This is a genomic window from Amycolatopsis stemonae, from assembly GCF_054781455.1.
This window is the reverse complement of record NZ_BAAGUJ010000003.1, coordinates 286,596-342,391: the sequence shown is the minus strand read 5'-3', so window position 1 is coordinate 342,391 and position 55,796 is coordinate 286,596. Positions and strand designations below refer to the sequence as shown.

56 protein-coding genes (2 of these 56 cut by a window edge) are annotated in these 55,796 nt (G+C 72.8%); 38 read left to right on the top strand and 18 right to left on the bottom strand.

Annotation, left to right across the window (positions count from 1 at the left end; translation table 11 throughout):
- Both ACYVLJ_RS13410 and ACYVLJ_RS13405 read right to left on the bottom strand, forming a co-directional pair.
- Window positions 1-205, bottom strand: partial view of an RNA polymerase sigma factor gene (locus tag ACYVLJ_RS13410; protein WP_460438854.1) — the 5' portion only. It extends 350 nt beyond the left edge of the window; the window shows 205 of its 555 coding nt (coding positions 1-205); it begins with the start codon at window positions 203-205; its stop codon lies off the left edge, out of view.
- Window positions 202-939, bottom strand: a complete 738-nt coding sequence (locus ACYVLJ_RS13405; RefSeq protein WP_451975264.1) for a pyrimidine reductase family protein — start codon at window positions 937-939, stop codon at window positions 202-204. Before ACYVLJ_RS13405 ends, ACYVLJ_RS13410 begins: the two co-directional genes overlap by 4 nt.
- Window positions 940-1,028: 89 nt before the next feature.
- Between ACYVLJ_RS13405 and zapE the strand changes: the two genes are divergently transcribed.
- On the top strand, window positions 1,029-2,048 hold the full coding sequence (zapE, locus tag ACYVLJ_RS13400; RefSeq protein WP_460438853.1) for a cell division protein ZapE: 1,020 nt from the start codon (window positions 1,029-1,031) through the stop codon (window positions 2,046-2,048).
- Here the strand turns inward: zapE and ACYVLJ_RS13395 are convergent.
- A complete protein-coding gene (locus tag ACYVLJ_RS13395; RefSeq protein ID WP_451976156.1) occupies window positions 2,002-2,553 on the bottom strand; it encodes a phosphatase PAP2 family protein in 552 nt (183 codons plus the stop codon). The two genes, zapE and ACYVLJ_RS13395, sit on opposite strands and share 47 nt — an antisense overlap.
- 81 nt (window positions 2,554-2,634) lie before the next feature.
- Between ACYVLJ_RS13395 and ACYVLJ_RS13390 the strand changes: the two genes are divergently transcribed.
- Window positions 2,635-3,513, top strand: a complete 879-nt coding sequence (locus tag ACYVLJ_RS13390; RefSeq protein ID WP_460438852.1) for an FAD-dependent oxidoreductase — start codon at window positions 2,635-2,637, stop codon at window positions 3,511-3,513.
- Between the two features lie 81 nt (window positions 3,514-3,594).
- Here the strand turns inward: ACYVLJ_RS13390 and ACYVLJ_RS13385 are convergent, their stop codons facing one another.
- Window positions 3,595-4,944, bottom strand: coding sequence for a DUF2252 domain-containing protein (locus tag ACYVLJ_RS13385; protein ID WP_460438851.1), 1,350 nt, complete (start codon window positions 4,942-4,944; stop codon window positions 3,595-3,597).
- Window positions 4,945-5,035: 91 nt separating this feature from the next.
- Window positions 5,036-6,268, bottom strand: a complete 1,233-nt coding sequence (gene rocD, locus ACYVLJ_RS13380; RefSeq protein WP_451975276.1) for an ornithine--oxo-acid transaminase — start codon at window positions 6,266-6,268, stop codon at window positions 5,036-5,038.
- Window positions 6,269-6,412: 144 nt separating this feature from the next.
- On the opposite strand from rocD, the gene ACYVLJ_RS13375 reads away from it, so the two are divergent.
- The 6 genes from ACYVLJ_RS13375 to ACYVLJ_RS13350 all read left to right on the top strand — a co-directional run bounded on the left by ACYVLJ_RS13375 (window position 6,413) and on the right by ACYVLJ_RS13350 (window position 11,708).
- Window positions 6,413-6,733 (top strand): ArsR/SmtB family transcription factor, encoded by a 321-nt coding sequence (locus ACYVLJ_RS13375; RefSeq protein ID WP_451975279.1) that lies wholly within the window; start codon window positions 6,413-6,415, stop codon window positions 6,731-6,733.
- Complete coding sequence (locus ACYVLJ_RS13370) at window positions 6,730-7,197, top strand: SRPBCC family protein (protein ID WP_451975282.1); 468 nt, start codon at window positions 6,730-6,732, stop codon at window positions 7,195-7,197. Before ACYVLJ_RS13375 ends, ACYVLJ_RS13370 begins: the two co-directional genes overlap by 4 nt.
- A gap of 17 nt (window positions 7,198-7,214) precedes the next feature.
- Window positions 7,215-8,069, top strand: a complete 855-nt coding sequence (locus tag ACYVLJ_RS13365; RefSeq protein ID WP_460438850.1) for a polyphosphate kinase 2 family protein — start codon at window positions 7,215-7,217, stop codon at window positions 8,067-8,069.
- 20 nt (window positions 8,070-8,089) lie between these two features.
- Entirely contained in the window at window positions 8,090-10,189 is a 2,100-nt protein-coding gene (locus ACYVLJ_RS13360) for a S9 family peptidase (protein WP_460438849.1), read from the top strand.
- Entirely contained in the window at window positions 10,186-11,136 is a 951-nt protein-coding gene (locus ACYVLJ_RS13355; RefSeq protein WP_460438848.1) for an LLM class F420-dependent oxidoreductase, read from the top strand. The genes ACYVLJ_RS13360 and ACYVLJ_RS13355 overlap by 4 nt, the downstream gene beginning before the upstream one ends.
- 83 nt (window positions 11,137-11,219) lie before the next feature.
- The gene (locus ACYVLJ_RS13350) at window positions 11,220-11,708 is read left to right on the top strand and encodes a hypothetical protein (RefSeq protein WP_460438847.1); all 489 of its coding nucleotides are present in this window, start codon (window positions 11,220-11,222) and stop codon (window positions 11,706-11,708) included.
- Between the two features lie 31 nt (window positions 11,709-11,739).
- On the opposite strand, the gene ACYVLJ_RS13345 is transcribed toward ACYVLJ_RS13350, so the two are convergent.
- Both ACYVLJ_RS13345 and ACYVLJ_RS13340 read right to left on the bottom strand, forming a co-directional pair.
- Window positions 11,740-13,128: an FAD-binding oxidoreductase gene (locus ACYVLJ_RS13345; RefSeq protein WP_451975296.1), complete on the bottom strand. Its 1,389-nt coding sequence runs from the start codon at window positions 13,126-13,128 to the stop codon at window positions 11,740-11,742.
- A gap of 72 nt (window positions 13,129-13,200) precedes the next feature.
- Window positions 13,201-16,200 carry an ATP-binding protein gene (locus ACYVLJ_RS13340; RefSeq protein ID WP_460438846.1) on the bottom strand — a complete coding sequence of 1,000 codons (3,000 nt, stop codon included), beginning with the start codon at window positions 16,198-16,200 and terminating at the stop codon, window positions 13,201-13,203.
- 90 nt (window positions 16,201-16,290) lie between these two features.
- Between ACYVLJ_RS13340 and sthA the strand changes: the two genes are divergently transcribed.
- The 6 genes from sthA to ACYVLJ_RS13310 all read left to right on the top strand — a co-directional run bounded on the left by sthA (window position 16,291) and on the right by ACYVLJ_RS13310 (window position 24,849).
- On the top strand, window positions 16,291-17,703 hold the full coding sequence (gene sthA / locus ACYVLJ_RS13335; protein ID WP_451975301.1) for a Si-specific NAD(P)(+) transhydrogenase: 1,413 nt from the start codon (window positions 16,291-16,293) through the stop codon (window positions 17,701-17,703).
- A gap of 46 nt (window positions 17,704-17,749) precedes the next feature.
- The gene (locus tag ACYVLJ_RS13330) at window positions 17,750-19,648 is read left to right on the top strand and encodes an intein-containing Rv2578c family radical SAM protein (RefSeq protein WP_460438845.1); all 1,899 of its coding nucleotides are present in this window, start codon (window positions 17,750-17,752) and stop codon (window positions 19,646-19,648) included.
- A 268-nt stretch (window positions 19,649-19,916) separates the two neighbouring features.
- Window positions 19,917-20,519 carry an organomercurial lyase gene (gene merB / locus ACYVLJ_RS13325; protein WP_451975307.1) on the top strand — a complete coding sequence of 201 codons (603 nt, stop codon included), beginning with the start codon at window positions 19,917-19,919 and terminating at the stop codon, window positions 20,517-20,519.
- A 103-nt stretch (window positions 20,520-20,622) separates the two neighbouring features.
- A complete protein-coding gene (aspS, locus tag ACYVLJ_RS13320) occupies window positions 20,623-22,398 on the top strand; it encodes an aspartate--tRNA ligase (RefSeq protein ID WP_451975310.1) in 1,776 nt (591 codons plus the stop codon).
- Between the two features lie 275 nt (window positions 22,399-22,673).
- Complete coding sequence (locus ACYVLJ_RS13315; protein ID WP_460438844.1) at window positions 22,674-23,861, top strand: phosphotransferase; 1,188 nt, start codon at window positions 22,674-22,676, stop codon at window positions 23,859-23,861.
- A 112-nt stretch (window positions 23,862-23,973) separates the two neighbouring features.
- On the top strand, window positions 23,974-24,849 hold the full coding sequence (locus ACYVLJ_RS13310; protein ID WP_460438843.1) for an SGNH/GDSL hydrolase family protein: 876 nt from the start codon (window positions 23,974-23,976) through the stop codon (window positions 24,847-24,849).
- Here the strand turns inward: ACYVLJ_RS13310 and ACYVLJ_RS13305 are convergent.
- From ACYVLJ_RS13305 to ACYVLJ_RS13295, 3 genes are all read right to left on the bottom strand, one after another.
- Window positions 24,821-25,549 carry a metallophosphoesterase family protein gene (locus ACYVLJ_RS13305; RefSeq protein WP_460438842.1) on the bottom strand — a complete coding sequence of 243 codons (729 nt, stop codon included), beginning with the start codon at window positions 25,547-25,549 and terminating at the stop codon, window positions 24,821-24,823. The two genes, ACYVLJ_RS13310 and ACYVLJ_RS13305, sit on opposite strands and share 29 nt — an antisense overlap.
- A gap of 61 nt (window positions 25,550-25,610) precedes the next feature.
- Window positions 25,611-26,822 (bottom strand): cytochrome P450, encoded by a 1,212-nt coding sequence (locus ACYVLJ_RS13300; RefSeq protein WP_451975321.1) that lies wholly within the window; start codon window positions 26,820-26,822, stop codon window positions 25,611-25,613.
- A 34-nt stretch (window positions 26,823-26,856) separates the two neighbouring features.
- Window positions 26,857-27,552, bottom strand: coding sequence for a TetR/AcrR family transcriptional regulator (locus ACYVLJ_RS13295; protein WP_451975324.1), 696 nt, complete (start codon window positions 27,550-27,552; stop codon window positions 26,857-26,859).
- Window positions 27,553-27,692: 140 nt separating this feature from the next.
- On the opposite strand from ACYVLJ_RS13295, the gene ACYVLJ_RS13290 reads away from it, so the two are divergent.
- The 10 genes from ACYVLJ_RS13290 to ACYVLJ_RS13245 all read left to right on the top strand — a co-directional run bounded on the left by ACYVLJ_RS13290 (window position 27,693) and on the right by ACYVLJ_RS13245 (window position 38,848).
- The gene (locus ACYVLJ_RS13290; RefSeq protein ID WP_451975327.1) at window positions 27,693-29,066 is read left to right on the top strand and encodes a replication-associated recombination protein A; all 1,374 of its coding nucleotides are present in this window, start codon (window positions 27,693-27,695) and stop codon (window positions 29,064-29,066) included.
- Between the two features lie 97 nt (window positions 29,067-29,163).
- A complete protein-coding gene (locus tag ACYVLJ_RS13285) occupies window positions 29,164-29,541 on the top strand; it encodes a VOC family protein (RefSeq protein ID WP_451975329.1) in 378 nt (125 codons plus the stop codon).
- A 26-nt stretch (window positions 29,542-29,567) separates the two neighbouring features.
- Window positions 29,568-30,413 (top strand): NAD(P)-dependent oxidoreductase, encoded by an 846-nt coding sequence (locus tag ACYVLJ_RS13280; protein ID WP_460438841.1) that lies wholly within the window; start codon window positions 29,568-29,570, stop codon window positions 30,411-30,413.
- A 244-nt stretch (window positions 30,414-30,657) separates the two neighbouring features.
- Window positions 30,658-31,044, top strand: coding sequence for a DUF948 domain-containing protein (locus tag ACYVLJ_RS13275; RefSeq protein ID WP_451975335.1), 387 nt, complete (start codon window positions 30,658-30,660; stop codon window positions 31,042-31,044).
- Entirely contained in the window at window positions 31,041-31,346 is a 306-nt protein-coding gene (locus ACYVLJ_RS13270) for a hypothetical protein (RefSeq protein WP_257927329.1), read from the top strand. Before ACYVLJ_RS13275 ends, ACYVLJ_RS13270 begins: the two co-directional genes overlap by 4 nt.
- 74 nt (window positions 31,347-31,420) lie before the next feature.
- A complete protein-coding gene (gene alaS, locus ACYVLJ_RS13265) occupies window positions 31,421-34,081 on the top strand; it encodes an alanine--tRNA ligase (RefSeq protein ID WP_460438840.1) in 2,661 nt (886 codons plus the stop codon).
- Window positions 34,074-34,574 carry a Holliday junction resolvase RuvX gene (gene ruvX / locus ACYVLJ_RS13260; RefSeq protein WP_460439131.1) on the top strand — a complete coding sequence of 167 codons (501 nt, stop codon included), beginning with the start codon at window positions 34,074-34,076 and terminating at the stop codon, window positions 34,572-34,574. Before alaS ends, ruvX begins: the two co-directional genes overlap by 8 nt.
- A complete protein-coding gene (gene mltG / locus ACYVLJ_RS13255) occupies window positions 34,571-36,697 on the top strand; it encodes an endolytic transglycosylase MltG (protein ID WP_460438839.1) in 2,127 nt (708 codons plus the stop codon). The genes ruvX and mltG overlap by 4 nt, the downstream gene beginning before the upstream one ends.
- A gap of 16 nt (window positions 36,698-36,713) precedes the next feature.
- Entirely contained in the window at window positions 36,714-37,541 is an 828-nt protein-coding gene (locus tag ACYVLJ_RS13250) for a shikimate dehydrogenase (RefSeq protein WP_460439130.1), read from the top strand.
- Between the two features lie 59 nt (window positions 37,542-37,600).
- Window positions 37,601-38,848 (top strand): GrpB family protein, encoded by a 1,248-nt coding sequence (locus ACYVLJ_RS13245; RefSeq protein ID WP_460438838.1) that lies wholly within the window; start codon window positions 37,601-37,603, stop codon window positions 38,846-38,848.
- On the opposite strand, the gene ACYVLJ_RS13240 is transcribed toward ACYVLJ_RS13245, so the two are convergent.
- Together ACYVLJ_RS13240 and ACYVLJ_RS13235 are read right to left on the bottom strand one after the other, a co-directional pair.
- Window positions 38,835-39,494 carry a TetR family transcriptional regulator gene (locus ACYVLJ_RS13240; protein ID WP_460438837.1) on the bottom strand — a complete coding sequence of 220 codons (660 nt, stop codon included), beginning with the start codon at window positions 39,492-39,494 and terminating at the stop codon, window positions 38,835-38,837. The genes ACYVLJ_RS13245 and ACYVLJ_RS13240 overlap by 14 nt on opposite strands.
- A 25-nt stretch (window positions 39,495-39,519) precedes the next feature.
- A complete protein-coding gene (locus ACYVLJ_RS13235) occupies window positions 39,520-39,939 on the bottom strand; it encodes a hypothetical protein (protein WP_460438836.1) in 420 nt (139 codons plus the stop codon).
- A 97-nt stretch (window positions 39,940-40,036) separates the two neighbouring features.
- Between ACYVLJ_RS13235 and ACYVLJ_RS13230 the strand changes: the two genes are divergently transcribed.
- Window positions 40,037-40,969, top strand: coding sequence for a D-2-hydroxyacid dehydrogenase family protein (locus ACYVLJ_RS13230; protein ID WP_460438835.1), 933 nt, complete (start codon window positions 40,037-40,039; stop codon window positions 40,967-40,969).
- A 190-nt stretch (window positions 40,970-41,159) separates the two neighbouring features.
- Here ACYVLJ_RS13230 and ACYVLJ_RS13225 read toward each other — a convergent pair whose 3' ends face one another.
- Window positions 41,160-42,635 carry an alpha/beta hydrolase gene (locus ACYVLJ_RS13225; RefSeq protein WP_460438834.1) on the bottom strand — a complete coding sequence of 492 codons (1,476 nt, stop codon included), beginning with the start codon at window positions 42,633-42,635 and terminating at the stop codon, window positions 41,160-41,162.
- Window positions 42,632-43,447 carry a serine hydrolase domain-containing protein gene (locus ACYVLJ_RS13220; protein WP_460438833.1) on the bottom strand — a complete coding sequence of 272 codons (816 nt, stop codon included), beginning with the start codon at window positions 43,445-43,447 and terminating at the stop codon, window positions 42,632-42,634. Before ACYVLJ_RS13220 ends, ACYVLJ_RS13225 begins: the two co-directional genes overlap by 4 nt.
- 332 nt (window positions 43,448-43,779) lie before the next feature.
- On the opposite strand from ACYVLJ_RS13220, the gene ACYVLJ_RS13215 reads away from it, so the two are divergent.
- Both ACYVLJ_RS13215 and ACYVLJ_RS13210 read left to right on the top strand, forming a co-directional pair.
- Complete coding sequence (locus ACYVLJ_RS13215) at window positions 43,780-44,073, top strand: hypothetical protein (protein ID WP_460438832.1); 294 nt, start codon at window positions 43,780-43,782, stop codon at window positions 44,071-44,073.
- 79 nt (window positions 44,074-44,152) lie between these two features.
- Window positions 44,153-45,292: a glycosyltransferase family protein gene (locus ACYVLJ_RS13210; protein WP_460438831.1), complete on the top strand. Its 1,140-nt coding sequence runs from the start codon at window positions 44,153-44,155 to the stop codon at window positions 45,290-45,292.
- 59 nt (window positions 45,293-45,351) lie between these two features.
- Here ACYVLJ_RS13210 and ACYVLJ_RS13205 read toward each other — a convergent pair whose 3' ends face one another.
- From ACYVLJ_RS13205 to ACYVLJ_RS13195, 3 genes are read right to left on the bottom strand one after another with little or no spacing between them, the layout of a single operon-like run.
- On the bottom strand, window positions 45,352-45,618 hold the full coding sequence (locus ACYVLJ_RS13205; protein ID WP_013224593.1) for an HPr family phosphocarrier protein: 267 nt from the start codon (window positions 45,616-45,618) through the stop codon (window positions 45,352-45,354).
- Window positions 45,619-45,655: 37 nt separating this feature from the next.
- Complete coding sequence (locus ACYVLJ_RS13200) at window positions 45,656-46,888, bottom strand: PTS transporter subunit IIBC family protein (protein WP_460438830.1); 1,233 nt, start codon at window positions 46,886-46,888, stop codon at window positions 45,656-45,658.
- On the bottom strand, window positions 46,885-47,673 hold the full coding sequence (locus tag ACYVLJ_RS13195; RefSeq protein ID WP_451975364.1) for a GntR family transcriptional regulator: 789 nt from the start codon (window positions 47,671-47,673) through the stop codon (window positions 46,885-46,887). The genes ACYVLJ_RS13200 and ACYVLJ_RS13195 overlap by 4 nt, the downstream gene beginning before the upstream one ends.
- A 92-nt stretch (window positions 47,674-47,765) precedes the next feature.
- Between ACYVLJ_RS13195 and ACYVLJ_RS13190 the strand changes: the two genes are divergently transcribed.
- The gene (locus ACYVLJ_RS13190) at window positions 47,766-48,155 is read left to right on the top strand and encodes a glucose PTS transporter subunit EIIB (protein WP_460438829.1); all 390 of its coding nucleotides are present in this window, start codon (window positions 47,766-47,768) and stop codon (window positions 48,153-48,155) included.
- Complete coding sequence (locus ACYVLJ_RS13185; protein ID WP_451975370.1) at window positions 48,152-48,607, top strand: PTS sugar transporter subunit IIA; 456 nt, start codon at window positions 48,152-48,154, stop codon at window positions 48,605-48,607. The genes ACYVLJ_RS13190 and ACYVLJ_RS13185 overlap by 4 nt, the downstream gene beginning before the upstream one ends.
- A 69-nt stretch (window positions 48,608-48,676) precedes the next feature.
- On the opposite strand, the gene ACYVLJ_RS13180 is transcribed toward ACYVLJ_RS13185, so the two are convergent.
- Entirely contained in the window at window positions 48,677-49,111 is a 435-nt protein-coding gene (locus ACYVLJ_RS13180; protein WP_451975373.1) for a QcrA and Rieske domain-containing protein, read from the bottom strand.
- Window positions 49,112-49,215: 104 nt separating this feature from the next.
- Between ACYVLJ_RS13180 and ACYVLJ_RS13175 the strand changes: the two genes are divergently transcribed.
- The 9 genes from ACYVLJ_RS13175 to ACYVLJ_RS13135 all read left to right on the top strand — a co-directional run.
- Complete coding sequence (locus ACYVLJ_RS13175; RefSeq protein ID WP_451975376.1) at window positions 49,216-49,584, top strand: hypothetical protein; 369 nt, start codon at window positions 49,216-49,218, stop codon at window positions 49,582-49,584.
- 4 nt (window positions 49,585-49,588) lie between these two features.
- Window positions 49,589-50,101, top strand: a complete 513-nt coding sequence (locus tag ACYVLJ_RS13170) for a sigma-70 family RNA polymerase sigma factor (protein ID WP_451975378.1) — start codon at window positions 49,589-49,591, stop codon at window positions 50,099-50,101.
- Entirely contained in the window at window positions 50,098-50,751 is a 654-nt protein-coding gene (locus tag ACYVLJ_RS13165) for an anti-sigma factor family protein (protein WP_460438828.1), read from the top strand. The genes ACYVLJ_RS13170 and ACYVLJ_RS13165 overlap by 4 nt, the downstream gene beginning before the upstream one ends.
- A gap of 267 nt (window positions 50,752-51,018) precedes the next feature.
- The gene (locus ACYVLJ_RS13160; protein ID WP_460438827.1) at window positions 51,019-52,047 is read left to right on the top strand and encodes an A24 family peptidase; all 1,029 of its coding nucleotides are present in this window, start codon (window positions 51,019-51,021) and stop codon (window positions 52,045-52,047) included.
- A 48-nt stretch (window positions 52,048-52,095) separates the two neighbouring features.
- On the top strand, window positions 52,096-53,283 hold the full coding sequence (gene aroC / locus ACYVLJ_RS13155) for a chorismate synthase (protein ID WP_451975387.1): 1,188 nt from the start codon (window positions 52,096-52,098) through the stop codon (window positions 53,281-53,283).
- Window positions 53,280-53,801: a shikimate kinase gene (locus ACYVLJ_RS13150; RefSeq protein ID WP_451975389.1), complete on the top strand. Its 522-nt coding sequence runs from the start codon at window positions 53,280-53,282 to the stop codon at window positions 53,799-53,801. Before aroC ends, ACYVLJ_RS13150 begins: the two co-directional genes overlap by 4 nt.
- 8 nt (window positions 53,802-53,809) lie before the next feature.
- Complete coding sequence (aroB, locus tag ACYVLJ_RS13145; protein WP_451975392.1) at window positions 53,810-54,919, top strand: 3-dehydroquinate synthase; 1,110 nt, start codon at window positions 53,810-53,812, stop codon at window positions 54,917-54,919.
- Window positions 54,916-55,347, top strand: coding sequence for a type II 3-dehydroquinate dehydratase (aroQ, locus tag ACYVLJ_RS13140; protein WP_451975395.1), 432 nt, complete (start codon window positions 54,916-54,918; stop codon window positions 55,345-55,347). The genes aroB and aroQ overlap by 4 nt, the downstream gene beginning before the upstream one ends.
- Window positions 55,344-55,796: the 5' end (the start) of a GNAT family N-acetyltransferase gene (locus tag ACYVLJ_RS13135; protein ID WP_460438826.1), read on the top strand. Its footprint extends 462 nt past the window's final position; 453 of the gene's 915 nt are visible here — the first part of the coding sequence; it begins with the start codon at window positions 55,344-55,346; its stop codon lies beyond the right edge, outside the window. The genes aroQ and ACYVLJ_RS13135 overlap by 4 nt, the downstream gene beginning before the upstream one ends.

The following is a 55,796-nucleotide window of genomic DNA, read 5'->3' as shown; positions in this document are numbered from 1 at the left end:
ACACCGCGGACTCCTGCCGGAACGCGCCGAGCGCGCGCCACGCGGCGAGCCACGAATCCTGGACGACGTCCTCGGCTTCGGCCGCGCTGCCGGTGATCCGCAGCGCGACGCGGTACATCCGCGGGGTGTGCCGGCGCACCAGCGCGCCGAACGCGGCGTCGTCCCCGGCCGCGGCGCGCGTGACCAGTTCGGCGTCCTCGGTCACCCGGCGCCCCGGCGGTAGCGCAGCAGGGTGAAGCCGTCCTCGACCAGGATCGACGCCAGTGCGAGCCGCCGCGGCACGGCGCCGGGCCCCACGGCGACGCGCGACGCCGGCCCGGCCACGAGCAGCGGCGCGACGGTGAGGCACAGCTGGTCGACGAGGTCGGCGGCGATCAGCTGGCCGAACAGCCGCGCCCCGCCTTCGCAGGCGACCCGGCGCAGGCCGCGGGCGGCCAGCAGGTCCAGCGCGCGGCGGACGTCGACCTCGGTGTCCCCGGCCCGCAGGATCTCCGCGCCCGCGGCTTCGAGGTGGCCGGTCGCCGCGGTCTCCGTGGTGACCACGATCGGGGGCACGACGGTTTCGGTGAACAGCCGCGACGCCGGGTCGAGGTCGGCGGTGCGGGTCACGACGGCGATCGGCGGCACGCCGGCGAACCCCAGCCGGCGACGGCGCTCGAGGCGTTTCGGGCCCGCGAGCACCCCGCGGTAGTCCTCGGCGCGAGCGGTCCCGGCACCGACCAGGATGACGTCGGCGAGGTCGCGCCCGAGCAGGAACACCCGGCGGTCGGCGGCGTGGGACAGGCCCGCCGAGGTGGTGTCGACCTCGACGGCGCCGTCGGCGGAAGCGACGAAGTTGACCTGCACCCACGGCCGGTCGAGATCCGCCGGGTAGGCGTAGATCCCTTCGAGGTCTTCCCCGGTCAGCTCGCCCGTCGAAGAGGGCCACACACTCCGCACGCGACAATCCCAGCACGGGCGTGAAGTGCGTCTCGACCGGGGGACATCGCCACCCGACGGGGCGAGCCGCGCCGTTAGGCTCTGCGACCATGCCCGCGCACCTCACCGACCGCCGTCCCGAGCTGTCCGCCGACGAGCTGATCGGCGCGCTGGTGCCGCCGCCGCGCTTCGACGCGGTCCGGTTCGGGACCTACCTCCCGAACCCGGACGAGCCGAGCCAGGCCGCCGCGGTCGAGGCGTGCTCGGCGTTCGCGGCCAAGGTGGGCCCGCGCAAGGAGAAGAAGCGCTTCAAGCTCTTCGGCGGGTCGCCGGAGCCGGCCGGGCCGATGGGCCTCTACCTCGACGGCGGGTTCGGCGTCGGCAAGACCCACCTGCTCGCCTCGACGTGGCACGCGGCGCCCTCGCCCAAGGCGTACGGCACCTTCGTCGAGCTGACCCACCTGGTCGGCGCGCTGGGCTTCGCCGAGGCCGTCCGGCGGCTGTCGGAGCACCGGATCCTCGCCATCGACGAGTTCGAGCTGGACGACCCGGGCGACACGACGCTGGTCACGCGGCTGCTGCAGGAGCTGATGGACGCGGGCGTGTACGTCGCGGCGACGTCGAACACGCTGCCGGAGAAGCTCGGCGAGGGCCGGTTCGCCGCCGAGGACTTCCTGCGCGAGATCCAGTCCCTGTCGGCGCGGTTCGGCGTAGTGCGCGTCGACGGCCCGGACTACCGCCACCGCGGCCTGCCGGACGCGCCGCCGCCGGTCACGCCCGAGGCGCTGGAGGCGTCGGCCGCCGCGCACGAAGGGTCCACTGTGGACGACTTCGACGCGCTGTGCGCGCACCTGGCCGAGCTGCACCCCTCGCGTTACGGGCGGCTGCTCGACGGCGTCACCCGCGTGCACCTGCGCGGCGTCCACCCGGCACCGGACCAGAACGTGGCGCTGCGGCTGGTCGCGTTCGCCGACCGGCTCTACGACCGCGCGATCCCGGTCGTCGTCTCGGGCGAGCCGCTGCCGTCGCTGTTCACCGAGGAGATGGTGAGCGGCGGCTACCGCAAGAAGTACCTGCGCGCGGTCAGCCGGCTGACCGCGCTGGCTCGGGACGCGGCACCGACCACGTGAGCAGCACGACGGCGACCGCGAAGAGCGTCCCGCCGGCGACGTCGGTGAGGTAGTGGTAGCCGAGGCCGACCAGCCCGGTCGTCGCGGCCACCAGGGCCAGTGCGGCGAGCACGACGACGACCACCCGGCGCGTCACGAGCACGAGGACCGTCAGCACGGCGACCAGGCTCACCGTGTGCCCGCTCGGGTAGACGAGCGTGTCGTTCTTCCAGCGGTCGTAGAGCGGCTTCAGCACCCAGCCGGTCAGCGCGATCGCCAGCAGCGGCGCGGCGAGCGCCAGCACGGCGTCGACCCGCCGCCCCGCGCGCAGGCACAGGACGACGGCCAGGAGGGCCAGCGCGGCCACGACGTACGGCTCGGTCGGGAAGACCAGCGCGGTCAGGACACCCGGGCCCAGGTGCGCCGTCCACCCGGCGACGACGGCGTCGAGCGCCCCGGGCGTGCTCCCGCCCGCGAACGGCAGCCCCAGCAGCAGCGCGAGCAGCCCGCAGACCGCGGCCGGCACCCGGATCGTCCTCACCCGCGCGAGGGTAGCCGGGGCGGAGCGAAGCGGCCGTCTGCGACGATGCGAAGGGAGGAGGAACAGATGCGCATCACGGTGGCGGGGGCCGGGATCATCGGCCTGAGCTGCGCGTACCGGCTGGCCGGTGCGGGACACGACGTGACGGTCGTCGCGGAGGCCGGTCCGGGGGAGTCGACGTCGGCGGTGGCGGGCGGGGTGCTGTACCCGCCGGTGCGCCGCCCGGACAAGCGGATCGTCCGCTGGACCGCCGAGACCCTGAAGGTGCTGCGGGAGCAGGAGGCGCCGGGCGTGCGCTTCCGCCGCGGCCGGGTCCTGCTGGCTTCGGGGGAGCCGGAGCCGCAGTGGCTGCCGGCGATGGTCGACCCGGTCCGCGACGGCGGCGACCTGGTGTTCACGACGGCCCTGGTCGACACGCCGGTGTACCTGGAGTGGTTGCTCACGCAGGTGATCGCGCTCGGCGTGCGCGTCGAGTACCGGCCGCTGACGACGTTGTCGGGCCTCGGCGTCGTGGTCAACGCGGCGGGCCTCGGCGCGGGCCGCCTGGCGGGCGACGGCTCGATGGTCCCGATCGGCGGCCAGGTCGTGCACCTGACCGACCCGGGCCTGACGGAGTTCGTGGTCGACGAGACGGGCCCGGGCGTCACGTACGTCATCCCGCACGGCGGCCACGTGGTCTGCGGCGGCACGGAGGAGCCGGGCCGCGCCGACGTCGAGCCGAACCCGGGCGTGACGAAGGACATCGTGCGCCGGTGCCGCGAGCTGGTGCCGGCGTTGGCGGGGGCGGAGGTCCTGCGGTCGGTGGTGGGCCTGCGGCCGTTCCGCCCGATCGTGCGGCTGGAGCGGGTGGGCGACGTCGTGCACTGCTACGGCCACGGGGGTTCGGGGATCACCTTGGCCTGGGGCTGCGCGGCCGACGTCGTCGACCTGCTCACGGCCGGATGAGTTCCGTGATTCCCCGCTGCTTCGGGTAGTTCGCGTCCCCGGCCCGCTGCCTCCTCCGGGCTCGGCCCGGTTCCGGTCCGGTCAGTTCGCCGAGAAGGCGGCGTGGTCGGCTTCCGTCCGGTCGGCGTACCGCACGGCGTACGCGCCCATGGATTCGTCGAGGTCTTCGTCGTCGGCGAAGTAGCCGGCGAGCAGCTTCGGGTGCAGCGACCGCGTGTGGGCGCGGGCGAGCAGCGCGCCCGCGAGCCTGCCGTAGTCGTCGAGGTGGTCCTTCTCCAGCTCCGCCGGGTCGATGTCGCCCTTGAGGTTCCGGAACTGGCGGACGATGAACGGGACGCCGTCGATGGTCGTCCAGCCGAGCAGGATGTCGGTCTCGGCCTGGACGAGCCGGGCGCCGTCGACGATCCGCTGCCCTTCGTGCCCGGCCGGTTCGAGGTCCAGGTACGGCGCGAGGGCGGGCCGCTGGGCCTGTTTCACCTGCAGCACGAGGTCTTCGTCGTCGTTGCCGTGCAGCAGGGCGACGTAGCTGCGCAGCCCGACGCTGCCCGTGCCGACCACCCGGAAGGCGACGTCGGCGAGCCGGTACCGGCCGAGCAGCGTCCGCCGCGACTCCCGCAGGGTGTCCACATAGGACACCAGCCCGGCGGCGACGGCGTCGGCGGTCCGCTCGCCGACGTGCGTCAGCACCGGCGGGTCCTCGACGAACCGGTGCCGCTCCAGGCCGGTCTCGTGGTCGTCGACGCGCTCGGTCCACTTCGCGGCGACCTTCGCGCTGGTGTTCTTGCGGGCCTTCTCGGCGGCGTCGGCGAAGTCGTCGATCAGCTCGTCCGCGCGGGCCTTCGACAGCACCGAGGAGTCCGGCAGGGCGTTCCACGAGCGCAGGAACGGCAGGTCGGCCAGCGCGCGGATGGTCCGCCGGTAGGACTTCACGGCGTCTTCGGCGGCTTCGCGGCACCCGGACTCGCCGATGCCGCCCTCGCGGCCGGCGAGCACGAGGCTGGCGGCGAGCCGCTTGAGGTCCCACTCCCACGGGCCCGGCACGGTCTCGTCGAAGTCGTTGATGTCCATCACGATCTTGCCTTCGGGCGTGCCGTAGAGCCCGAAGTTGGCGGCGTGCGCGTCGCCGCAGAGCTGCGCGGTCAGCCCGGACGACGGAGTACCGGCGAGGTCGGCGCCCATCAGCCCGGCGGCACCGCGGAAGAACGTGAACGGCGACGCGAGCATCCGCTCCCGGCGCAGTGCGACCAGGTCCGGGAGCCGTCCTCGGTTGGAGGCCTCGAAGTACTGCTTCGCGCTCGGCCGGTCTTCGGCGGCGGCCTCGTGGTCGTGCGCGGTGAGCGGCGTCTTCTCCCGCAGCCGCTTCCCCCGCTCGTACAGCTCGGCCGGGGTGACGCTGTCGGTGCCCACGAGCGGGCGCTCCCCTGATCCCATACCGGGCACAACGTCCGAAGGGGACGTTCTGCTCCCGTTGTGCTCCGGATGCCGCCGGGGCGGGAGGCTCACCCGGCGGCATCCGGACGTCTCAGGGGCGGATGACCTCGGCGATCGCGTCGATGCCGCGGTCCAGCTCCTCGCGCGTGATCACCAGCGGCGGCGCGACGCGCAGCGTGCGCTCGTGCGTCTCCTTGCACAGCACGCCCCGTGCGGCCAGCGCCTCCGACGCCTCGCGGCCCGACGGCCCGCCCGGCGCGATGTCGATGCCGGCCCAGAGCCCGCGGCCGCGGACCTCGGACAGGCCGCCGCCGATCAGCGACTCCAGCCGCGTCCGCAGGTGGGCGCCCAGCTCCGTCGAGCGCCGCTGGAACTCGCCGGTGGCCAGCAGGCGGATCACGGCGCGCCCGACCGCGCAGGCCAGCGGGTTGCCGCCGAAGGTCGAGCCGTGCTCACCCGGCTTCAGCACGCCCAGGACGTCGCGGCGGCCGACCACCGCGGACACCGGCAGGATGCCGCCGCCGAGGGCCTTGCCGAGGGTGTAGACGTCGGCGCGGACGCCTTCGTGGTCCAGCGCCAGCACGGTGCCGGTGCGGGCCAGCCCGGACTGGATCTCGTCGGCGATCAGCAGCACGCCGTGGGAGTCGCAGGCCGCGCGGACATCGGCGAAGTAGCCCTCCGGCGGCACGATGACGCCGGCCTCGCCCTGCACCGGCTCCAGCAGCACGGCGGCCGTGCGCGGGGTGATCGCGTCGCGCAGCGCGGCCGCGTCGCCGTACTTGACCGTGACGAAGCCCGGCGTGAACGGGCCGAAGTCGGCGCGCGCGGTCTCGTCGGTCGAGAACGACACGATGGTCGTGGTCCGACCGTGGAAGTTGGAGCCGGCGACGATGATCTCGGCGGTGCCGTCCGGGACGCCCTTGACCTGGTGGGCCCACTTGCGCGCGACCTTGACGGCCGACTCGACGGCCTCGGCGCCCGAGTTCATCGGCAGCACCAGCTCGGTGCCGGTCAGCTCGGCCAGCTCCCGGCAGAACAGGCCCAGCTGGTCGTGGTGGAACGCCCGCGACGTCAGCGTGACGCGGCCGAGCTGCTCGACCGCGGCGGCGACCAGGTCCGGGTGGCGGTGGCCGAAGTTCAGCGCCGAGTAGCCGGACAGGAAGTCCAGGTAGGACCGGCCTTCGACGTCGGTCACGGAAGCGCCGGACGCTTCGGCGATCACAACGGGCAGCGGGTGGTAGTTGTGCGTGCTCCACCGCTCGTCGAGCTCGATGAAGCTCGCGGCGGTCGGGGCGGCGGCCTCCCGGCCGGCGAACGTCGTCATGCGTTCAGGTTAAAGGCAGAAGACGCAGAGTTCAGCCGGGAATCGTTGCTTTCACCCGTCGTTCGTTGCGCAATACCCGGCCGATACCCCCGAAACGATGCACGACGGTTGACGGGCATATTGGTAAGCCGTAACTTACGGTTCGTGGCGACTTACGGAAGCGACCAGCTGGCCGCGCTGGCCGACCCGTCGCGGCGCGCGATCGTCGAAGCGCTCCGCGACGGGCCGCGCGCGGTCGGGGAGCTGGCCGCGCACCTGCCGATCAGCCGCCCGGCCGTCTCCCAGCACCTCAAGGTGCTCAAGGAGGCCGGCCTGGTCGCGGACCGGGCCGAGGGCACGAAGCGGCTCTACCGCCTCGAGCCCGACGGCATCGCCGCGGTGCGCGCCTACCTCGACCGGATGTGGTCGGACGCGCTTCGCTCCTTCGCCGAACTAGCCGAATCCACCGAAGAGGAGCAGCCATGACCCTCGAACCGATCCGCAAGACGATCACCGTCGCGTGCTCGCGCGAGCACGCGTTCAAGACCTACACGGAGGCCTTCGACAGCTGGTGGCCGCGCGAGCACCACCTGGGCGACGCCGACCTCGCCGAAGCCGTCATGGAGCCGAAGCAGGGCGGCCGCTGGTACGAGAAGACCGTCGACGGCGCCGAGTGCCAGTGGGGCGAGGTGCTCGTCTGGGAGCCACCCGCCCGGGTGGTCCTGTCGTGGCGGATCGACGGCGACTGGAAGGTCGACCCGGACCCCGCGCACGCCAGCGAGATCGAGGTCCGGTTCGTCGAAGAGGGCCCGGGAGCGACGCGCGTCGAGCTGGAGCACCGGGCCTTCGAACGGCACGGTGCCACGGCGCGGAAGGTCCGCGACGGCGTCTCCACCGACGGAGGACACGGCGGCCTGCTGAAACTGTTCGCCGAGAAAGCCGCCGCCTGAGTCGTTATCGTCTCCGGATGGCCAAAAAGGAAACGACGGGAAGCCGGGTCCGGACCGCGCTGCGCGTCGGCGCGGAGCTGCCGGACCCGGGGTCGGCCCCGATCGGCCCCGGCAAGAAGCCCAAGGCCCTCGCCAAGCTGGACGACGCCGGCGCGCGGCTGTCCCGGCTGCAGGAGGCGCTCTACGCCGAGGGCGTCGGCGGCGGCTCCCGCAGCCTGCTGCTGGTGCTGCAGGGCATGGACACCTCCGGCAAGGGCGGCACGGTCTCGCACGTGCTCGGCCTGGTCAACCCGATGGGTGTCCGCTACGCGGGGTTCAAGGCGCCGACGCCCGCCGAGCGCCGGCACCACTACCTCTGGCGCATCCGCAAGCAGCTGCCCGGCCCGGGCCAGATCGGCGTGTTCGACCGCTCGCACTACGAGGACATCCTGGTCCCGCGCGTGACCGGGCTGCTCACGGCGACCGAGCGCCGCCGCCGCTACGCCGAGATCAACGCCTTCGAGAAGGAGCTGGCCGACGCGGGCACGACCGTCGTCAAGGTGTTCCTGCACATCTCGCCGGAGGAGCAGCTCAAGCGGCTGAAGGCCCGGCTGGAGACGCCCGAGAAGCACTGGAAGTACAACCCGGGCGACCTCGAGGCGCGCGCGCACTGGCCGGCGTACCAGGAGGCCTACGCCGACATCTTCAAGAAGACCTCGACCGGCCACGCGCCGTGGCACGTCGTGCCCGCCGACCACAAGTGGTACCGGAACTGGGCCGTCGCCGAACTGCTCATCGAGACCCTCACCGAGCTCAAGCCGGAGTTCCCCGAGCCGGGCTTCGACGTCGCCGAGGAGCTGGCGAAGCTGAAGGGTGTTGGCGTCCCCGCGTGATCGTCTGAAAGAGTGCGGGCGTGACCGATGTCGACGACCTCCCGTTCCTCCGCAAGCAGGCCCGCACCCAGCGCTTCACCCTCGGCGCGCCGAAGGAGTTCCGGGTCTCCCCGGACGCCTCGCGCGTGCTGTTCCTGCGCGCGGAGTCGGGCACCGATCCCCGGCACAGCCTCTGGTCGGCCGACCTGGCGACCGGCGCCGAGACCAAGCTCGTCGACGCCGTCGAGCTGCTGCCGGGCGAGGAAGAGCTGCCGGCCGAGGAGCGGGCGCGCCGGGAGCGTGCCCGCGAGACCGGTGGCGGGGTCGTGCACTACAGCGTCGACGCGGGCTTCACCGTCGCCGCGTTCTCGCTCTCGGGCAAGCTCTACACCCTGGACCTCGCCTCGGGCGAGGTGACGCTGCGCGTCGACGGTTCGGTGATCGACCCGCGGCCGAACCCGGCCGGCACGCATGTCGCGTACGTGCAGAACCGGCGGCTGCACGTGATGGACCTGGCCACCGGCGACGACCGCGTGCTCGTCGAGGAGGACGGCGAGGACATCGCCTGGGGCCTCGCCGAGTTCATCGCGGCCGAGGAGATGGACCGCACCCGCGGCTACTGGTGGTCGCCGGACGGCCGGAGCGTCCTGGCCGAGCGGTCGGACCGCGGCCCGGTGCCGCGCTGGACCATCGCCGACCCGGCCAACCCGCAGAACGCGGCCGACGTCGTCGCCTACCCGGCGGCGGGCACCACGAACGCGCTGGTGTCGTTGTCGGTGCTGGGGCTGGACGGCTCCCGCGTCGACGTCGAGCCGGGGGAGTGGGAGTACCTGGCGTCGGTGCACTGGTCGGCCGGGGGCGCGCCGCTGCTCGCCGTGGAGCCCCGCGACCAGAAGCGGATGGACGTCCTCGCCGTCGACGTCTCCGACGGCTCGACGTCGGTGGTGCACACGGCGTCCGACCAGCACTGGATCGACATCGTCGGCGGCGTCCCGGCCTGGACGCCGGACGGGCGGCTGGTGGTCGAGGGCATGGTCGACGGCGACCACCGGCTGTTCGTCGGCGGCGAGGCCGTCACGCCGGCCGGGCTGCAGCTGCGCGCGGTGCTCGACGTCGGCGACGAAATCCTCTTCAGCGCCTCCGAAGACGACCCGACGCAGATCCACGTCTTCCGGACGGAAGGCTCGTCGGTGCGTCGTCTGTCCACTGTGGACGGCGTGCACCACGGGGCCGGATCCGCGGCGGTCACCGTGCTTTCGTCGTGGAGCCTGGAGCACAGCGGCCCGCGCGTCTCGGTGCTGCGCGACGGTGCGCCGGTGGCGTCGATCGAGGCGTCCACCGTGGACCCGGACATCGTGCCCAACCTGACCTGGCTGACGCTGGGGGAGCGCGGCCTGCGCGCGGCGCTGCTCCTGCCGCGCGGTTACGAGCCGGGCGAAGGCAAGCTGCCGGTGCTGCTGGACCCGTACGGCGGCCCGCACGCCCAGCGCGTCCTGCAGAGCCGCAACGCGTTCCTGACCTCGCAGTGGCTGGCGGACCAGGGTTTCGCGGTGCTCGTCGCGGACGGCCGCGGCACGCCGGGCCGCGGCGCGGCCTGGGAGCGCGAGATCCACGGGCGCCTCGCCGACGTCACGCTGCAGGACCAGGTCGACGCGCTGCAAGCGGCGGCGGCGTCCTTTCCCGAGCTGGATCTCGAGCGGGTCGCGATCCGCGGCTGGTCGTACGGCGGGTACCTGTCGGCGCTGGCGGTGCTGCGCCGGCCGGACGTCTTCCACGCGGCGGTCGCGGGCGCGCCGGTCACCGACTGGTCGCTGTACGACACGCACTACACCGAGCGGTACCTGGGCAGGCCCCAGGACGAGCCGGAAAGCTACGCGCACAACTCGCTGATCGAGAGCGCCGCCGAGCTGAGCCGCGCGCTGCTGATCGTGCACGGGCTGGCCGACGACAACGTGTTCGTCGCGCACTCGCTGCGGCTTTCGTCGGCCCTGCTGGCGAAGGGACGCCCGCACGTCTTCCTGCCGCTGGCGGGCGCCACCCACATGACGCCGCAGGCCGAAGAGGTCGCGGAGAACCTGATGCGCACGCAGGTCGACTGGCTGCTGCGTGCACTGTCGGCCGTGGACAAGGAGAACGCATGAGCCGCTGGGGCCTCACGATTCCGTTGACGGGGGTGCCCCTGACGGCGCACCGCGAGCTGGTCGAACAGCTGCCGGACCTGGGCTACACCGACGCGTGGACGGCCGAAACCGCGGGCACCGACGCGTTCACGCCGCTGGTGCTGGCGTCGCAGTGGGCCCCGCAGCTGCGGCTGGGCACGGCGATCGTCCCGGTGTACACGCGCGGCCCCGGCCTGCTGGCGATGCAGGCGGCGACGGTCGCGGAGCTGGCGCCCGGCCGGTTCGTGCTCGGCATCGGCGCGTCGTCGCCGGTGATCGTCTCGAACTGGAACGCGGCGCCGTTCGAGGAGCCCTTCGCGCGGTCCCGGGACACGCTGCGGTTCCTGCGGTCGGCGCTGGCGGGGGAGAAGGTCAGCGAGAAGTACGACACGTTCGCGGTGTCGAAGTTCCGCCTGGAGCGCCCGGCCGACCCGCCGCCGTCGATCATGCTGGCGGCCCTGCGCCCGGGCATGCTCCGCCTGGCGGCCCGCGAGGCGGATGGCGCGATCACGAACTGGCTGGCGGCCTCGGACGTGCCGCGCGTGCGTGCCGAGATCGGCCCGGACGTCGAGCTGGCGGCCCGCATCTTCGTCTGCCCGACGGAGGACGCCGAGGCGGCGCGCGGTTTGGGCCGCATGCTGATCTCGAGCTACCTGACGGTCCCGGTGTACGCGGCCTTCCACGACTGGCTCGGCCGCGGCGAGGCGCTGGCGCCCATGCACGAAGCCTGGGCCGCGGGCGACCGGCAGAAGGCCAACCAGGTGATCCCGGACGCGGTGGTCGACGAGCTGGTGATCCACGGCAGCGTAGAGTCGTGCCGCGAGCAGGTGCAGTCCTATGTGGACAACGGCCTGACGACGCCGATCATCGCCTTGCTGCCCACGGGCGGCGATCCGTTCGAGCAGGTCCGGGGCCTCGCTCCGCGCTGACGGTGATTCGCGCACCACGCGCGGCGGTAACGACAACCCCTGCCCAGGCGACTTCCGCGGCACACACGCCACCGGGAGTCACGTTGCCGAAAGAAGGGCCCTACACCAAGATCAGTGCCGTCGCCGCGGTGCTGGCCCTGGTGCTCGGCTACCTGGGCGCCGCCGCGTCCGTGCACTGGTGGCCGTTCGCGGAGGCGCACCCGGCCGGCGGTGGCACCTCCGCGGCCTTCGCGTCGCCGGTCACGAATCACGCCACGCCGTCGGAAACCGAAGATCTCGCCGGGTTCGTCACCGGCTACTACCACCTCCTGCCCGACACGAACGCCGGCTGGGCGCTGGTCGGCCCGGACCTGCGGCAGCGCGGGCGGGCCGGCTACGACCGGTTCTGGGGCGGCTACACCGGCGTGGACGTGCTGGAGCCGCCGTGGGTGCGGGACCGGCAGGTGACCGTGCGCCTTGCGCTGCACCCCCGGGCCGGGACCGGGACGCAGGTCGAACGGCACGTGCTCACCGTCATCCGCTACGACGGCGGCCTCCGCATCGACGCCGACGAATACCTCGGCCGGGGCTGACGACCCCCCTCCGGCCGTCAGCCCCGGGAGCTCACGCGGGGCGGATGTTCTGGTTGACGTGGAAGACGTTCTCCGGGTCGTACCGGCGTTTGACGGCCGCCAGCCGGGCGTAGTTCCCGCCGTAGGACGCCTGCACCCGCTCCTGCCCCTCCTCCATCATGAAGTTGACGTACGCGCCGCCCGCCGACGTCGGGTGCAGCTCTTCCCAGTAGTCCCGCGTCCACCCGGCGATCGCCGACGCCTGGTCCGGCGACGGGTCCACCCCGACGATCACGCCCGACCAGCCGCCGGAGCGGTGCGGGAACGCCGTCGCGTCCGGGGCCACCCGGCTCGCCGCGCCGTCGATCGGGTACAGGTGCATCGACGAGTGCATCGTCGGCAGCCCTTCGCCGTGCTTGAGGTGGATGTCGATCGCCGCGTCCGAGATCTCGTGGAACACGTCCGCGCGCCAGTACCACTGCAGGCCCGCCGGGTACAGCGCGTCGAACGCGCCCTGCAGCGCCGTGTACGGCATCTGCTGCAAGCCGGCCAGCAGCGGCGAGCCGAACGAGCGGACCGGCGCCAGCACCTCGTCCGCCTTGTCGTGCGCACCCGTGTAGCACCAGACGATCCCGCATGCCTTGCGGCCCCACAGCTCCTCCGGGAACGGCGGCGCGGGCGGGATGGTCAGCAGGCCGAACCAGCCGTTGAGCTCCTCCGGCAGCGACGGCAGCAGTTCGCGGTACCAGCGCAGCACGTCCGGGGTGTCGGCCAGGTCGTACAGCACCGGGCCGCCGATCACCGTGCCGTGCTCGCCGATGTCGTGGCAGCGGAAGGTGAACGACGTGACGACGCCGAAGTTGCCGCCCCCGCCGCGCAGCGCCCAGAACAGGTCGGGGTGCGAAGACTCCGAAGCGTGCACGAACGAGCCGTCCGCGAGCACGACGTCCGCGCTCAGCAGGTTGTCGACCGTCAGGCCGAACCGCCGCGCCAGGTAGCCGATGCCGCCGCCGAGCGTCAGGCCCGCGACGCCGGTGGACCCGACGATGCCCGACGGCGTCGCCATGCCGAACGCGACCGTCGCGTGGTCGACGTCGCCCCACGTGCAGCCGGCGTCGGCGCGGACCGTGTGGTTCACCGGGTCGACGGTCGTGCTGCGCAGCCCGGACAGGTCGATGACCAGGGCGTCGTCGGCGACGCCCAGGCCGCCCGCGTTGTGGCCGCCGCCGCGCACGGCGATGTCGAGGCCCTGGGCGCGCCCGTAGCGGACGCAGGTGACGACGTCGGCGGCGTCGCGGCAGTAGGCGATCGCGGCGGGCCGCTTGTCGATCATGGCGTTGTACACGGCGCGGGCGTCGTCGTAGCCGGCATCGGCCGGGGTGACCAGGTCGCCGCGCAGCGCGGCGGCCAGTTCTTCGTGTGGCAAAGCGGTGGTGGTCATGCGTGCCCCTCTCGGACTTCCGGTTCCCGACGAGAACGTAGGCACGCGGCGTTCGCGCAGCGTTCGGTCCGTTCAGCGCCCGCCGGCGGCGGGCCGAACGCCGAGGTCCGCCTCCGCCCGCCACAGCAGGGCGACGCTGCCCTGGGCACGCGCCAGGCCGGCGGCGGCCCGCAGCCGCCGCACCCGGTCGGCGTCGAACGCGGCGCGCAGCCGCAGGACCTCGGGCAGCCACCAGCGGTCGTCCCGGGCTTCGGCGGCGGCGAGCGCGGCGTCCAGCGTCGCGCGGGCGGCCTCGGGCGCGGACAGGTCGGCGACGAGCGTCAGCCAGTACGGCATCCGGGCGAACGACCCCGCGGCCTTCAGGTTCGCGACGCCCTCCTGGGCCGCGGCCAGCCCGGCCGCACCCCCGCGGGACCAGCCGCCGAGCACCAGCGCCCACTCCCGGTAGTAGGCGAAACCGAAGCGGTCGCACAGCGCGTGCAGTTCGGAAACGGCCGCCCACAGCGCCCGCCGGTCCCGGCGCATCTGGTGGGTGATCCCCGCGTACGCCAGCGCGATCGTCAGGCTGTACGGGTGGTCGATCCGGCGGGCGAGCGCGATGGCCCGGTCGCTGCTCGCGACGGCTTCGTCGTCGTGGCCGAGGAGCCAGTGCGCGTGCGCCGCCCAGGCCGGCCCGTGGATGTCCGGCCGGGTGCCGATCGGCCAGGTCGACGCGCCGCGGGTGCGTTCGGCGCCCAGCTCGAAGTGCCGCAGCGCCTCGCCCGGGTGCCCGAGGCTCAACGACGAGCCCGCGACGATGAAGTGCGCCGAGCCGCTCTGCTCCGCGCTCGTCCCGGGCGCGATCAGGGTGAGCGACCGTTCGGCCGCTTCGTGCGCCTGCACCGTCTTGCCTTGCACGAATCGGGACGACCACAACTCCAGCAGCGCCGTGAGCGCGGACTCCTTGCTGCCCAAGGACTCCGCGAGCGCGAGCGAACGCTCCAGGACGCGCTGCAGCTCGGGGGACGAGTAGCCCTGGTGGGCGTTGAGCGGCCCGGCGAGCGCTTCGAGGACAGCGAGCTCGTCGCGGTCGCGGTTGCCGCTCGCCGGGCGCGCGCGGACGAGCGCCAACGCCTCGTTCAGCAGCCGGATCGCCTCGGCGTGGGCGAAGGTGCGCGCGGCGACCGAAGCGGCCCGGCGGTAGTGCGAGACGGCGCGGTCGGGACGGCCGCCGCGCGCGTACTGCTCGGCCAATTGCGCCGCCACGGCGTCGGTGTCCTCGGCGTGCAGCAGCTCCAGGCCCTGGGCCAGCCGCCGGTGCAGCAGCCACCGCCGCGGCGGGCTGACCTGCTGGTAGGCGGCCTCGCGCAGCAGGTCGTGCGTGAAGTCGTAGCTGCCGCCGAACTCACGCACGATCCGGCGCCGCCACAGCTCGTCGACGGCGTCGACGACGGTGTCCGCGTCGAGGTCGCTGGCCTCGGTGAGCAGCTCGAGGGTGAAGTCCCGGCCGGCCGCGGCGGCGAGCCCGGCGACCTCGCGGGCGGCCGCGCCCGGCTGCTCGAGCCGGGCCCGCAGCACGCCGGCCAGCCGCCCGGACGGCGGGGAAGCGCTGGTGCGCAACGCTTCCACGACGTACAGCGGGAACCCGCCGGTGGCCGCGTACAGCACCGTCCGGTCCGACTCCGACAGCGGCCGCCCGGCGACCGCCTCGCCGAGGTGCGCGGTGCCGTCGGCGTCGAACGGGCGCAGCGGCAGCTCGGCGAGCCTGCCGTCGTCGCGCAGCTGGGCGGTCCAGGACTCGACGCGGGCGTCGAGGTCGCCGTCGCGCAGCGTCCCCGCGACCAGCAGGGGCGCCTTCGGCAGCAGGCCGAGGCAGAAGGTGACGAACGCGCTCGTCTCCTCGTCGCACCACTGCGCGTTGTCGAGGACCAGCAGCACCGGCCGGCCGCCGGCGGTGAGCGCCCGGGCCAGCCCTTCGAAGAACCGCAGGCGCTGCCACGCGTCGACGGTCGGGTGCCCGCCCGCGACCGGCGGCGTGGCCGGCAGCAGCCGGTCGACTTCGGCACGCCACACCGGGTCCAGGGACGCCGCCGCGCGCTGCACCGCGGGCGGGCGCAGCCGGTCGGCCACCGGCGCCGGCGCGAGCCGCCCCGGCGTCCCGAAGCAGCGTCCGGCGGCGACGACCGCGCCTTCCGCACGGGCCAGCGCGGCGAGCTCGCCGACGAGCCGGGTCTTGCCGACGCCGGCGTCGCCGCGCACGAGGACCATCCCGCTGCGGCCCGCCGCGGCCGCGCGCCACAGGCCGACGAGCCGCGCCAGCACGGCCGCCCGGACCACGAGGCCGAGCACCGCCGCCCGCCGGGGTTCGGGCTCCGGCCGCGCGAGCAGCCGCCGCAGCGCCGCCCGGGTCGGCTCGGACGGGACCACGCCGAGCTCGCGTTCGAGGACCGACGCGCACTGGTGGTACGTGCTCACCGCGCCCGCGCGGTCGCCGGCGTCGGCCTGCAGTCCCATCAACGTCCGGTAGCCGGTCTCTTCGAGGGGCCGCAGCCGGATCCGGCGGCGGGCGGCGGCGAGCGCGGCGGCCGGGTCACCCGAAGGCGTGGCGCAGATCAGGTCGCACAGCTCGACGCACTGGCGGTCGAGCTCGGCGCGGGCGGCCAGGACCCAGTCGTCGGCCAGGCCCGGCAGCAGCTCCCCGCGGTAGAGCGCGAGCGCCGCCCGCGCGTGGCCGAGCACCTCGCCCGCGTCCTCGGCGGCCAGCGCGGCGCGGCGGGCGGCGTCGAACTCGCGGACGTCGACCCGGCTCGACGGGGTGTCGCGCCAGCACAGGTCGCGCCCGGTCACGTCCAGGGACGGCGGGTCGCCCAGCACGCGGCGCAGCTGGTGCAGCTCGCGGCGCAGGTTGGTCAGCGCCTGCGCGTCGGTGGAGTCCGGCCAGAACAGCCCGGCGATCCGGCGCCGGGGCTGCGCCAGGCCGGCGTGCACGACGAGGTGGGCCACGAGCGCGACCGAGCGCGGCGACCGCGTCAGCACGGTGCCGGTCTCCTCGTCCGCGATCACCTGCTCGCCCAGCAGCGAAACGCGCAGCACCCGGTCACGCTAGCCCCGAAACCGCGCTCGCGGGCGGATCTTCACCGGTGAGGGGTTGCGCCGGGGCCCGCGGGTGCGCACGCTCGACACGTGAGCGAGCACGAGTACGACCTCATCGTCATCGGTTCGGGTCCCGGGGGCCAGAAGGCCGCGATCGCCGCGGCGAAGCTGGGCAAGCGGGTGGCGGTCGTCGACCGGCACGACATGGTCGGCGGGGTGTGCGTCAACACCGGCACGATCCCGTCCAAGACGTTGCGCGAAGCGGTGCTCTACCTGACCGGCATGAACCAGCGCGAACTGTACGGCGCGAGCTACCGCGTCAAGCAGGACATCACGATCGCCGACCTGCTGGCGCGCACCCAGCACGTCGTCGGGCGCGAGGTCCAGGTGGTGCGCGCGCAGCTGCTGCGCAACCACGTCGACCTGGTGGTCGGCACCGGCTCGTTCGCCGACCCGCACACCGTGGTCGTCGAAGGCCGCCACCCCGGCGACCGCCGGATGCTGAGCGCCGACTACGTCGTGATCGCCACCGGCACCCGCCCGGCGCGGCCCGCGAACGTCGACTTCGACGCCGCGCGCGTCCTCGACTCCGACGAGATCCTGCGGCTCGAGCGGATCCCGTCGTCGCTGGTCGTGGTCGGCGCCGGCGTGATCGGCATCGAGTACGCGTCGATGTTCGCCGCGCTCGGCTCGCGGGTGACGGTCGTCGAGCAGCGCGACCAGATGCTCGACTTCTGCGACCCGGAGATCGTGGAGTCGCTGAAGTTCCAGCTGCGCGACCTCGGCGTCACGTTCCGCTTCGGCGAGAAGGTGGCGAACGTGGCGGTGTCCGACGACGCCACGGTGACCACGCTGGTCAGCGGCAAGCGCATCCCGGCCGACGGGGTCATGTACAGCGCGGGCCGCCAGGGCATGACGGGCGCGCTGGAACTGGCCGCGGCCGGCCTCGAAGCGGACGAACGCGGCCGGCTCGTGGTCGACGAGAACTACCGCACCGAGGTCCCGCACATCTACGCGGTCGGCGACGTGATCGGCTTCCCGGCGCTGGCGGCGACGTCGATGGACCAGGGCCGGCTCGCGGCGTACCACGCCTTCGGCGAACCGGCCAACGGCCTGGGCGCGCTGCAGCCGATCGGCATCTACACGATCCCGGAGATTTCGTACGTCGGCTCGACCGAGGCCCAGCTGACGTCGTCCTCGGTGCCTTACGAGGTCGGCATTTCGCGGTACCGCGAGCTGGCGCGCGGCCAGATCACCGGCGACAGCTACGGGATGCTGAAGCTCCTGGTGTCCACGACGGACCGGAAGCTGCTGGGCGTCCACGTGTTCGGCACGGGCGCGACCGACCTGGTCCACATCGGACAGGCGGTGATGGGCTGCGGCGGCACGGTCGACTACCTCGTCGACGCGGTCTTCAACTACCCGACGCTCTCGGAGGCGTACAAGGTGGCCGCGCTGGACGCGACCAACAAGATCCGGGCGCTGGACCGCTTCACGTCCTGAGCGAACCCGTTTGACACTCGACTAGAACATATGTTCGACTGGCGCTGTGCGATGGGATCGGCAGCGAGCAGGGGAGGGTGAGCCGGCACTGCCCGGGCTGGAGGGCCTGGTGCGTTCCGTGCGGTCACCGGAATTCGAGGGCGTCACCTTTCACGAGGTGCACGCGCGCTCGGTGCTGAACAAGGTGCCCGGCGGCTCCGGCGTGCCGTTCGACTGGACCGTCAACCCGTACCGCGGCTGCTCGCACGCCTGCACCTACTGCCTCGAGGGCGGCACGCAGATCCTCATGGCGGACGGGCGCACGCGGGCGTTGTCCGAACTGGCCGTCGGCGACGAGATCTACGGCACCCGCGGCCACGGCGCGTCCCGGCGGCTCGTGCCCACGCGGGTCGAGGCGCACTGGACGACCCTGCGCGCCGCCTACCGGGTGACCCTCGAAGACGGCACCCGGCTCGTCGCGGGCGGCGACCACCGGTTCCTGACGAGCAAGGGCTGGAAGCACGTCACCGGCAGCAAGTTCGGGGTCGCGCAGCGGCCGCACCTCGCGCCCGGCACCGAGCTGATCGGCGTCGGCCGATTCGCGGCGACGCCCGACGAGACGCTGGGGTACCGCGCCGGCTACCTCTGCGGGATGCTGCGCTCGGGCGGGTTCGCCGCGGAGCCGGACGCGGCCTCGCGCGCCCTCGGCTACCTGCCGGACTTCGGGGCGTCCGTCGGGTTCCTCCAGGTTCCCCCGGACCCGGACGCGCACTGGCAGCGCGGCTTCCTCGCCGGCGTCTTCGACCTCGCGGGCGACTACGGCCGCGGCGTCCTGGCCGTCGCGCACGACGAGCCCGAGATCGCCGAGGCCTTCGCCGCCGCGCTCACCCGCTTCGGCTTCGCCCACCAGCTCGACGAGGTGCCGAAGTTCCCGGCCCGGCAGGAGGTCCGGCTGCTCGGCGGGACCGCCGAGGTGCTGCGCTTCCTGCACGTGAGCAACCCCGCGGTGGCGTGGAAGCGGTCGCTGGACGGCGCGGTGATCGGCGCGAGCCGCCGCCGCGTCGAGGCGATCGAGGCGCTGGGCTTGCAGCTGCCGCTGTTCGACATCACCACCGGCACCGGCGACTTCATCGCCGACGGCATGGTGTCCCACAACTGCTTCGCCCGGAACACCCACACGTACCTGGACTTCGACGCCGGTCACGACTTCGACACCCAGGTGGTCGTGAAGGTCAACGCGCCCGAAGTGCTGGCGGCGCAGCTGAAACGGCCGTCGTGGCGGCGCGAGCACGTGGCGATGGGCACCAACACCGACCCGTACCAGCGCGCGGAGGGCCGTTACCGGCTGATGCCGGGGATCATCACGGCACTGGCCCGCTCCGGCACGCCGCTGTCGGTGCTGACGAAGGGCACCGTGCTGGCGCGCGACCTGCCGCTGCTGCAGGACGTCGCGAAGGACGTGCCGGTGTCGCTCGCGGTCTCGCTCGCCCTGCTGGACGGCGAGCTGCAGCACCGCCTCGAACCGGGCACGCCGAGCCCGCGGGCCCGGCTGGAGCTGATCCGCAAGGCCCGCGACGCCGGGCTGCCGTGCTCGGTGCTGGTGGCGCCGGTGCTGCCGTGGCTGACCGACTCCGCCGAGGCCCTGGACGCGCTGTTCGGCCGGCTGGCCGAGGCGGGCGCGTCGAGCGTCACGGTGATCCCGCTGCACCTGCGCCCGGGCGCCCGCGAGTGGTTCGGCCGCTGGCTGGCGGGCTCGTACCCGGCGCTCGTGCCGCGGTACCGGGAGCTGTACGCGCGGGGCAGCTACGTGCAGAAGGCCTACCGCGAGCGGCTGGGGGAGCGGGTGGCGCCGCTGCTGCGCCGGCACGGCCTGGCCCCGAAGACGGGGTACGACGCGCGCAGCCCGGAGCCGGTCCCCGAGCCCCGTGTGGCGGAGCCGGCCGCGGAACAGCTGCGCCTGCTCTGACGGCCCGGCAGGTCAGCCACGCCGCCCGGCATGCGTCCACTGTGGACAGACGTTGGGCTGTCCGTGAATCATCCGCCGCCCGGGCGGCCGGGTGAACGCGTCACCGCCGGGCGCCGCCGGGTGGTACCGGGCTGGGCCGTTCGCCGTAGCGGCCGTTGCCTTCCGGCCGCGTGTCCGGGGCTTGCGGAAAAATGTCCGATCGTGTCGTTGTCGGCCTGCCTCGCCGACGCCTAACGTCGAAGGGATCGATGCGGAAGGGAGTGCGGCGATGACGACCTCGCAGACCGACCGGGTCGCGGCCGCGCGGCTCGCCTGGGCCGCCCTGAAGCTGACCCGGGCCGGCCGGCACCCGGTGAGCGTCGACCGGCTCGCCGCGACCGTCGGCGTCACCTCCGCCGAAGCACGCCGGCTCGTCGAGCTGATCGGGTTCACCCTGCACCGCGACCTCGTCTCCACCGGGCCCGCCCCGCGCGGCGCCCACCACCGCCTCCAGCCGGCCGAAGGCACCCTCGGCGCGGGCCCCGACGGCACCGTCGACATGTTCCTGCTGGCCATCGCCACCGGCGAGCACGTGCACGCGGCCGCGACCTGCCCGGTCACCGGCACGCACATCCGCATCGACCTGACCCCGGACGCGATCCTGCAGGCCGACCCGCCCGCGGCCGTCGTCGCCGCGGTCGACCTGGGGTTCGGGCTCGAGCACGCCGACGCGATGGCGTGCGCGGGCCAGCCGTTCTTCGCCTCGGCCTCGGCGGCCGCGAACTGGGTCGTCACGCACCCCGGCGGGCGCATCTACCGGGTCGCCGCCTACCTGGCCCAGGCCCACCGGCTGGTGGCGGCCCTGGAGACGCGGCCCCGGTTCGTGCTCTGACCCCGCGCCGGGCGAGCCTGCCGACGTCGTAGGCTGGGTTGTTCGTTAGCCTCTTCACGGCGAAACCCGCCGTAGACGCCCATCTCGAAGGAGAGCAGTCGCAGTGCTCCGCACTCACCGAGCCGGCACCCTGCGTGCCGAGCAGGCCGGACAGACCGTCACCCTCACCGGATGGGTGGCCCGGCGGCGAGATCACGGCGGCGTCATCTTCATCGACCTCCGCGACGCCAGCGGGGTCGCCCAGGTCGTCTTCCGCGAGGGCGAGATGGCCGAGCGCGCGCACGCGCTCCGCTCCGAGTTCTGCGTCAAGATCGTCGGCGAGGTTTCGAAGCGCCCCGAGGGCAACGCGAACACCGAGATCCCGACCGGCGAGATCGAGGTCCTCGCGACCGGGCTCGAGGTGCTGTCGGAGTCCGCGCCGCTGCCGTTCCCGATCGACGACCGCGTCGACGTCGGCGAAGAGGTCCGCCTCAAGCACCGCTACCTCGACCTGCGCCGCAGCGGCCCGGCCGCGGCCATGCGGCTGCGCAGCGAGGTCAGCCGCGCCGCGCGCGAGGTGCTGCACGCCCAGGACTTCGTCGAGATCGAGACGCCGACGATGACCCGCTCCACCCCGGAAGGCGCCCGCGACTTCCTGGTGCCGGCCCGGCTCAAGCCCGGCTCCTGGTACGCGCTGCCGCAGTCGCCGCAGCTGTTCAAGCAGCTGCTCATGGTCGGCGGCATGGAGCGGTACTACCAGATCGCGCGCTGCTACCGGGACGAGGACTTCCGCGCCGACCGCCAGCCGGAGTTCACCCAGCTCGACATCGAGATGAGCTTCGTCGAGCAGGACGACGTCATCGACATCGGCGAGCAGATCGTCTCCGCGCTGTGGAAGCTGGTCGGGCACGAGATCCCGCGGCCCATCCCGCGCATCACCTACCACGAGGCGATGGCCAAGTACGGCTCGGACAAGCCGGACCTGCGCTTCGACCTCGAGATCACCGACATGACGGAGTTCTTCGCCGACACGCCGTTCCGCGTGTTCCAGGCGCCCTACGTCGGCGCGGTCGTGATGGCCGGCGGCGCCGACCAGCCGCGCCGCCAGCTCGACGCGTGGCAGGAGTGGGCGAAGCAGCGCGGCGCGCGCGGCCTCGCCTACATCCTGGTGAACGAGGACGGCACGCTCGGCGGCCCGGTCGCGAAGAACCTGTCCGAGACCGAGCGCGAAAACGTCGTCGCCGCGGCGGGCGCGAAGCCGGGCGACTGCATCTTCTTCTCCGCCGGCAAGGCGTCGAGCACGCAGCCGCTGCTCGGTGCCGCGCGCGACGAGATCGGCAAGCGGCTCGGCCTGATCGACGAGGACGCCTGGTCGTTCGTGTGGGTCGTCGACGCGCCGCTGTTCGCGCCGGTCGAGGACATCGGCGACGACGTCGCGGTCGGCTCCGGCAAGTGGACGGCCGTGCACCACGCGTTCACCTCGCCGACCCCGGAGTGGATCGACAAGTTCGAGCAGGACCCGGGCAACGCGCTGGCCTACGCCTACGACATCGTCTGCAACGGCAACGAGATCGGCGGCGGGTCGATCCGTATCCACCGCGGCGACGTCCAGAAGCGCGTGTTCAGCCTGATGGGCCTGGGTGAGGAAGAGGCGCAGGAGAAGTTCGGCTTCCTGCTCGACGCCTTCCAGTTCGGCCCGCCGCCGCACGGCGGCATCGCGTTCGGCTGGGACCGCATCGTCATGCTGCTGGCCAAGGCCGACTCGCTGCGGGACGTGATCGCGTTCCCGAAGACCGGCGGCGGCTACGACCCGCTGACGGCGGCGCCCGCGCCGATCACCGCCCAGCAGCGCAAGGAAGCCGGCATCGACGCGAAGCCGGCCGCCCCGCCGCAGAGCTGACGCCTCGCGCCGAGGCTGCTCGCCCGCCCGGGTGAGCGGCCTCGGCGCGTCGTGCGTTTTCGTGCCCGGTGGTCGCGGGCCGCTGCCGATACCGCCGTTCGAACCTCTCGGAATCGTTGCAGCAGCGGCCATTGTGTTGATCGTGGCCCGGAATGGGCAACGTTCCCCGATGGGGGTGCGTCGCTTTCTCAGGGGGCGGCCCCCGCCGGGCGTGGCTTCTTGTTGTCCGGATGTCAGTAGTCAGGGTTGCTCAGTCACGAGTAGGGTCGGTGACAATGACAGTCGACACCTCCTCCGCCGGCGACGCTGGGGTCGGGGCAGGAGCCGAGCACCTCGCCGTCGCCGCGGCGGTCGCGGCGGGCGAGTCCGTTCTTTCACGCCGCTTCGGCAGCGCGATCACCCTGGTCGCCCCCGAGGACCTCGCGGGGAGCGGGCCGGCCACGGTCGTCCGGGCCAGGGTGGTGTCGTCGTCCTTCGCGCTGCCGCGCACCTTGGTGATCAAGCACTACCCGGATCGCCCGGAGGCCGGCTACGCCGACCCGTTCGCACAGGAGGCGGTCAGCTACCAGCTGTTCACCGCGCTGGCGCCGGACGAGCGGATGTGCCCCGAGCTGCTCGCCCACGACGGCCGCGACCGCGTGCTCGTGCTGGAGGACCTCGGCCGCACGCCGACCCTGGAGGACAAGCTCTACGCCCGCGACTCGCGCGCGGCGGAACGCGCGCTGCTGTCGTGGGCCCGGTCGCTGGGCCGGCTGCACGCGAACACCGCAGGGCGCGAAGCCGACTTCAACGCGCTGCTGCGCCGCCTCGGCGGGCCGGCGAAGAACGACTCCGGCGACGTCGGCGAGGCGTGCGCGCGGGTGCCCGCGGTGATCCAGGAGCGCCTGGGCATCCCGGTGCCGGACGCGGTGCGCACGCAGGTCGAGACGGCCTTGGAGCAGTCGCGTTCGGCGGGCTTCCGGGCGTTCAGCCCGGTCGAGCTGAGCCCGGACAACAACCTCGTGACGGGCGAGGGCGTGCGCTTCCTGGACTTCGAGTACGGCTGCGTCCGCTCGGCCCTGGTCGACGCGGCCCACCTGCGGCTGCCGTTCGCGAGCTGGCCGGACGCGCTGGCCCTGCCGGCGGGCATGAGCGAGGCGATGATCGCGGCGTGGCGCGCGGAGGTCGTGGGCGTCTGGCCGGCCTTCGCCGACGACGAAGCCCTGGCGGCCCACCTGACGACCAGCGAGCTGCTGCGGGTCTGGCTGATCACGGGGGAGGAGCTGGGCTCGCTGGACCTCTCCCGCCACGCGGCCCCGGTCAGCCGCGAGGCGGCGCTGGTGACCTGGTGGCGCGACCTGGCCCGGCACGCCGGGTACGTCCGGATGACGGCGGTGTCGGAGTTCGCGGCCCGGGTGGCGGCGGCGCTGGCGGCCCGCCTGGGCCCGCACGCCGACTTGGCGTTCTACCCCGCCTTCCGCTGACCCAGCCCCGCGAACAGGACATTTCCGGCGTCTGTGTGGTGAGCGTCAAGAATTAGGCGCGCTGTCGCGGGCGTGTTACCTCGTCCTCACCGGGGGTGAGTTTGCGTGGCCGATGGTCATGGGCGTGACCGTGATCAGCGTCGAAGTCACCCCCTTCCCCGAACCGTCGCAACCCTCGCGGCCCTCGCCGGCGCCGCGGCCCGCGCTCGCGGCCGTGCCGTCGCCCAGGCAGGCGCGGAGCCTCGTCGTGCTCGGTGACTCCACCGCCGTCGGGCTCGGTGATCCGCTGCCCCGGCGTGGTGGGTGGCGAGGTGTCGGCCCGCTCGTCGCGGCCGCGCTCGGGGTCGGGGCCGGTGGCTACCTCAACCCGTCCTTCACCGGCGCGCGGATGCGCTGCGTGCTCACCGACCAGGTGCCCGCGGCCGTCGCGCACCGGCCCGACGTGGCGCTGCTGGTGGCCGGCATGAACGACACCCTGCGCCCCGACTTCGACGCGGCCCGCATCGCCGCCGACCTCACCGAAGTCGTCCACCGGCTGCGCGAAACCGGCACCACGGTGATCCCGGTCCGGTTCCACGACCACAGCAAGGTGTTCCGGCTGCCGCCGTCGCTGAAGCGTGCCCTCAGCGCCCGCGTCGCCGAGCTGAACGCGGCCATCGACGAGGTCGTCGCCCGCGAAGGCGTGCCCTGCCTCGACCTCGACACCCTCCCCGGCGCCTACGACCTGACGTCGTGGAGCGTCGACCGGCTGCACCCTTCGGAGCTCGGGCACCGCATGCTCGCGGAGGGCTTCACGGCCCTGCTCGCCGAAGCCGGCTTCGACGTGCCGGAGCCGGTGAGCCTCACCTGCAGCGGCGGGGTCGAGCCGAGCGCCGCCGGCCACGTGGGGTGGCTGGTGCTCAAGGGCATCCCGTGGCTGTGGCGCCGCGGCCGCGAGTTCCTGCCCTACGCCGCGGTCATCATGTGGAACTCGTTCCGCGCCCGCTGAACACGCGCAGCGCCTCCGCGTCCGACGCCGGGGCGCGGACGAAGAAGTCCACCCACTCCTCGATACCGGGATAGCCCGACCGCGCGGTCAGCTCCCGGCACGCGGCTTCGACGTCGTAGGCCGTCCGCCGCAGCTCGACGCCGTCGCCGAGCAACGCCCAGTGCGCACCCCGGGCGCCGTAAGGCATCCCGACGCTGCCGGGGTTGACGACCAGCCGGCGGTCGGCGAGGCGGGTGAACGGCATGTGCGTGTGCCCGCACGCGACCACCGGCTCGGTGACGCCGTCGAGGACTTCCGCCCAGCGCTCGAGCGGGCTGTCGACGAGCACGATTTCCGTGTCGTCGCGCGGGGTCGCGTGGCAGTACAGCACGCCGTCGAGCGACACCGTCAGCGGCAGCGCGTCCAGGACCGGCAGGTCCGCGGGACGTAGCTGCCGCGCCGCCCACGGGAAGATCGGGTCCGGCACGAACTTCCCGGTCCCGCGCGCCGACGCCGCCAGCTCGCGGTCGGCGTTGCCGCGCACCCAGACCGCCCGGGAGCCCAGCGAAAGGAGCCGATCCAGGGTCTGCACCGGCATCGGGCCGGCCAGCATGTCGCCGAGCAGCACGATCTTCTCCGCGGCGACGACGTCCGGCTCGGCCAGCACCGCCTCCAGCGCCGGGAGCACGCCGTGGATGTCCGCCAGCACTGCCACCTTCATCGCCCCACCTTGGGACACGGCAACGCCCCGGGCGAGGGATTTCGCCCAGGGCGCACCCGGTTCACGCCGTGGTGAGCGGCAGCTCCCGCACGCCCGTCATGTTCGGGTTCACCTGGAACTTCGGCGGCTCACCCGGGATCGTGCGCAGCGCCGGGTAGCGGTCGAACAGGGTGTTCAGCGCCACCCGGCCTTCGAGCCGCGCGAGCGGCGCCCCGATGCAGAAGTGGATCCCGCGGCCGAACGCGAGGTGCGGGTTGGGGTCGCGCCGCGGGTCGAACGCGTCCGGCTCGGCGAACACCCGCTCGTCGCGGTTGGCGGCCGCGACCCAGACCATCAGCATCCGGTCCGGGGGCACGGTCGTGCCGCCGAGCTCGACCTCGCGCGTGGTCGCGCGGGCGACCGCCGCGAACGGCGACAGGTATCGCAGCGACTCCTCGATCGCCGGCGGCACGAGCGAGCGGTCGGCGCGCACGCGCTCGTCCCACTCCGGGTGGGTGTCCAGGCACAGCACCGCGTTGCCCAGCAGCATCGTGGTGGTGATGTGCCCGGCCAGGAGCAGGACGTTCGCGAAGTTGACGACCTCGTACTTCGTCAGCTTCTCGCCGTCGACCTCGGCTTCGACGAGCTTGGTCAGCAGGTCCTCGCGGGGCCGCCCCCGCCGCTCCTCGACGTGCACGGCGAGGTAGTCGGTGAGCGCTTTCTGGCCCTCGAGGGACTTCTTCACGTTTTCCTGCTGCTTCTCGCTCTGCTCCTTCAGCGAGAACTGCTCGGCCGAGTCGAACATCTTGTCCACCCAGCCCTTGAACAGGTGCCGGTCGCTCGCGGGGACCCCCAGGAGCTCCGCGATCACGATCACCGGCAGCGGGTAGGCCAGGTCGGCGACCAGCTCCAGCCGGCCGTCGCCGCCCGCCGCGTCGAGCAGCTCGTTCGTCACCGCGGCGATGCGCGGCTCGAGGTCCGCGACGACCTTCGGCGTGAACGCGCGGCTGACGAGCTTGCGCATCTTGTGGTGCAGCGGCGGGTCCAGCTGCAGCAGGTTGCCCGCCGACATCTCTTCGAGGTCGGCCTCCGGCATCATCTCCTTCGGCACCAGCCGGGTGGTGTCCGAGGAGAACGTCGCCGGGTCGCGGAGGACCTCTTCGGCCTCCGGGTGGCCGTAGACGTTCCAGAAGCCGAGCTCGGGCGCGTGCGAGACCCGCTCCGCCGGCTGCTTCCCCCGCAGCCAGAACTGGGATTCGTGCAGTCCCCAGGCGTCCGCTTGTGTGGTGGTCATTTCCGCCCCTTCTTTCCCCTGTGCGGCCCCGGGATCAGCCGGGGCCCTTGGCGGGATCGTGTGCGTAGATCCCTTTCCGGTAGCCCGAAACGAGCTCCTCGAGCGCCGATCCGAGCTCCGCCGCCACCTCCGCGACCGCCGCGGGGTCGGGCTCACCGGGCGGCTCGAACGCGGTGCGGATCAGGTGGGCGAGCACGGCCGCCTTCTCGTCGACGGGAATGCCCTCGAACTCGTCGGAAAGCGTGTCGCCCAGGTAGAAGCCGAGGGTCGCGGCGTTGAGCGCGTAGGTGAGGTTCGGCACGTCCGACCGGATCAGCCCGTGCCGCAGCATCGCTTCCTCGAACTGCGTGCGCAGCTCGTCCTGCTGCTTGCGCAGGGCGAGGTCGCCGAGCGAGCCGAACATGTCGGCGTTGCCGCGCAGCATCGCCATCACCAGCGGCCGCCGGTGGGTGACGAGGAACGACGCCGAGATCATCCGGTGCGGCAGGATCTCCGCCGGGTCGGCCTTGATCCCGGCCAGGACCTCGTCGGTGAGGTCCGCCGACTCGCGCATCATCAGCGCCTGGAACAGCAGCTCCTTGGTGCGCCAGTGCAGGTAGACGGTGCCCTTGCCGATACCGACCGCGCGCGCGACGTCGTCGACCGCCACCTTCCGGTAGCCCATGCGCAGCAGCAGCTCGCCCGCCGCGTCCAGGATGCGGTCCGCGCGCTCGCGGTTCGGATGACTCATGCGTTTCCACCTGCGGTTCCGGTAAGGTTTGACGTGTTGACCGGATTTGCGCTTTCGGTCAACCAGTCACCGCGACGGTAGCGCCGTTCGCGGGACCGGGGCAAGGGGTTCTGTCGGTGCCTTCCGTTAACGTCATGGTCGTGGCACAGGACGAGCTCTTCACCGTGAACGTCGACGTGGCGCCCCCGCCGGAGCCCACCACGTCGAACGCGAGCGAAACCCAGGCGGACCCGGCCAGCTCCCCGCTGGCCGTGCGGATGCGGCCGCGCGCGCTCGACGAGGTCGTCGGCCAGCAGCACCTGCTGCGCGAAGGCGCCCCGCTGCGGCGGCTGGTCGAAGGCGCCGCGCCGGCGTCGGTGCTGCTCTACGGCCCGCCCGGCACGGGCAAGACGACGCTGGCCAACCTGGTCTCGATCGCCACCGGCCGCCGGTTCGTCGCGATGTCGGCGCTCTCCGCGGGCGTCAAGGAGGTGCGCGGCGTCATCGAGGAAGCGCGGCGCCGGCGGCAGTACAACGCCGAGAACACCGTGCTGTTCATCGACGAGGTGCACCGGTTCTCCAAGACCCAGCAGGACGCCCTGCTCGGCGCGGTCGAGGACCGCACGGTGCTGCTGGTCGCGGCGACCACCGAGAACCCGTCGTTCTCGGTGGTCTCCCCGCTGCTGTCGCGGTCGCTGGTGCTGCAGCTGCGCCCGCTGACCGACGAAGACATCACCGAGCTGATCGAGCGCGCGCTGGCCGACGAGCGCGGTCTCGGCGGCGAGCTGACGCTCACCGAGGACGCGCGCGCCCACCTGGTCCGGCTCGCGGGTGGCGACGCGCGCCGCGCGCTCACGGCGCTGGAGGCGGCGGCGGACGCGGCGTCGGCCACCGAGGCGAAGACGATCGACCTGGCCATCGTCGAGTCCACTGTGGACAAGGCGGCGGTGCGCTACGACCGCGACGGCGACCAGCACTACGACGTCATCAGCGCGTTCATCAAGTCGATCCGCGGGTCCGATGTGGACGCCGCGCTGCACTACCTGGCGCGGATGATCGAAGCGGGGGAGGACCCGCGGTTCCTGGCGCGCCGGCTGGTCGTGCACGCCAGCGAGGACGTCGGGCTCGCGGACCCGACGGCCCTGCAGGCGGCGGTCGCGGCCGCGCACGCGGTGCAGTTCATCGGCATGCCGGAAGGCCGGCTGGCGCTCGCCCAGGCGACGATCCACCTGGCCACCGCGCCGAAGTCGAACGCGGTGGTCACGAGCATCGACGCGGCGCTGGCCGACGTCCGCGCCGGGCTGGCGGGCGCGGTGCCGCCGCCGCTGCGCGACGGGCACTACGCGGGGGCGAAGAAGCTCGGCAACGCGCAGGGCTACCGGTACCCGCACAACGTCCCGGAAGGCGTGCTGGCCCAGCAGTACCCGCCGGACGAGCTCGTCGGCCGCGACTACTACGAGCCCACGCAACGCGGCGCCGAGCGCACGCTCGCCGAGCGCGTCCCGAAGCTGCGCCGCACGATCCGCGGGCAGTGACAAGATCGGGGCGCGCCCGCCAAGATCATCGGGTTTCGTAAACTTCTCGCTCCCAGGGAGCCGGTGATGGTTCCCGGTGACGGCAGGAGGCGTATCCGTGCCCGCGACGCTGCAGTGCATCGTCCTGGACTGTCCGGAACCGGCGGTGCTCGCCCGCTTCTACCAGGCCCTGCTCGGCGGCGAGGTGGACCGGCCCGACCCGCGCTGGCGCGTCGACTGGGACTGGTCCACGCTGCACGTGAACGGGCTGGTCCTCGGGTTCCAGCGGGCCCCGGACCACCGGCCGCCGCACTGGCCGGACCCGGCGTTCCCGCAGCAGTTCCACCTCGACTTCGAGGTCGACGACTTCCGCGAGTCGCACCAGGTCGTCCTGCAGAACGGCGGCCGGCTGCTCGACCCCGACCTCGGCGGGCGCGGCTGGCGCGTCTACGCCGACCCGGCCGGTCACCCGTTCTGCTTGCTCGGCGATTACTGACCGCGGTTTGCGGGCACGCTGGGACCATGAGCATCGCGTTTCTCGGAACCGGAATCATGGGCGCCCCGATGGCGGCCAACATCGCGAAGGCGGGCCTGGACGTCCGGGTCTGGAACCGGACCCGCGCCAAAGCCGAGCCCCTGGCGGACGTCGCGACGGTCGCGGACTCGGCCGCGGAAGCGGCCGACGGCGCGGACGTCCTGGTGACGATGCTCGCGGACGGCCCTGCCGTGGCGGAAGCGTTCGAAGCCGCTTCGCCCGCTTCGGGCACGTTGTGGCTGCAGATGAGCACGGTCGGCCTCGACTGGACCGACCGCCTCGCCGCGGCCGCCGAGAAGGCGGGCGCGGTGTTCGTCGACGCACCCGTGCTCGGCACCCGCCAGCCCGCCGAACAGGCGCAGCTCCAGGTGCTCGCGTCCGGCCCGGAGGAAGCCCGCCCGAAGGCCACGCCGGTGTTCGACGCGGTCGCCGTCAAGACGCAGTGGCTCGGCCCGGCCGGGCAGGGCAGCCGCTTGAAGCTCGTGCTGAACGCGTGGGTGCTGGCGCTGACCAACGGCACGGCGGAAAGCCTCGGCCTCGCCCGCGCGCTGGGCATCGACCCCGCGTTGTTCCTGGAGACGATCAAGGGCGGCGGCCTCGACGTCGGCTACGCGCACGTCAAGGGCGGCGCGATGCTGTCCGGCGAGTTCCCGGCGGCGTTCCCGGCCGGCCTGGCGGCGAAGGACGCGCGCCTGGTGGTGGCGGCCGCGGGCGACGACGTCGACGTGGCGGGCGCCCGTGCGGCGCTGGCCCACCTGGAGGCGGCGGTCGAAGCGGGCCACGGCGACGAGGACATGGCGGTGCTCTACCGCGCGGTGCTGAAGGAGCGTTAGACGAGCGGCCCGCCCGGCGCGGCGAACCGGTCTTCGCGGGACCGGCGCGGGACGCCCGGCCCGGCCCGCCCGGTCCGGAAAGGACCCGCCGGCCGGGTCCGTCGTCGTGTCCCACCGCCCGGGTGCACCGCCCCGGCGTGGCCGGGAGCGAGCTGTTTCCCACCCCGCGCGGGGTGACACGGTCGGGGACCCGGCCAGGCGGTAACCTCACCAGCACCCAAGACCGCTTATCCGAGGAGGGCCCGTGTCGGCAGGGCAGATCGCCGCGCTGATCGCCGCAGGAGCATTCGTCGTGCTGGTCGTGCTGCTGGCGGTCGTGCTGCGCAAGCTCGGCAAGACGCTGGACGCGGCCACCGAGGCGATCGAGCGCACGAACAACAACACCGACCCGCTGCTGATCGGCGCGAACGAGACGATCACCCACGTCAACACCCAGCTGGAGCGGGTCGACGGGATCACCTCGAACGCCCAGGCCGTCACCGGGAACGTCTCCGCGCTGACGTCGGTGTTCACCGCGACGCTGGGCGGCCCGCTGGTCAAGACCGCGGCCCTGTCCTACGGGATCAGCAAGGCGATCCGCGCGCGCAAGAAGAAGAGCGCCGCGAAGGCGGCGAAGAAGGCGGGCAAATGAAGCGGCTGTTCTGGCTCGGCGTCGGGGTCGTCGCCGGGGTCGCGCTGTCCCGCAAGGCCGCCGAAACGGCTCGTCAGGCCACCCCGGCCGGGTTAGCATCGAACCTGGGGGACGCCGTGCGCGAGCTGGCGGGTGCCGTGGGTTCGTTCGGCGCCGAGGTGCGCGCGGGCATGAACGAGCGGGAGCAGGAGTTGCACGACATGGTCGAGGAGCGGACGGGCGTGACCGCGCCCCGCGCCGAGGGGCGGCACGCGGCTGCCGCGCGGCGCCCGGTCCGGCGAGCTCGCCGGGCGGAGGGCTGATCCGGGCCTGCCCGGAACCCCTTCCGCCGTCGACGCCGACCTGTTCCGAACCACCCCGCTACGAGGACTGACCCGTGGACACACACGAAATCACCGACCGTTTCCTGCGCCATTTCGAGGGCAAGGGCCACACGCGCGTGCCCAGCGCGCCGCTGATCCTCGACGACCCGAACCTGCTGTTCGTCAACGCCGGCATGGTGCAGTTCAAGCCGTACTTCCTCGGTGAGGCGCCGCCGCCGTACCCGCGCGCGACCTCCGTGCAGAAGTGCGTGCGCACCCCGGACATCGACGAGGTCGGCAAGACCACCCGGCACAACACGTTCTTCCAGATGGCCGGCAACTTCTCCTTCGGCGACTACTTCAAGGAAGGCGCCATCGAGTACGCCTGGGAGCTGATCACCAAGCCCCAGAGCGAAGGCGGCTACGGCCTCGACCCGGACCGCCTGTGGGCGACCGTCTACGAGGACGACGCCGAGGCGGCCGGGCTGTGGCGCAAGCTCACCGGCCTGCCCGGCGAGCGCATCCAGGCCCGCGACATGGTCGACAACTTCTGGTCGATGGGCATCCCCGGCCCGTGCGGCCCGTGCTCGGAGATCTACTACGACCGCGGCCCGGAGTACGGCCGCGAGGGCGGTCCGGTCGTCGACGAGGACCGCTACATCGAGATCTGGAACCTGGTGTTCATGCAGAACATCCGGGGCGAGGGCAGCGGCAAGAAGGACTTCCCGATCCTCGGTGAGCTGCCCGCGAAGAACATCGACACCGGCATGGGCGTCGAGCGCGTCGCGACGATCCTGCAGGGCGTCGAGAACGTCTACGAGACGGACCTCGTCCGCCCGGTCATCGGCCGCGCCGAGGAGTTCTCGGGCCGCCGCTACGGCAGCAACCACGCCGACGACGTCCGTTTCCGCGTCATCGCCGACCACGCGCGCACCGGCGTGCTGCTGATCGGCGACGGCGTGACCCCGGGCAACGACGGCCGCGGCTACGTGCTGCGCCGGCTGCTGCGCCGCATCGTCCGCTCCACGCGCCTGCTGGGCGTGCACGAGCCGGTGCTGCAGGAGTTCGCGAAGGTCGTCCGCGACACCATGGGCCCGACCTACCCGGAGCTGGTCGACGGCTTCGACCGGATCAGCGAGGTCGTCCGGATCGAGGAGGAGGCCTTCCTCTCGACGCTGACCAGCGGTTCGCGCATCTTCGACCTCGCGGCCGAGGAGACCAAGCGCGGCGGCGGCGACGTGCTGGCCGGCGACAAGGCGTTCCAGCTGCACGACACCTACGGCTTCCCGATCGACCTGACCCTGGAGATGGCGGCCGAGCAGGGCCTGTCCGTCGACGAAGAGGGCTTCCGCACGCTCATGAACGAGCAGCGGACCCGCGCGAAGGCGGACGCGGCGGCCCGCAAGACCGGCCACGGCGACCTCTCGGAGTACCGGAAGGTCCTGGAGCAGCACGGCGAGACCGAGTTCCTCGGCTACACCGACCTGCAGGCCGAGGCGAAGGTCGTCGCGCTGCTCGAAGACGGGCAGCCGGTGCGCAGCGTCTCTGCGGGCAAGAAGGCGGAGCTGGTGCTCGACCGGACGCCGTTCTACGCCGAGAGCGGTGGCCAGGTCGCCGACACCGGCGTGCTGCTCGGCGACGGCGTCGAGCTGAAGGTCCTGGACGTCCAGAAGATCGTCCCGGGGCTGTACGTGCACCGCGTCGAGGTCACCGAGGGCGAGGTCGGCCTCGACTCGAAGCTCACCGGCTCGGTCGACGCGCACCGCCGGCTGTCCATCGAGCGCTCGCACTCCGCGACGCACCTGGTGCACGCGGCCGTCCGCGGCGCGTACGGCAAGCGCGCGGCGCAGGCGGGTTCGCTCAACTCGCCGGGTCGCATGCGGTTCGACTTCACCACGCCCGGCTCGGTGTCGGCGGACGTGCTGACCGAGGTCGAGCAGGAGGTCAACGACTACCTGCAGACCGACGTCGAGGTGCAGAGCTACACCACGACCAAGGACAAGGCCCTCGAGCTGGGCGCGGTCGCGCTGTTCGGCGAGAAGTACGGCAACGACGTCCGCGTGGTCGACATGGGCGAGTACTCCCGCGAGCTGTGCGGTGGTACGCACGTCGAGCGGATCGGTCAGCTCGGCCTGGTCAAGCTGGTCTCCGACGCGTCGATCGGCTCGGGCGTGCACCGCGTCGAGGCGCTCGTCGGCGGCGACGCGCTGAAGTACGTCCGCAAGGAGCAGTTGCTGGTCTCGCAGCTGGCGAACACCTTCAAGGTGCCGTCGGACCAGCTGCCCGGCCGCATCGAGGACGTCCTGACCCGGTTGAAGAACGCCGAGAAGGAGATCGAGCAGCTGAAGACCCAGCAGGTGCTGGGCTCGGCGGGCGCGCTGGTCGACAAGGCCCAGGACGTCGGCGGCGTCACGGTCGTCGCCGAGGTGGTCCCGGACGTCGACGGCAACGGCCTGCGCGCGCTGGCGTCGGACATCCGCGGCCGCCTCGGCTCGCGGCCCGGCGTCGTGGCGCTGTTCTCGCCGGCCGGCGAGAAGCTGAGCTTCGTCGTCGCGACGACGAAGGCGGCGCAGGACAAGGGCATCGCCGCGGGCAAGCTCGTCCCGTCGTTCGCCGGGAAGATCGGCGGGCGGGGCGGCGGCAAGCCGGACATGGCCCAGGGCGGCGGCACGAACCCGGCCGGCGCGGCGGAGGCGGTCACCGCCCTGCGGTCGGCGATTGCCGGCATTGGTTAACCGCGGAAACCGCGGTCCGGATCGTCCCGGTGCGGGCGATCCCGGCCGCGGCCGGCGGCTCGGCGTCGATGTCGGATCCGTCCGGGTCGGGGTGGCGCTGAGCGATCCGGCCCCCCTGCTCGCTTCGCCATTGGTTACCCTCTCCCGCGATGCGAACGACGACAGCGATCTGGACCGGCTCGCGGCCCTCGTCACCGAACACGAGGTGGTCGAGGTGATCGTGGGCTTGCCGAGGACCCTCGCCAACCGCCAGGGACCGGCGGCCGAGGTTGCCATCGCGTACGCTGAGAACCTGGCCGGGCGCGTCGCGCCCGTGCCGGTCCGGCTGGGCGACGAGCGGCTGACCACGGTCACCGCATCCCGCATCCTCTCCCAGCGCGGGGTCAAGGGCCGCAAGCAACGCGCGGTGGTCGACCAGGCCGCCGCCGTCGAGATCCTGCAGGCCTGGATCGACGCCGCCGCAGCGCACCGCGCCCGGGAGGGAGACCGATGAACGAGCAGCCACCTGAGCCCCAGCGCGGGCGCAGGCGACTCCGCGAACCGGGGCCGGCCACACCGCCGTCCCGGCCCGCACCCCGTCGCGCGGACCCGCGCGACCCCCACGCCAGCGGGTACCAGGAGCTTCCGCAGCCGTCGCGCCGGGCCCGGCCCGCCGAGCCGGGCTACGACCCGCGCCGTGACGCGCCGCCGTCCGGCCGCCGTCGCCGGCTCGAGCCGCCGGGCACGCTGCCGCCGGCCGAGGACGACTTCGACCCGCGGGAAGCCGAACGCTCGGCCCCGGCCCGCGCCCGCCACGGCCTCGACGCCGGCGCCGACGACCCCGCCCCGCGCCGTCGTGCGCCGGACGAGGCCCCGGAGCCCCGGCGGCGTCGCCGCGCCGCCCCGCCGGACGAGGCACCGCGCCGCCCGGGTCCCGAGGCGATGGCGGAACCCCGCCGTCGCCGCCCGACCCCCGAAGAGCGGGCCGAGGCCGACGCGGCCCGCCGCCACCAGGCGATGCTCGACCTGGAGGAGGCGGCCGAAGCCCAGGCCGCCCGCCTCCGCGGCGCTCCGGACGACTCGGCCCGCTTGCGCGCGGTCCCCGACGAGCCCGTCGAGCCGCCGTCCGGCCGCCGTCGCGCACCGGATCCCGACGAGGAGGCGGCGCGCCGCCGCCGGGCCGCCCTCGACCCCGACGAGCCCCCGCGCCGCCGCGCCGCCCCGGAACCGCCCGCCCGGCGGTCCGTCCAGCCGGGTGACCGGTCTGTCGGCGTGCCCGAACCCGGTCAGGAGCCGCCGCGGCGCCGCCGTCCGCCGCCCCCGCCGGCGCGCCAGGACCCGCCCACGGACATCATTCCCGCCCAGGCCCCGCCGGAGCCCGAGCACGAAGAGCCGGAAGGCTTCTTCGCCGAGCAGGACGAGTACGCCGAGTACGAGGACTACGACGAGTACGAAGGCGAATACGAGGACTACGACGACGCCGAGTACGAGGACGAGCCCGAGCCACCGCGCAAGAAGAAGAAGGGCAAGCGCGCCCTCGGCTGGGTCGCCGCGCTCGTGGTGATCGTGCTGCTCGCCGGCGGCGCCTACTACGGCTTCAACAAGATCTTCGGCTACGACGACTTCGAGGGCTCCGGCGACGGGGACGTGCTGGTCCAGGTCGACCAGGGCGACTCGACGTCGGCGATCGGCGCGAAGCTCGCCACGGCGGGCGTCGTCGCGAGCGGCAAGGCGTTCGTCAAGGCCGGTGAGGACAACACGAAGCTGGCCAAGATCCAGGGCGGCTTCTACGTGATGAAGACGCACATGTCCGGGGCCAGCGCGGTCGACCGGATCACCTCGCCCGCCGCGCGCGTCGGGCAGCTGGAGATCCGGCCGTACACGCAGCTCGACGACATCACCCAGCCCGACGGCAAGGTCACGCCCGGCGTGTACAGCCTGATGGCGAAGGCGTCGTGCGCCCAGCTCGACGGCAAGAGCACCTGCGTCACGGCGGACGACCTGCGCAAGGCCGTCGACGCCGCGGACCTGAAGACGCTCGGCGTGCCGGACTGGGCCGTCGACGCCGCGAACAAGGCCGACCGCAAGGACCGCCGGCTGGAAGGCCTGATCGCGCCCGGGCTCTACGACGTCAAGCCGGGTTCGACCGCGCCGGAGATCATCGCGCAGCTGGTGCACTCCTCGACCGAGGCGATCCAGAACGCCGGGCTGAGCCCGCAGTCCACCGGGCCGGGGATGACGCCGTACCAGACGCTGATCATCGCGTCGATCATCGAGCGCGAAGCCGTGAAGGCCGACTTCGGCAAGCTCTCGCGGGTCATCTACAACCGGCTGGCGATCAACATGCGGCTGCAGATGGACTCGACGGTCAACTACGTGCTCGACCGGCCGACCCTGGCGACCAATGACGCCGACCGCAACCGGGCGGGCGCGTACAACACCTACAAGATCCCCGGGCTGACGCCGACGCCGATCTCCGTGCCGAGTCCCGAGGCCATCCAGGCGGCGGTCCACCCGGCGGCGGGGGACTGGGTCTACTTCGTCAAGTGCGAGAAGAACGGCTTGTCCTGCTTCGCGGTCTCGTTCGACGACCACCGGAAGAACGTCGACCTGGCCAAGGCACGCGGTGTCTTCTGAGCCGCGCAAGGCGGCCGTGCTGGGCAAACCGGTCGCGCACTCGCTGTCGCCGGTCCTGCACGGCGCCGCGTTCGCCGCGCTCGGCCTGACCGGCTGGACGTACGACCGGATCGAGACGGGCGCCGAGGAGCTGCCCGGCCTGGTGCGCGGCCTCGGCCCGGAGTGGGCCGGGCTCTCGGTCACCATGCCGGGCAAGCGCGCGGCACTGGACCACGCGGACGAGGTGACGCCGCGGGCGGCCGCGGTCGGCGCGGCCAACACCCTCGTCCGCACGGCCAAGGGCTGGCTGGCGGACTGCACCGACGTCGACGGCGTCACCGGAGCGCTGCGGGCGGCGGGCGGCTACGAGCCGTCGCCGGCCGACACGGCGGTCGTGCTCGGCGCGGGCGGCACCGCGGCGGCGGCCGTCGTCGGGCTCGCGGCACTGGGGGTGCGTCAGGTGCGCTTGGTCGTGCGGGAGCCCGCGAGGGCGGGCGAAACGCTCGACGCGGCGAAGCGCGCTTCGCTCGACGTAGACGTCCTTCGCTGGGCCGAGACGGACTTCGCGGCACTGGCCTCGGCGGCGGTGCTGGTGAACACGGTGCCGCCGGACGCGGTCGCCCCGCATGCCGCCGACCTGGCGGGTGTCGCGCACGTCCTCGACGTCATCTACCACCCGTGGCCGACGCCGCTGGCCGAAGCGGTCGCGGCCCGCGGCGGCCGGCTCGCGACCGGGCTGGACATGCTGCTGCACCAGGCGTTCGGCCAGGCCGAGCACTTCACCGGGCAGCCGGCGCCGCGCGCGGCGATGCGGGACGCGTTGCGCGAAGCGACCGGGAACCTGCTGCCGTTGCCGATTTTTTGAACCCGCTTGCGCCGCGTTGATATTCTGGCCGACTGCCTTGACGAAGGGGGTCGACCGGAATGACCAGCCAAGAAGCGTTGAGCGACGACGAGATCGAGTCGGGCTGGGTGGGCGGCGACGCGCCACAGCTCAACTCGACGGTCCTGCTCGTCGACTACGACCCGGAGTGGCCGGCGCTCTACGAGCGTGAGGCCGAACGGATCCGGGGCGTCCTGGGGGAGCGGGTGCTCGTCCTCGAGCACGTCGGCTCGACGTCGGTGCCGGGGCTGTGTGCCAAGCCCTGCGTCGACGTCCTGCTCGAGGTGCCCGACTCCGACGACGAAGCCGCCTACCTCCCGGCGCTGGAGGCGGCGGGCTACCGGCTCGTGATCCGCGAGCCGGACTGGGAGAAGCACCGCTGCTTCAAGGGCCCGGACACCAACATCAACCTGCACGTCTACTCGCCCGGCAACGGCCAGACGCCGCGCTACCGGCTCTTCCGCGACCGCCTGCGTTCGCACCCGGAAGAGCGCGACCTCTACGCGGCGAAGAAGCGCGAGCTGGCCGCGAAGGAGTGGAAGTACGTCCAGCAGTACGCCGACGCCAAGTCGGCGGTGGTGGAGGAGATCATCGGCCGGGCGCGGGCCGAGCAGTACGACGGCCACAGCGAGGTCTACGCCGAGCACGCCGAAAAGAACGTCACCAACGCCCTCTACGACCGGCCGGCGATCCTCGAGCTGGCCGGCGACGTCTCGGGCCGGCGCGTGCTGGACGTCGGCTGCGCGGCCGGGCACCTGAGCGCGTTGCTGGCCGAGCGGGGCGCGGACGTCCTCGGCGTCGACGCCAGCGCGGGCATGGTGGCGGTGGCCCGCCGGAAGTTCGGCGACGTCGCCCGCTTCGAGCAGGCGGACGTCTCCCGGCCGCTCGACCTGCCGGACGGCTCGATCGACGTCATCACCGCGTCCCTGGTGCTGCACTACGTGAAGGACTGGGCACCGATGCTGGCCGAGTTCCGCCGGGTCCTGGAGCCCGGCGGGGCCCTGGTCTTTTCGGTGCACCACCCGGGCGAGGACTGGCGCTGGTTCGAGAAGGAGAACTACTTCGAGCTGGAGCTGCTGGAGGACGAGTTCCCGCCCGGGCAGCGGGTCCGGTTCTACCGGCGCCCGCTGAGCTGGATGTTCCAGGCGGTGCGTGACGCGGGCTTCGCGGTCGACAGCCTGGTGGAGCCGATGCCCGTGCCCGAAGCGGACGAAGCCGACCCGAAGTGGGCGCGGAACCTGCGGACGAAGCCGCGGTTCCTCTACTTCCGGGCGGTCAGTCCCGCCTAGCGAGGTCCTGGATGAGGTCGACGATCTCCCGGCTGACCGGGCGGAACACCCGGAGCCGGGAGAGCGCGGCCAGCCGGGCGAGCAGCGGGACGCTGCGCTCCACCAGCATCCGGCTGCGCTTCGTGCCGGCCGAGCGGTCGTGGACCCAGAACAGCACCACGCCCATCTGGTAGAGCCACAGCAGTTCGGGCAGCTGCTCGCGCAGCTCCGGGTCGAGCTTGACGTCGGACCCTTCGACGACCTCGCGCATGAGGCCGATCGACGCGTCCCGGGCGGCCGAGGAGTCGTCGCTGAACGGGCTCAGCGGCGACTCCGGGTCGGCCGCGTTGACGAAGAACTGCGTGCCGAAGCGGTGGTAGGGCTCGGCGATGTCGAGCCAGCACAGCAGCACGGTCTTCAGGCGCCCGGCGAAGTCCGGCTCGCCGTCGATCAGGGCGCGCGCCGCGTCGAGGTGCTGCCGGGCGATCTCGTCGTAGAAGCCCTGGATCAGCTGTTCCTTCGACGAGAAGTAGTAGTACGCGTTCCCGACGGACACCCCCGCTTCGGCGGCGATCGCGCGCATCGTCGTGCGGTCGTAGCCGTTCTCGGTGAACAGCCGCATCGCGGTCGTGACGATCAGGGACCGCGTTTCCTCGCTCTTGGCCACGCGCAGCACGTTAGCGCCGGGCACGTCAGGGCGCGGGGAAGGGCGGGGCCTGCGGCATGCCGGGGTAGGGCAGGGGCACCGGCCGCGGCTCGGGCCGCGGGGCCAGGTGCCGGCGCCGGATGCCGTTGAAGACCAGCACGTTGGTCAGGTGCATCGCGCCGAGGATCAGTGCGACGACGCCGATCTTCACCGACAGCAGCTCGAACACCGCCCGCGCGGTGGTCACCTCGGCGTGGCTGGTCAGGAAGAGCGTCACGAAGCCCAGGCTGACCAGGTAGAAGCCGACGACCAGGAGCTGGTTGACGGCGTTGGCGAGGCCGGGGCTGTCGGCGAAGACTTCGGCCAGGAAGGTGCGGCCGTGCTTGCTGAGCGTCCGGGCCACGAGCACCGTCAACGGGATGCTGATCAGCAGGTAGAGGGCGTACGCCACGACTACGCGGTCCATGGTTCCTCCTCGTTTTGAACGTGTTCAAGACGTACCGTAGCCCTCATTTTGAACATGTTCAAGACCGGGTGGTCCGGGTGGCCGCTACGGTGAGGGCATGCGGATCGCGATTCTCGACGACTACCAGGACGTCGCCCTGACCTTCGGCGACTGGGACTCGCTGAAGGCCGACATCACCGTCTTCACCGAGCCCCTCACCGACGTCGTCAAGCAGCTCCAGGGCTTCGACACCGTCGTCGCGATGCGCGAGCGCACCCGGTTCCCGGCCGAGGTGCTCGACCGGCTGCCGGACCTGAAGCTGCTGGTCAGCACCGGCCCGCGCAACGCCGCCATCGACGTCCCGGCCGCGAAGCGCAACGGCGTCGTCGTGTCCAGGACCGGGTACCTCGGCGAGCCGACCGCCGAGCACACCTGGGCGCTCATCCTCGCCGCGTCGCGGAACCTGCCGCAGGAGTTCCGCAACATGCGCGAAGGCCGCTGGCAGACGACCGTCGGGACGATGCTGCACGGCAAGACGCTCGGCCTGCTGGGCCTCGGCCGCCTCGGGGCCGGCGCGGCGAAGATCGGGCAGGCCTTCGGCATGGAGACCATCGCCTGGAGCCAGAACCTGACGCCGGACAAGGCCGAGCCGCACGGCGTCACCGCGGTGTCCAAAGAGGACCTGTTCGCCCGCTCCGACGTGCTCTCGATCCACCTGGTGCTCAGCGGGCGCACGCGCGGCCTGGTCGGCGCGGCCGAGCTGGCGGCGATGAAGCCGACCTCGCTGCTGGTGAACACTTCGCGCGGCCCGGTCGTCGACGAGGCCGCGCTGGTGGACGCGTTGCGGCGCAAGGAGATCGGCGCGGCGGCGCTGGACGTGTACGACGTCGAGCCGTTCCCGGCCGACCATCCACTGAGGACGCTGGACAACGCGGTCCTGACACCCCACCTCGGGTTCGTCGCGCGCGAGACCTACGAGATCTTCTACGGCGACGCCGTCGAGGACATCGCCGCGTTCCAGGCGGGGGAGCCGATCCGGCTCATGGAGTAGCGGGGCGTGCGGCCCGCCGGGGCCCGAGGTCCCCGCACCGGCCCGGCGGCGGGCCCGCACGAGAACCATGACACCACCCGCGGAGCACGCCGGGCAGGGTCCAAAGACCCTGCCGCGGGCGTCCGTTCGGCTGAACGACGGGCCCGCCCGGGTCGTGAGTGAGAAACAGCGTCAGAACACTGTTTCCCACTCACGAGAATGGGACCGCGTCCGGCTTGCAGGTGGTGCCTTCGGCGGGCGCGTCCAGGTCCGCCAGGTACCGCACCACGGCCGCCGACGCGCACGCGCTCGGCGCGTCGAGCGACGTGTGGCCGTAGCCGTCGACGACGAGGACCCGGCCGTCGCCCAGCTCGGCCGCCGTCGCCTGCGCGTTGTGCAGCGGGGTCGCCGGGTCGAACCGGTTGTTGAGCACCAGGACCGGGTTCTTCCGCGGCCGGTTCCACGGGCCGGTGTACCGGTCGGCGTCGCGCGCGGGCCAGCCGACGCACTGGGCCATCGAGAACACCGCGCCCAGGCCGAAATACGGCTGCCGCGCGGCTTCCCGGGGCGCCAGAGCCGCATAGTCGGCGGGCGACGCCGGGTTGTCGCTGTCGACGCACTGGACGGCCAGGAACGCGGGGGAGTGCGTCGGCACGTACGGGTCCAGCACGGGCGCCGCCGCGCCGGAGTCCGAGGGCATCGCGGCCAGGGTCTGGGCGAGCCGCTTCCACCGCCCGGACTGGTACAGCGCGCTGTCGACGGTCCGCATCAGCGAGCCCACGCCGGTGGTGCGTGACGCCCGCGCGAAGACCCCGGCGAACTTCGCCCGGGGGTCGCCGCCGGAGAACGCGCACTTCGGCCCGGCCGCGGCGCACCCGGCGAAGAACTGGTCCAGCTCCTGCTGCTGCGCCCCGGCGACGCTGGCGCGCACGTCGACCGGCTCCTTCTCCTGGCCGGGCCGCCCGGTGGCGTTCGCGACGAGGTCGAGGGTGCCGTCGAGGACCATCGACCGGACCTTGTCCGGGAACAGGTTCGCGTACGTGCCGCCGAGGTAGGTGCCGTAGGAGTAGCCGTAGAAGTTCAGCGTGGCGTCGCCGACGGCCTGGCGCAGCAGGTCCAGGTCCCGCGCCACGTTCGCCGTCGAGAGGTGGCTCAGGAGGGCGCCGGAGCCCGCGCACGCCTTGCCCACCGCCGCGCTGGCCGCGAAGTAGGCGTCCGGCTGCCGCAGCGGCGAGCCGGGCGACGGCGCGTGGTCGGCGCCGGGGCAGCTGACCGGCGCGGACCCGCCGATCCCGCGCGGGTCGAAGCTCACCAGGTCGAACCGGGCCTTGAGCTCGTCGGGGTAGCGGTCGGCGAAGCGCGTCAGTTCGCCGACGCCGTCGGTGCCCGGGCCGCCGAAGTTGAAGAACAGCGAGCCGAGCCGCCGTCCCGGGTCGCCGGCCGGCCGGCGGATCACCGAGAGCGTGATCGACGGGCCCGCCGGCTCGCGGTAGCTCAGCGGCACGGGCGCGGCCGCGCACTGGAACTCGCCGTGGCACGCCGTCCAGCGCAGGGCCGGCACGGCGGCGCCGTTCGTGCCGAGCGCCGGGGGAGCCTCGGCCACGGAGGGCGTCTCGGGCGCGGTCGCGGCCTCGGGCGCGCTGCAGGCGGCGAGCAGGAGCAGCAGCGCGGCGAGAAGGGCTTTCACGCGCTCAATTCCGCCAGCACGGCGTCGGTGTAGCGCGGCCAGACGTCGGCGGCCCACGGGCCGAACGCGCGGTCGGTGAGCGCGACGCAGGCCGCGCCGGCGTCCGGGTCGACCCAGAGGAACGTGCCGGACTGGCCGAAGTGGCCGAACGTCCGCGGCGAGCTGTGCGCGCCCGTCCAGTGCGGGCTCTTGTGGTCGCGGATCTCGAAGCCGAGGCCCCAGTCGTTGGGTTTCTGGTGGCCGAACCCGGGCAGCACGCCGGAAAGGCCGGGGAACACGACGTTGGTAGCCTCGGCGACGGTCGCCGGGTCCAGCAGCTTCGGGGCCTGCAGCTCGGCGGCGAACGCGGCCAGGTCGTCCACAGTGGACACGATGTCGGCCGCGGGCGAGCCCTCGAGGGTCGTGGCCGTCATGCCCAGCGGCGAAAACAGCGCCTCGGCCTGGTACTGCGCGAACGGGATGCCGGAGTGCCCGGCCAGCGCGCCGGCCAGCTCTTCGAACCCGGCGTTGGAGTAGAGCCGCCGGGTGCCCGGCGTGGCCATGGCCTTGTGCGCGTCGAACGCGAGGCCGGAGGTGTGGGCGAGCAGGTGCCGCACGGTCGAGCCGTCGGGACCGGCCGGGGTGTCGAGCTCGACGACGCCCTCTTCGACGGCGATGAGCGCGGAGTACGCCGTGAGCAGCTTGCTGACCGAGGCCAGCCGGAACTTCCGCGCGGTGTCGCCGTGGCTGCCCACGACATTCCCGCCGGCGGCCACGACCGCGGTCGCGGCGTTGTCCACCGGCCAGTCTTCGACCAAGCGCACGCTCTCCATGCGCTCCACCTTACGAGCGCGTTCGTCTCAGCGGCGCGACCGGGGGTGCCCGGGCATGATCACTCGATCGGTGGCTTCAAGGCGGTTCCCCGGCGTCATAAGCTGAAAAATCTCAGGGGAGGGCCTTAGTTCGTGAATTTGTACCATACGTCGGCGCGTCCACGCGTCGTGCGTGTCTTGGCTCATGAGCCAGGTCGTTCTCGTGGGATTCCTGATTCATCGGGTGGACGAGGGGATTTGTCATGGATGACCGCGTGGAGTTTCTCGATCGGATCGAAGCCGCTCTCTCGGAGGATTCGCGGAGCGGCCGCGGCAAAAAGGTGATGGGACGGGTGGGAACGGGAGCGGCCACCGTGCTGGCCGGTGCCTCGCTGCTGACGGCGTTCGCGTCGACCGCCGACGCGAGCACGCCGACGCGGCCGGCGGGCGCCGAATCCGTCGACAGCTGTTTCGAGCCCGACCACGTTCCGCACGACCACGCCAAGGGCTGCGGGATCGCCCAGGTGGTCTACGACTACCAGTACACCTATTCGCCCAACCAGGCGTTGCAGTGCTACGTCTTCGAAGCCACGTACTTCGGCTGCGGCGGGGCGAGCAACCTCGGTCGCAAGGAGTCCTGCGCCTGACGACGCGAATCGGTGCGGTGGGCGCTTCTTCGCGCCCACCGCACTTCGCGGGCGGGCGAGGGCGGGCGGGGGAGTGCTGATGCACGGTGGTCCGACGACGGTCGCGATCTTGGCGCGCGACGAAGAGCGCTGCATCGGGCGTTGCCTGGACAGCGTCTCCGGCCGGGGGTTCGACCGGATTCTCGTGCTGGACACGGGTTCGGGGGACCGGACCCGGGAAATCGTGGACACGTACGCGGCGCGCGGGGTCGAACGGATCGACGTGCCGTGGCGCGGCTCGTTCGCTCGAGCCCGGAACGCGGCGATCGACGTCGCGGGCGAGGGATGGGTTGTTTTCGTCGACGCCGACGAATGGCTCGCCGAAACACGCGAAGCGTCCCTGACCGCCCGACTCGGGGTAGCCGTGTCGGACCGCGACCCAGGCCGTATCGTGTTCGCGCCGCGGATCCGGGACGAAGAACGCGGCGAACATTCCGAGCCGATTCCCCGTATTCTGCGCGCCGGCGGTGCCGTCCGGTTCCGGGGGGCCGTCCACGAATATCCCTACCTCGCCGGGGAGACACCGGAATCGGTGGAAGTCGTGCCGTTCGACGTCGAGTTCCGGCACGACGGGTATCGGCGGTCCGTGGCCGCGGCGAAGGACAAACGGAACCGGAACCTGGCCCTGCTGCGGCAGGCGACCACGGCCGAACCGGACAACCCGCGGTGGCTCTTCTTCACGCTCCGGGACGGCCTGCCGGTGCTGGGCCGGGCCCGGATCGCGGAGCTGCTCGGCGAGCTGCGCCGCCTGGTCGGCGCCCCGCTGCGGCACGGCGACCGGCGGACGGCCGCGGACTACTACCGGAGTGCCCTGTGCTGCTGGGGTCAAGCGCTCGTCGCGCTCGGAGACCGGCCCGCGGTCCTCGGCTGCTGTGCCGAGCTGGACCGGATCGGCGGCGGCGAGAGCCCGGACGCGCATTACTTCCGCTCGATGTTCGAGGTGATCGGCGGTGCGGTGACCCGCCGGTCCCTGCTCCGGACGGTCGCGCTGCGCAAGGACGCCGAAGCGGTCGGCGGCAGCGGCCTCGACCCGGCAGGGCGGCACCTGGACGCGCTCATCGCCCTGCAGCTGAGGCACGCGGTCGGCGACGAGACGGCCGAGGAGTACCTCGAGCTGTCCGAGCATTGGAACGACGTGTTCTTCGCGGCGTCGCGGCTGCGCGCCGAATACGTGGCCTGAACGCCGTGAAGGCCTTCGCACCGGTGTCGGGGACCGGTGCGAAGGCCTTCGCGGGTTTGTCAGGCGTCGAGGTCGGTGGCGACGAGCTGGGCGACCGCTTCCACGGCCTCCTCGGCACCCTCGCCCTCGGCGCTGATGACGACCTCGTCGCCGTACCCGGCGGCGAGCGTCATCAGGTTGAGCACGCTGCCGGCGGCCACCGGGCTCCCGCCGGCCTTGGCGATCTGCACCGCGACGGGCTGCGCCGCGGCCGCCTTCGCCACCAGCGCGGCCGGCCTGGCGTGCAGACCCACCTTGCTCGCCACGGCGACGCGTTTCTCCGGCATGTTCGTCCTCTCTAACGGGGTTACGTCGGTGCTGATGTTACTTCGCGGAGGTCCGCTCGAGGTCCGCCTCGATCGAGTCGTCCTCGCGGCCCGGGGTGCGCAGGTTCCACTTCGTGATCACGATCCGGAACACGAAGTAGTAGATCACCGCCAGGACGAGGCCGATCGGGATGAGCAGCCACGCCTTGTGCGCCGTGTCCAGGCTCGAGTTGAGCGCGAAGTCGATCGCGCCCCCGGAGAACGAGAAGCCGAGCTTGATGCCCAGGGCGTTCACCAGCGCGAGCGTGAGGCCGGTCATGACCGCGTGGAAGATGTACAGCGGCCACGCCACGAACATGAACGAGAACTCGATCGGCTCGGTGACACCGGTGATGAACGAGGTCAGCGCGGCCGCGATCATCACACCGCCGACGACCTTCTTCTGCGCCGGGCGGGCGGTCTGCCAGATCGCGAGCGCGGCGGCGGGCAGGGCGAACATGAAGATCGGGAAGAACCCGGTCATGAACGTGCCCGAGCCCTGCACGTGGTTGAAGAAGTTGGTCAGGTCGCCGCCGTTGAAGATGAACCACATCGGGACGTTCAGCAGCTGGTGCAGACCGACCGGGATGAGCAGGCGGTTCAGGAAACCGTAGATGCCGCCACCGACCACCGGGGAACCGACGACGACCTCGCCGATGTTGTGGATGCCCGCGTCGACCCACTTGAACACGATGCCGAAGACGACACCCAGGATGATCATCGAGAAGGCGGTGATGATCGGCACGAACCGGCGGCCACCGAAGAAGGCCAGCCACGCGGGCAGCTTGATCCGGTAGAACCGCTGCCACAGCAGCGCCGCGACGATGCCGGAGACGATGCCGGTCAGGACGCTGTACGGCCAGTGGATCGGGGCCAGGTCCCAGCCGGGCTTGTAGCCTTCCTGGCTCTTGATCGGCGCGATGGCCTGGATGACCTTGTTGAACACGACCCAGCCGACGGCCGCGGCGACCGCCGTGGAGCCGTCACCCTTGCGGGCGAAGCCGACCGCGATACCGATCGCGAACAGCAGCGGGAGCCAGTCGAACAGGCCGCCGCCTGCCGCGCCGACGACGTCGGCGACCTTGTCCCAGCCCAGGCCGTCCGAACCGAGGACGTCCGGCTGGCCCAGCCGGCTGAGCAGGCCGGCGGCCGGGAGGGTGGCGATCGGCAGCATGAGGCTGCGGCCGAAGCGCTGAAGACCGGCGAGGCCGCCGCCGCCCTTCTTCGCCCCCTCCGCGGTGGTGGTGCTCATCTGGAACCTCCATAGTGGGGTGGTTGACCGGGTTCCGGGGTGTTCCGGTCCAACTGCATGGTCACCTGGTAGTGATCTCCCCGGTACCAGGACGTGATGTCTTCGATCGGGTCGCCGCCTGCGCTGGAGACCCGGCGGAACACGAGCAGGGGACTGCCGGCGCGCATGCCGAGCAGCCGGGCCGTCTCGCGGTCCGCTCCTTCGGCCCAGACCGTCTGCCACGCCCGGTCGGGACGCACACCGTACGTCTCGGCCAGCTGCGCGTAGATGGACTGGGTCAGGTCGAGCTCGAGCAGGCCGGGAGCCCGGCCCGCGTGGTACCAGCCGCGCTCGACGGCCAGGGGTACGCCGTCGGCGTGGCGCAACCGCACGAGGTGGTGTGCGGAAGCGCCCTCGGACAGGCCGAGGGCGTGCGCCGAAGCGGTCGGCGGGACCTCGGTGGCCGCGGAGACCACCTCGGTCGTCGGGGTCAGCCCCCGCCGCCGCATGTCGTCGGTGAACGACATCAGGTAGAGCTGCAGCTCCATCCGCCGGGCGGCGGTGAAGGTGCCCTTGCCGCGCACCCGGGCGAGCAGGCCCTCCTCGACCAGCTTGCCGATCGCCGATCTGACCGTGAGCCGCGACACGCCGTAGCGCTGGGCGAGCTCGCGTTCCGACGGGATCGGCGCGCCGGGCGGGAGCTCCCGTTCCACCGTGCGGCGGAGGATCTCCCGCAGCTGGGCGTGCTTGGGCGTGGGCCCGTTGACGACCCGGTCGGGTGGCGGGACGTGCGCGGCCGCGCTCATCGGCGTCACCCTCCTCGTTGTCTCGCACCGGGGGACCGGTGCTCGCGTCCGGCCCGGAACATTGGTACGTTCCGGTCTAGACCAATGATCTGATGGGGCAGGATGCTCCGCCGTGCGGACGGGTGTCAACCACCGTTATCCGTTCGTGGCCCGCGGCGGGGTGCATGCCGACGAACGGCGTAGTACAGGTGGACACGCGGTTCCCGTCAGGTTGGGAACAAACAGCGATCAAGGAGACCGCGATGGCGGATGACAGGCCGGAAAAGATCCTCGCGGCACTCGGCGGCGCGGGCAATCTGACCGAGGTCGAGGGGTGCATCACGCGGCTGCGCTGCGAGGTCGAGGACATGAGCCTCGTCGACGAAGCGGCGCTGAAGAAGGCCGGCGCCATGGGCGTCGTCAAGATGGGGTCGACGGCCCTGCAGGTCATCGTCGGCCCGGAGGCGGACACGATCGCCAGCGACATCGAGGACCTGCTGTGAGCCTGGAGATCCTCAGCCCGGTCGCCGGGCGCGTGGTGCCGATCACCGAGGTCCCGGACCCGGTGTTCGCGGAGGCCATGGTGGGTCCGGGCGTCGCGGTGCAGCCGGCGGGCGGCCGCTCCGACGCGGTGGCGCCGGTCGACGGCACCGTCGCGACGCTGCACCCGCACGCCTACGTCGTCGCGACCGAGGACGGCAAGGCCGTCCTGGTGCACCTCGGGATCGACACGGTCAAGGAGAAGGGCGAGGGCTTCACGCTGCACGTCGTCAAGGGCGAGCAGGTCCGCGCCGGCCAGCCGATCGTCAGCTGGGACCCGGAAGCGGTGACGGCGGCGGGGTACTCGGCGATCGTCCCGGTCGTCGCGCTGGACGCGTCGGCGGACGTGCTGTCCGGTTTGGACACCGAACGCGACGTCGCCGCGGGCGACCGGCTGTTCGGCTGGGACGCCTGAGTTCTTCCTGTCACGCGATGGGCCCTTGCGGACGACCGTCCACAAGGGCCCATCGCGTCGCCCGGCTCGTCAGCCGGTGACGACCTTCCCGTTCTCGACCTTGACCGGCACGCTCGGCAGCGGCTTGTTCGCCGGGCCCTGCTTGACCTCGCCGGTGAGCGCGTTGAACACCGAGCCGTGGCACGGGCAGACCAGGTCGGCGCCCTTCGGGGCGACGGTGCAGCCCTGGTGCGTGCAGATCGCGCTGAACGCGGCGCAGGCCGACTCCGACGGCCGGGACACGATGACGTCGGAACCGTCCGGGGCCTTGGCGGCCTTGGCCTGGCCCACCGGGACGTCGGCGAGGGCGACCAGCGGCGTTCCGGCGGCGATCGGCGCCTGCGCGGTGCCCGGCCCCGAGCCGGACGAAGAGCAGGCGGAGAGCGCGACGGCGCCGACGGCGGCACCGGCGACGGCGGCACCCGTGGTCAGGACGGTGCGGCGGGAGTGCAGTTCGGCAGTCATGCCCTTATCAACGAGATCGACACCGCATCGGTTCAATCCGCGGTGAACCCGACCGGCCTCTGTTCCGTGTATGTACCCGAGTGGGTGTGGATGGAGGAACGATCATGGTGGGATGGGTTCTGCGCATCGTCGTGGCGGCCGCGTTGCTGGGCTCGGCGGGGGTGCACTACTTGCTGTGGACCGAGGACTACCCGGGCATCGTCGGGCCGTTGTTCCTGCTCGACGCGATCGGCGGCCTCGTCCTCGCGATCGCGGTCCTGGCCTGGCGGCACTGGCTGCCGGCGCTGGGCGCGGTCGGTTTCGGCGTGCTGACGCTCGGCGCGTACGTGCTCGCCGCGACCGTCGGGTTCGCCGGGAACCACGACCAGTTCAACAGCCAGCCGGAGTACTGGGGCGTGATCACCGAGTCGGTGTGCATCCTCGGCGGTCTCGCGCTGATGTTCGTGAAGGACCGGCGCCGCGTCGCGGCCTGAGTCCGTGGGAGAAGTCGCCGAAGACGCGCTGATGCGCGCGCTCCACGAGGAGCACGCCGCGGCCCTGTGGTCGTACGCGCTCCACCTGACCTCGGGCGACCGGATCCGGGCCGAGGACGTGGTCCAGGAGACGCTGCTGCGTGCCTGGCGGTCGACGGCGGTGCTGGACCAGTCGACGGGCTCGGCGCGGGCGTGGCTGTTCACGGTGGCGCGGCGCATCGCGATCGACGGCTGGCGCTCGGCGTCGGCCCGCTCGGAGGTGGTGACCGACCAGCCGCCGGAGCGCGCGGTCGCGGACGGCACGGACCGCGCGGTCCAGGGCTGGCTGGTCGCCGAGGCGCTGGCGGAACTTTCGGAACGGCACCGCGAGGTGCTCGTGCTGTGTTACTTCCAGGGCTATTCCGTAGCGGACGCGGCACAGCGGCTGGGCGTGGCCGAAGGAACGGTCAAGTCGCGCACGCACTACGCGTTGCGCGCGCTCCGCCTGGTGCTCGAGGAGAGGGGGGTGACCCAGTGAGCGAGGACCCGTTCGCGACGTTCGACGCGGCGTACGTGCTCGGGGCGCTGTCCCCCGAAGACCGCCAGCGGTTCGAGGCGCACCTGAGGACGTGCGACCGGTGCGCGGCTTCGGTGCGCGACATGGCGGGGCTGCCGGGGCTGCTGGCTCGGGTGGACGCCCCGCCCGCGCTCCCCGACGCCGGCCCGCCCCCGCCGGACCTGCTCCCGGCGGTGCTCAGGCGCGTCCGCCGCGGCCGCCGGGTGCGCACCACGGTGACGTCCGTCTCGGCGGCCCTGGCCGTCTCGGCGTGCGTGGCGCTGGCTGTGGTGGCTTCGGCACCTTCGCCGGCTCCGCCTCCCGGGCCGCCTTACACGGCGATGACGGCGCTGGGCGAGTTCCCGGTCCGCGCGGACGCCAGCCTGGCGGCCTTCGACTGGGGCACGCAGGTGGACATGTCGTGCAGCTACACGGGCGACCGCAGCAGCGGCGAGTATGTCCTGGTGGCGATCTCGCACTCGGGCACCGAGACCCAGCTGGCGACGTGGAAGGCGGTCCCGGACAACACGGCCCGCATCGTGATCGGCACGGCGTTGAAGCGCACGGACCTGGCAGCACTGGAGGTCCGCGGCGGAACCACCGGAAGAGCCTTGCTGCGGCTGACGTTGTGAGGAGAGGTGGCTCGTCCGGGCCGCAGGGGGCCCCGGACGAGCCACCCCTCGCCCCGGTTCACTCCGTGTCGACCCCCCAATCACGCGTGTCGACTCCTCGAGCACCTGAGCCGGTGGCCGTCCGCGCCCTTCGCCGATCCATTCGCGGCTGGATCTGTCCGGGCGGCGTCGCCCACAGGAGTGAAAACAGGCCCGGAACGCAGCGAACGGTCCGTTCGCGACGCTGGGCGTTTGCCCTGCTCAGCCCATCCGCAGCACGCTGGATTCATGACCGCCCCGACGCTCATCGCGACCACGGCAGCCGCCACCGCACCCCTCGCGGCGGCGCTGCTGAAACGCGCCGACGCCCCGATCCCGGTGCCGCTGACAGCCGTCCTGACGGCCCTCGGCGCAGCGGCTGTCGCCGTGACCGGCGCCTGGCCCAGCTGGTGGCTGCCGGTACCGCTGGCCCTGACGGTCGTGGCGGTCCCATTGACCCTCGCCGACCTCCGGCATTTCCGGCTGCCGGACGTCCTCACGCTGCCCGCCTACCCCCTGTTCGGCGCGGCGATCGGAGCGGCGGCACTGGGCGGCGGCGGCCCGTCACTCGCCGTGCGAGCAGCCGTGGGTGCACTGCTGTTCGGCGCCGCCCACGCCCTGGTCCACCGCATGGCGCCGGGCAGCCTCGGCGCGGGAGACGTGAAGCTCTCCGGCAGCCTCGGCGCGGTGCTGGGTGCGGCCGGCTGGCCCACGCTCGTCCTGGCCCCCCTCCTGGCGGCCCTGTTCACCCTGGCCTTGGCGATGGCACACCTCGCCAGGTCGAGATGGGCCCGGCGCCGCGCACCCCAAGCCTGCCCCGGACCGGCCGCGCGAGCACTGCCCGCCCCGTACGAACCGGCGGTCGCCCAGCCAGCGTCGGCCCCGTGCGAAGCGGCTGCCGGGCGGCCAGCGTCGGCCTCGTGCGAACCGGCGGTCGCGCAGCCAGCGTCGGCCCCGTGCGAAGCGGCTGCCGGGCGGCCAGCGTCGACCCCGCGCGAACCGGCCGTCGCGCAGCCAGCATCGGCCCCGCGCGAACCGGTGGTCGGGCGGTCAGCGTCGGCCCCGTGCGAACCGGCCGTCGCCCAGCCAACATCACCCCCGCACGAGCCCGTCCCACGCGAAGCACCCGCCACAGACCCACCACCCGCCCCACGTCGACCCGCCACCCGGCCCACCGCCCACCCACCGGCCGGTCCGCTCGGCGGCCACCGCGTGCCCCACGGCCCGGCCCTCCTGGCCGCCACCTGGCTGTGCGCCCTCTTCGCGGCTGCGCCATGACCGGAACACTCTTCGGGCCCGCCCGGCCCCCGTGACAGGATTGAGCCCATGTTGCGCTGGATCACCGCAGGTGAATCGCACGGACCCGCGCTGGCCGCCGTGCTGGAAGGCATGCCCGCCGGGGTGGAGGTCACCACCGCCGACGTCACCGCCCAGCTCGCCCGGCGCCGCCTCGGCTTCGGGCGCAGCCCGCGGATGGGCTTCGAGACCGACCACATCGACTTCCTCGGCGGCGTCCGCCACGGCCTCACCCAGGGCGGTCCGGTCGCGATCCAGATCGAGAACGCCGAGTGGCCCAAGTGGGAGCAGGTCATGGCGGCCGACCCGGTCGACCCGCAGGTCCTCGAAGGCCTCGCGCGCAACGAACCGCTCACCCGCCCCCGTCCCGGCCACGCCGACCTGCCCGGCATGCAGAAGTACGGCTTCGAGGAGGCCCGCCCGGTCCTCGAGCGGGCCAGCGCCCGCGAGACGGCGTCGCGGACCGCGCTCGGCACCGTCGCGCGGAACTTCCTCAAGCAGCTGCTGGGCGTCGAGATCCTCAGCCACGTCGTCTCGATCGGCGCGGCCGACGCCCCCGAAGGTCCCCTGCCCAAGCCGGAAGACCTCGCCGCCATCGACGAGAGCCCGGTGCGCGCCTTCAGCCAGGAGGGCACCGACGCGATGGTCGCCGAGGTCGACGCCGTGCGGAAGGCGGGCGACACCGTCGGCGGCGTCATCGAGGTCCTCGCCTACGGCCTGCCGCCGGGCCTCGGCTCCCACGTCCACTGGGACCGCCGGCTCGACGCCCGGCTCGCCGGCGCGCTCATGGGCGTCCAGGCCATGAAGGGCGTCGAGGTCGGTGACGGCTTCACCACCGCCCGCCGCTGGGGCAGCCAGGCGCACGACGAGATCGACCGCGGCACCGGCCCGGTCGGCGTCACCCGCCGGTCCAACCGCGCGGGCGGTCTCGAAGGCGGCATCACCAACGGCGAGCCGCTGCGGGTGCGCGTCGCGATGAAGCCGATCTCGACCGTCCCCAAAGCACTGTCCACTGTGGACGTCAAGACCGGCGAACCCGCCGTTGCCATCCACCAGCGTTCGGACGTCTGCGCGGTACCGCGTGCCGGGGTCGTGCTGGAGTCGGTCGTGGCGCTCGTCCTCGCCGACGCCGCGCTCGAGAAGTTCGGCGGCGACTCGCTGGCCGAGAGCAAGCGCAACGCCGAGGCGTACCTCAAGGCCCTCGAGGAGCGGTGGTGAGTCCCCGGGCGGTGATCGTCGGCCCGCCCGGCTCCGGCAAGAGCACGGTCGGGCCGCTGCTCGCGAAGGCGCTCGGCGTCGATTTCCGCGACAGCGACGACGACATCGTCGCACGCGCCGGGCGCAGCATCTCCGACATCTTCGCCGAGGACGGCGAACCGGCATTCCGTGCCCTGGAAGAAGAAGCGGTCGCCACGGCGCTGGCCGAGCACGAGGGCGTGCTCTCCCTCGGCGGCGGCGCGCCGCTCACCCGGGGCACCCGGGCGCGGCTGGCCGGGCACACCGTCGTGTTCCTCAACGTCGGCCTCGCGGCCGGCGTGCAGCGCACCGGCCTGTCCGGTGCGCGGCCCCTGCTGGCCGGGGTGAACCCCCGCGCCACGTTCAAGAAACTGCTCGACGACCGGGTGCCCGTCTACCGCGAGGTCGCCACCGTCGAGGTCGTCACCGACGAGCGGTCGCCCGCCGAGATCGTCGCGGACCTCGCGGCGCGGCTCGCGCCCGCCGAAGCCAAGGAGTGAACCAGCAGATGTCCGACCCGGTGCGCATCCCGGTCGCCACCGCCCACCCGTACGACGTCGTGATCGGCCGCGGCCTGCTCGGCGACCTCACCGCCCAGCTCGCGGACGCGTCGAAGATCGCGCTGATCCACCCGCCGACGCTGACCACCACGGCCGAGGCGATCCGCGAGGAGCTCATCGCGGCGGGTCTCGACGCGCACCGCGTCGAAATCCCCGACGCCGAGGACGGCAAGGCGCTCACCGTCGCCAGCTTCTGCTGGGAGGTGCTGGGCCGGATCGGCCTGGACCGCCGCGGTGTCGTGGTCGGGCTCGGCGGCGGCGCCGTCACCGACCTCGCCGGGTTCGTCGCCGGCACGTGGATGCGCGGGGTCCGGCTGGTCAACGTGCCGACGACGCTGCTCGGCATGGTCGACGCCGCGGTCGGCGGCAAGACCGGCATCAACACCGACGCGGGCAAGAACCTCGTCGGGGTGTTCCACGAGCCGAGCGCGGTGTTCGTCGACCTCGCCACGCTGGAGACGCTGCCGCCGAACGAGCTCGTCGCCGGCATGGCCGAGGTCGTCAAGACGGGCTTCATCGCCGACCCGCGGATCCTCGAGCTGATCGAGGCCGACCCGGCGGCGGCGGTGGACACGACCGGCGACGTCCTGGCCGAGCTGGTCCGCCGCTCGATCCAGGTCAAGGCCGACGTCGTGGCCGCGGACCTGCGCGAATCGGACCTGCGGGAGATCCTCAACTACGGTCACACCCTCGGTCACGCCATCGAGCGCCGCGAGCGCTACCGGTGGCGCCACGGCGCCGCGGTGAGCGTCGGGCTGGTGTTCGCCGCCGAGCTGGCGCGGCTGGCCGGGCGGCTCGACGACGCCACCGCCGAGCGTCACGCCGCCGTGCTGAAGCTGCTCGGCCTGCCGACGACGTACGACGCCGACGCGCTGCCCCAACTGCTGGAAACCATGAAGGGCGACAAGAAGACGCGCTCGGGGGTGCTGCGGTTCGTCGTCCTCGACGGCCTCGGCAAGCCCGGCCGGCTGGAGGGCCCGGACCCGTCGCTGCTGGCGGCCGCGTACTCGGCCATCGCCGCGGACGCCCCGAAGACCGGCGGGAGCGTGCTGCTGTGAAGGCGTTCGTGTTCAACGGCCCCAATCTCGGGCGGCTCGGCAAGCGCGAGCCGTCGGTCTACGGCTCGACCACCCACGACGACCTCGCGGCGCTGTGCGTCAAGACGGGGGCGGAGCTGGGGATCGAGGTCGAGGTCCGGCAGACCGACCACGAGGGCGAGATGGTCGGCTGGCTGCACGAAGCCGCGGACGGCGGCCACCCGGTTGTCCTGAACGCGGGCGCGTGGACGCACTATTCGATCGCGGTGCGCGACGCCGCGGCGCAGCTGTCCGCGCCGCTGATCGAGCTGCACATCTCGAACGTGCACAAGCGGGAGGCGTTCCGGCACCACAGCGTGCTGTCGGACATCGCGACGGCGGTGGTCGCGGGCCTCGGCGTCGACGGCTACCCGCTCGCCCTGCGGTGGCTCGCCGCACACCCGGGATGAGCCTGCCGACGCTGACCACGGCGCGGCTGACACTGCGGCAGCTGGTCGAGGCCGACCGCGAAGCGGTCGTGAAGGTGTTCTCCGACCCGGAGATGAGCCGGTACTTCGCCGCGGACTTCTCCGACGCGGCCGCGGCGAGCGCGATGGTCGACCGGCGCCTGGCCTACCGCGGCCCGGCCGGCCAGGGCCACTGGGCGATCGAGCGCGACGGTGAGGTGATCGGCGTCGCGCACCTGCGCCCGTCGGCGGAACTGCCGGGCGGGGTGGCCGAGCTGGGCTACTACGTCGCGAGCGCGCACGCGGGCTCCGGTTTGGCGACCGAGGCGGCCCGGGCGGTGCTCGACCACGGCCTCGACGCGCTCGGGCTCCCGGCGATCTGGGCCCTGGTGCACGAGAACAACGCGGCGAGCCGCAAAGTGGCCGGGCGCTTGGGTTTCCTCGACGTGGGC

Bases quoted from the DNA above. Each gene is read 5' to 3' on its own strand.
- ACYVLJ_RS13235 (WP_460438836.1), bottom strand. From the start codon at position 39,939: ATGGACCGCGTAGTCGTGGCGTACGCCCTCTACCTGCTGATCAGCATC.
- ACYVLJ_RS13270 (WP_257927329.1), top strand. From the start codon at position 31,041: ATGAAGCGGCTGTTCTGGCTCGGCGTCGGGGTCGTCGCCGGGGTCGCG.
- merB (WP_451975307.1), top strand. From the start codon at position 19,917: ATGACGACCTCGCAGACCGACCGGGTCGCGGCCGCGCGGCTCGCCTGG.
- ACYVLJ_RS13230 (WP_460438835.1), top strand. From the start codon at position 40,037: ATGCGGATCGCGATTCTCGACGACTACCAGGACGTCGCCCTGACCTTC.
- ACYVLJ_RS13180 (WP_451975373.1), bottom strand. From the start codon at position 49,111: ATGACTGCCGAACTGCACTCCCGCCGCACCGTCCTGACCACGGGTGCC.
- ACYVLJ_RS13220 (WP_460438833.1), bottom strand. From the start codon at position 43,447: ATGGAGAGCGTGCGCTTGGTCGAAGACTGGCCGGTGGACAACGCCGCG.
- rocD (WP_451975276.1), bottom strand. From the start codon at position 6,268: ATGACGACGTTCGCCGGCCGGGAGGCCGCCGCCCCGACCGCCGCGAGC.
- ACYVLJ_RS13295 (WP_451975324.1), bottom strand. From the start codon at position 27,552: ATGAGTCATCCGAACCGCGAGCGCGCGGACCGCATCCTGGACGCGGCG.
- aroB (WP_451975392.1), top strand. From the start codon at position 53,810: ATGTCCGACCCGGTGCGCATCCCGGTCGCCACCGCCCACCCGTACGAC.
- ACYVLJ_RS13205 (WP_013224593.1), bottom strand. From the start codon at position 45,618: ATGCCGGAGAAACGCGTCGCCGTGGCGAGCAAGGTGGGTCTGCACGCC.
- ACYVLJ_RS13190 (WP_460438829.1), top strand. From the start codon at position 47,766: ATGGGGCAGGATGCTCCGCCGTGCGGACGGGTGTCAACCACCGTTATC.
- zapE (WP_460438853.1), top strand. From the start codon at position 1,029: ATGCCCGCGCACCTCACCGACCGCCGTCCCGAGCTGTCCGCCGACGAG.
- ACYVLJ_RS13160 (WP_460438827.1), top strand. From the start codon at position 51,019: ATGACCGCCCCGACGCTCATCGCGACCACGGCAGCCGCCACCGCACCC.
- ACYVLJ_RS13175 (WP_451975376.1), top strand. From the start codon at position 49,216: ATGGTGGGATGGGTTCTGCGCATCGTCGTGGCGGCCGCGTTGCTGGGC.
- ACYVLJ_RS13345 (WP_451975296.1), bottom strand. From the start codon at position 13,128: ATGACCACCACCGCTTTGCCACACGAAGAACTGGCCGCCGCGCTGCGC.
- ACYVLJ_RS13195 (WP_451975364.1), bottom strand. From the start codon at position 47,673: ATGAGCGCGGCCGCGCACGTCCCGCCACCCGACCGGGTCGTCAACGGG.
- ACYVLJ_RS13280 (WP_460438841.1), top strand. From the start codon at position 29,568: ATGAGCATCGCGTTTCTCGGAACCGGAATCATGGGCGCCCCGATGGCG.
- ACYVLJ_RS13300 (WP_451975321.1), bottom strand. From the start codon at position 26,822: ATGACCACCACACAAGCGGACGCCTGGGGACTGCACGAATCCCAGTTC.
- aroC (WP_451975387.1), top strand. From the start codon at position 52,096: ATGTTGCGCTGGATCACCGCAGGTGAATCGCACGGACCCGCGCTGGCC.
- ACYVLJ_RS13390 (WP_460438852.1), top strand. From the start codon at position 2,635: ATGCGCATCACGGTGGCGGGGGCCGGGATCATCGGCCTGAGCTGCGCG.
- ACYVLJ_RS13305 (WP_460438842.1), bottom strand. From the start codon at position 25,549: ATGAAGGTGGCAGTGCTGGCGGACATCCACGGCGTGCTCCCGGCGCTG.
- ACYVLJ_RS13210 (WP_460438831.1), top strand. From the start codon at position 44,153: ATGCACGGTGGTCCGACGACGGTCGCGATCTTGGCGCGCGACGAAGAG.
- ACYVLJ_RS13365 (WP_460438850.1), top strand. From the start codon at position 7,215: ATGGCCAAAAAGGAAACGACGGGAAGCCGGGTCCGGACCGCGCTGCGC.
- ACYVLJ_RS13385 (WP_460438851.1), bottom strand. From the start codon at position 4,944: ATGGGATCAGGGGAGCGCCCGCTCGTGGGCACCGACAGCGTCACCCCG.
- ACYVLJ_RS13370 (WP_451975282.1), top strand. From the start codon at position 6,730: ATGACCCTCGAACCGATCCGCAAGACGATCACCGTCGCGTGCTCGCGC.
- ACYVLJ_RS13245 (WP_460438838.1), top strand. From the start codon at position 37,601: ATGACCAGCCAAGAAGCGTTGAGCGACGACGAGATCGAGTCGGGCTGG.
- ACYVLJ_RS13200 (WP_460438830.1), bottom strand. From the start codon at position 46,888: ATGAGCACCACCACCGCGGAGGGGGCGAAGAAGGGCGGCGGCGGCCTC.
- mltG (WP_460438839.1), top strand. From the start codon at position 34,571: ATGAACGAGCAGCCACCTGAGCCCCAGCGCGGGCGCAGGCGACTCCGC.
- ACYVLJ_RS13355 (WP_460438848.1), top strand. From the start codon at position 10,186: ATGAGCCGCTGGGGCCTCACGATTCCGTTGACGGGGGTGCCCCTGACG.
- ACYVLJ_RS13310 (WP_460438843.1), top strand. From the start codon at position 23,974: ATGGTCATGGGCGTGACCGTGATCAGCGTCGAAGTCACCCCCTTCCCC.
- ACYVLJ_RS13315 (WP_460438844.1), top strand. From the start codon at position 22,674: ATGACAGTCGACACCTCCTCCGCCGGCGACGCTGGGGTCGGGGCAGGA.